This is a genomic window from Nonomuraea sp. NPDC050643 (assembly GCF_040654715.1).
Taxonomy (GTDB): domain Bacteria; phylum Actinomycetota; class Actinomycetes; order Streptosporangiales; family Streptosporangiaceae; genus Nonomuraea.
On sequence record NZ_JBFAIM010000004.1, the window covers coordinates 164,319 to 219,626 of the forward strand.

The window sequence follows — 55,308 nt, forward strand, 5'->3', positions numbered from 1 at the left end:
TGTAGAAGCGCTGCCTGCCGACGAGCTCGTCGCGGACCAGCCCGCTCTCCCTGAGCACGCGCAGATGACGGCTCACGGCGGGGCGGCTGATCGGGAAGCGCTCCGCCACCTCTCCCGCGGACAGCCGCCCGCCGCCGAGCATCACGAGGATCTGCCGCCGCACCGGATCGGCGATCGCTCCCGCCACTTCGTCCACGCAAGAAGCGTAACCTACTGGTTACGTGTTTCGCAAAAAGAAGACCGGCCGGCGAAGGAGCGCCGGCCGGTCGAGAAGGCGGGAGGAGGCTCAGGCGGTGCCCTCGCGCCAGCGGTTGGTGATGGGCAGGCGGCGGTCCCGGCCGAAGTTCTTGGGGGTGATCTTGGGGCCGGGCGGATACTGCCTGCGCTTGTACTCGGCCACGTCCACCAGCCGGATCACCCGCGTCACCAGCTCCGGATCGTGCCCCGCCGCGATGAGCTCCGCCGAGCCCATGTCCTTCTCCACGTAGTCGTCGAGCAGCCGGTCCAGCACCTCGTACGGCGGCAGCGAGTCGGTGTCGCGCTGCCCGGGGCGCAGCTCCGCGCTCGGCTCCTTGGTGATGGAGTTCTCCGGGATCGGCCGCTCGGCCCGCAGCAGGAACCACGGGTCCGAGTGGGCGTTGCGCCACCTGGACAGCTCCCACACCATCGTCTTCGGCACGTCCTTGATCGGCGCGAAGCCGCCGGCCGAGTCGCCGTACAGGGTCGAGTAGCCGGTGGCCAGCTCGCTCTTGTTGCCCGTCGTCAGCACCAGGTGGCCGTGCTCGTTGGACAGGCCCATGAGGATCATGCCGCGCACCCGGGCCTGGAGGTTCTCGGCGGCCAGACCGGACAGGTCGATCTCCTTCTCGAAGGCGTTGACGATCTCGGCGATCGGCACGATCCGGGAGTTGACGCCCTGCCTGCGCACCAGCTCCTCCGCGTCGCCCAGCGAGTGCTCCGAGGAGTAGCGGGAGGGCATGAGCACCACGTCGACCCGGGACGGGCCGATGGCGTCGGAGGCGATCGTGGCCGTCAGCGCCGAGTCGATCCCGCCCGACAGGCCCAGGATGACCGACTGGAAGCCGTTCTTGGCCACGTAGTCGCGCACCGCGAGCACCAGCGCCGAGTAGACCTCCGCGTGCGGGTCCAGGCGCTCGGCGATCCGGGCGGGCTCGGGCGGGTAGGGCGCGACGGGGTCGGAGGAGAGCACCAGGCGCTCGACCGTGATCGTGGAGCCGTCGCCCGCGTCGTACGGGAACGTGCCCGGCTCGGCCTCCGACACCGGCAGGTCCAGGTCGACGACCAGCAGCTCCTCCTGGAACTGCCCCGCCCGCCCCACCGGCTCGCCGGCCGCGTCCACCACGATGGAGTCGCCGTCGAAGACCAGCTCGTCCTGCCCGCCGACCTGGTTGACGTACACGAGCGCGCACCCGGCCTCGCGGGCCCTGCGGGCGCACAGCTCCAGCCGCGCGTCGTCCTTCTCCTTCTCGTACGGCGACGCGTTCGGCACCACCAGCACCCCGGCCCCCGCCTGCCCGACGACGGACACGGGGCCGCCCTCCTGCCAGAGGTCCTCGCACACCGCGATCGCCACGTCCACCCCGTGCAGCCGGAAGATCGGCAACCGGTCGCCGCGCACGAAATAGCGGTATTCGTCGAACACCCCGTAGTTCGGCAGGTGGTGCTTGGCCGTGCGGGTGACCACCTCGCCCTTGTAGAGCAGCGCGGCGGCGTCGAGCGGGGCGCCCTTCGGCTGGCCCACGCGGGGGGCCAGGCCGGCGCGGTCGACGTAGCCGACCACCACCGGCAGGTCGCCGAGGCCCTCCGCGTCGAGCCTGCGCGCCACCTCCTCCAGCGTCCTGATGCTGGCGTCCACGAAGGACGTGCGCAGCACCAGGTCCTCGACCGGGTAGCCGGTGAGGAACATCTCGGTGAAGACGACAAGGTGAGCCTCGCGCTCGGCGGCGTCGCGAGTCCACGCGACTAGCCGGTCCGCGTTGGCGCTCAGGTCGCCGACGGTCGGGTTCGTCTGGGCCAGGGCAATGCGCAGTTGTGCCACGTGAACAGCCTAGTACGCGCCGATTTTTATCGTCAAAGAGACGAAAAGTCGGTCATGTCACGCCCGGCGTGACCAGCCCCGACTCGTACGCGGCCATCACCAGTTGCGCCCGGTCGAACAGCCCGAGATGCTCCAGCAGCCCCTTCACCATGAGGCCGGCCTCCTCCTCCGGCAGCGAGAGCGTCTGGCCGATCTGCCGGTTCGTCAGCCCGCGGGCGACGAGTTTCAGCACGTCGAGCCGGTCGTCGGAGAGCCCGGCCAGCGCCGGGGGCGAGGCGGGGTCGGTGCGCCCGGCGAACGCCGAGATCAGCCGCGTGGTGACCGCGGGGTCGATGAGCGCGTCGCCGGCCGCCGCGGCCCTGATCGCGGCCAGGAACTGCTCGGGCGCCGAGGTCTTCAGCACGAACCCGCTCACTCCCGCCCGCAGCGCCGCGTACAGGTTCTCGTCGCTGCCGAACGTGGTCATCATCACGACCTTCGGCGGCCGGTCCTCGGCCAGGATCCTGCGGGCCGCGGCCAGGCCGTCCAGGCGTGGCATCTGGATGTCGAGCAGCACCACGTCGGGGTGCGTCTCGCGGACCCCGGCGATGGCCTCCTCGCCGTTGGCCGCCTCACCCGCCAGCGCGACCCCGGCCTCGCCGCCGAGCATGGCCCTCAGCCCCGCCCGGACCAGGGCCTGGTCGTCGGCCACCAGGACGCGCAGCACCTCCACGGGGCCGGACGTCCCGGGCGCCGCCGCGGCGGGTGCCGCGGCGGGCTCCACAGTGGGGGACGGCTCCTCCAGGCGCTGGGCCAGCATGTCGGCCTCCAGGCGCTTCAGCCCCGCCGTCAGGTCCAGGCCCAGCTCGTCGCGCCACACCGCGCGGGCCCGGCGCAGCGCCGCGAGCGCGTCGCCCTGGCGCCCGATCCGGTAGAGGGACACGGCGAGCAGCCGCCAGGCCTCCTCCCGCAGCGGGTACGCCGACGCGTGCGCCTCCAGGTCCGCCACCAGCGACGTGGCCCGGCCCAGCGCGAGCCCGGCGTCGGCCCGCCGCTCCAGGGCGATCAGCCGCAGCTCCTCCAGCCGGCCCGCCTCGGTCGAGGCCCAGGTCAGCTCCCCGAACTCGGCCAGCGCCGGCCCCCGCCACAGCCCCAGCGCGGTGTCCATGGCCGCCCACGTCTGCGCGGGCGCGCCGTCGGACTTCACCAGCGCCTCGAACCGCCAGGCGTCGACCTGCTCGGTCCTGGCGCGCAGGGCGTACCCCGGAGGCGCGGAGACCAGCACCCCGGCCTCCTCGCGGGGCGCGCGATCGGGTTCGAGCGCGCGGCGCAGGCGGGAGACGTAGCCCTGGATCGTGGACAGCGCCTGTGCCGGCGGGCTGCCCGGCCAGAGCTCGTCGATGAGGGTGTTCACGGGCACGGCGCGGCCCCCGGCGACGAGCAGGCGGGCGAGCACCGCTCGCTGCCGCTGTCCGCCGAGGTCGAGAGGGGCGCCGTCGGCCCAGGCTTGGAACGGTCCCAGTGCGGTGAAGGTCAGCATGTCAGGCGTAACTGTAGAGGCAGAACGGGTCTGGGTATATGGCGAAATCTCACAGGGGGATCTCGGCGTGCACCATCGTGCCCCCTCCTTCGGCCTCCCGTACCTCACAGGTGCCGCCGAGCTCGGCCGCCCGCTCGCGCATCGAGCCCAGCCCGACGCCCGGCCGCGCGTCCGGCGCGATCCCGGGCCCGTCGTCGGCGACGGTCACCCGCAGGCGGTCGCCGCGGGCCAGCACGATCGTGACGCGGGCCGCTCCGGCGTGCTTGCGGGCGTTGGTGAGCGCCTCCTGGACGATCCGGTACGCGGCCACCTCGACCGCCGCGGGCAGCCCCGCCATGTCGCCGGACACCTCGATCGGCCCCCCGGCCAGCTCCGCCACGGCCCCCGCCAGGCCCAGCTCGTCGAGGGCGGGCGGGCGCAGGCCGTACACGAGCCGCCTGATGTCCCCGCTCACCGCGTCCATGCCGGCGCGCAGCTCGGCCAGCAGCACGTCGGCGCGCTCCGGCGCGGTGCGCATGGTCAGCCGCGCGGCGTTGATCGACATGGCCATGCCGCTGAGCGACTGCCCGAGCCCGTCGTGCAGGTCGCGGCGCAGCCGCCGCCGCTCCTCCTCCCGCGCGGTCAGGATGCGCTCGCGCGAGCGCTGCAGCGCGGCCGTCAGCCGGACGGCGTGCGCCGCGTCGGCGATGTACGGCGTCAGCGTCGCGATCACCCGCTCGTCGTGCGCCGCCGGGAACCTGCGCCGGTCCGTCGGCCCGACGAGCAGCAGCCCCACCGGCTCCCCGTGCCAGACGAGCGCGATCACCCGGGCCGCCCCCGCCGGCCCGACGCTTCCGGACGTGGTCGTCGTGCCGTCCATCTCGACCGCCACGCCCGTCACCGACAGGCCCTCGCGCAGCACGTCGAGGGTGGACAGCAGGCCGTGCACCGGGTCGGCGTGCTGCAGCCGGTGCCGCAGCCGCCGGGCCAGCGCGCCGGGCACGCCGGTGCCGCCGTACAGGAGCCGGTCCACGCCGCGCTGCAGCCGGCGTCTGATCGGCTGGAAGGCCGCGCCCGCGAACACCGCCGCCGCGATCCCCGCGATGGGCTCCACCTCCGCCAGGAACAGGCTGGAGGCGGCGCTCACCGCGACGTACACGCCGGTGACCACGATCACCAGCCCGGTGCCGACCAGCGCCCTGCTGATGAGCGTGTCGATGCCGAACAGGCGATACCGCAGCACGGCCACCGCGATCGCCGCCGGGATCAGCGGGATGGCCAGGGTGGCGAGCCACCAGAACGGGTCGCCCAGCATCCACGGGACGAGCAGCCCCGGCAGCGTGACGACCAGCCACAGGAGCTGGCGCCGCTCGACGGCGTCGCCGCGCCCGAACCGCACCACCAGCGACAGGAACGCCAGCGCCATCGCCGCCGACACCATCCAGTGCGCCTGCTCCCGCAGCGCCCGCTGCCCGCTCAGCACGGCCACCCAGTCGAGCGCCATCCCCGCGACCGCCAGCGCGGTCACCGCGTGCCAGCGCCGGGAGAGCAGCCGGCCCGCCGGGTAGAGCAGCGGGAGCAGCACGCCGAGCGTGAGCTGGAGCACCTGCCAGGTCAGGTTGATGATCGGCCGGCCGTGGGACGGGTCGCCGTCCAGGAGCCGGAACAGGTTCGCCGACAGGATGTTGGCCGCGGCGCTCAGCCCACCGGCGCACAGCAGCCAGCCGATCACCAGCCGCGGCCTGCTGTGGACGAGGATCGCGCCGAAGACGGGAAAGGCGGTGCCCGCCATGTCCTCGGGCGCGAAGGGCAGCGGCGTGTACGGGGAGCGCGGCAGTCGCGCCGTCACCCAGATGTCGGCCAGCTCCAGCACGACGGCGACCGTGGCGATGCCGATCGCCACGGCCCTGGACGTGCCGGGTGCCGGACTCGCGCGGCGCATCCCACCCGTCCTTCCCGCCTCGTGGCTGGGTGGAAATTATCGGGCAGCCGCCAACGTCCGATCAAAATTTTCTCAACAGCGCCTCGGCGCAGGTCAGCGCCGCCTGATCGCGGGCCCGAGCAGCAACATCCCGACCGCCGACAGGACACCCACCCCGCCCATTGTGAACCACAGCGTACGCGGGCCGATCTCCAGCAGCGCACCGCCCATCAGCGGCGAGAGCACCGCCGCCAGCGACCACGCGAACCCGGACAGCCCCGCGTAGCGCCCCCGCAGCTCGGCGGGCGCCAGCGCGGCCACGACGGCGCCGGGGATGCCCGCCGTGATGATCTCGCCCACCGTCCAGATCGCGATCGTCACCGCCAGCCCCAGCGTGCTGGAGACGAACGCGGTCAGCGCGAACCCGGCCCCCATCACGGCCATCCCGAGCGCGAACGTACGGGCGGGGTCCCGGCGCCCCAGCCACCCCGACACCAGCGGCTGCACGAGCACGATCAGCACCCCGTTGAGCGCCATGGCCAGGCCGAACTGCCCGGGGGTCAGCTTGACCACCTCGGTCATCGCCACCGGCAGCATGGTCATCGTCTGCCCGTAGACCAGCGCGTCGAGCAGCATCACCAGCGTGAACCCGAGCATGACCCGGTCGCGCAGCACGAGCCCGAACCCGCCGGCCGAGTGCCGCGCCCGCGGCCTGGTCTCGGGCACCGCCCGCCACACCAGCACGGCGAAGACCACGCCCGACAGCGCGTCGATCCAGAACAGCCAGATGAACCCGACCCCCGCCAGCCAGCCGCCGGCGGTCATGCCTACCGCGTAGCCGAGGTTGATCCCCCAGAACAGCAGCCCGTACGCCCGGGGCCGCTCCGCGGGCGAGACCAGGTCGGCCACCAGCGCCGTGGAGGCGGGCCGGTAGACGTCGATCACCAGGCCCAGCAGGAACATCGAGGCCACGATCGCCGGCAGCGTGGTGCTGTAGCCCAGCGCCAGCATCATCACGGCGGTGGCCAGCATGCCGCCCGACAGCGTGGCCCGGCGCCCGATCCGGTCCGTCAGCACGCCCGCGACCAGTTGCGACAGCAGCGAGCCCGCCCCGAACACGCCCATCACCAGGCCCGCCGCGGCCAGCGACAGGCCGCGGCTCTGGGTCAGGTAGACGCCGGTGAAGGGGATGACCATGGTCCCCAGGCGGTTCACCAGCGTGCCGCCCCACAGGGCCCAGAAGGGGCGGGGCAGCCCGCCCACCTGGGACTTCAGGAACGACGGCTTCTCCACGATTGCGTTCGACACACGGTAAAGGGTGAGATGTCCGCTTTGGTGGCGCGAACGATTTAGCGCACACTAAAAGGATGTCCATAACCTGGGTGCTGAGGCCGGAGGATGTGGCGCGCATCCGGTTCGCCTTCTCCCCGATGTGGGAGCTCGTGGCCAGCCTGCGCACCCTCCAGCAGCCCGCCAGGCAGTCGATCCACCTGCCCTGGCTCAAAGCCGTCCGGCCCCGGCTGGACGCCCTCGACCTGGCCGAGCTGTTCGCCCTCGTGCCGCCGAGCGGCTATCTGGCCGACTTCATCACCCCGCCGCCCGACACGCCGATGCCCGAGTTCGCGGCCGAGCTCGACCGGGTCAGGCGCACCGACCCGGAGCGGGCCCGTACGGAGGCCACGTCGGTCGAGGGCACCGACCCGGCGGTGATCGCGCGGTTCGCCGCCGACCCCGGAGCGGGCGTGGCCAGGGTCGCGGACGCGCTGGAGGCGTACTGGGAGGCGGGTTTCGCCGAGTTCTGGCCCCAGGTGTACGCCCTGCTCGAGCGCGACGTCCTGCGCCGGTCGCGGCAACTGGCCCAGGGCGGGGCCAGGGAGCTGTTCGCCGGGCTCGATCCGGCCGTGACGTGGACGGGGGAGCGGCTGCTCGTCGACCGGCCCTGGTGCCACACGGGCGGGCTGCACGGCGACGGCCTGGTGCTGGTGCCCAGCGCGTTCTACTGGCCGGCGGTGGGGGTGATCACGGCGCCGTACCAGTCGATGCTCGTCTATCCGGTCCAGGGCGTCGGCACGCTGTGGGAGCAGGGCCCGCTGCCCGCGCCCGGCGCGCTCGCCGCCCTGATCGGCAGGACCCGGGCCCAGATCCTGCTCGCGCTGGGCGAGCCCGCCACCACCTCCGCGCTGGCCACCCGCATGGCGCTCACGCCGGGCGCGGTCAGCCAGCATCTCGGCGTGCTGCGCGGCGGCGGTCTCGCGGTGGGGATGCGCGTCGGCAAACAGGTCGTCTACCGCCGCACCCCCACCGGGGACGTGCTCGCTCAGGCGTAACGCTTGGACTCCAGGAGCCAGTCGAGGTGGGCGCGCGGCGCGGCCAGGTACGCGCAGGCGACCTTGCTGACGTCTCTCGCCTCCTTCGGCTCCAGGTCGTGCAGCGGCAGCCGCCTGGCGGCCTTGCACATGTCCTGGCAGCGCGCGGCGATCCGGTCCAGCACCCAGGCGGTCGCCTCCCGCTCGCCCAGCCCGAGCTGGCGCATCGCGAGCACGACGAAGTTGTGCACGTCACCGCGCTCCTTCGGCCGCGACGCCACGTCGTTGCACCAGGCCGTGACGTCGCTGCAGGCGTCCACGAGCTGCCGCCACGGCTCCGACTCGTGCATCCACGCCGGCACCTCGACCCGCAGGCACGGCTCGACCAGGTCGTACAGGTAAGGGCCGACGGTGCCCCTGCGCAGCTCCGGATACTCCTCCAGCGTCGGCATCCGCCCCGCCGCCCGGTTGTCGGCCTCGGTGCGGCAGGCGTCGTACTGCCGTTGCAGCCCGACCGCGAACCTGGCCCGCCACCGGTCGCTCATCCGCACGCTCGTCACCCGCCACAGGTCGGCGAAGGCCGCCTCCAGCGGATGGCGCGAGCTGCCCTTGAGCATGCCGTGGAAGATCTCCAGCGGGCCCGACCGCTCGTCCAGCTCGTCGTCCAGGTGGAACAGCCAGGTCAGCCACTGCGCGAACAGCGCCGCCGCGGCGGCGTCGAACTCGGCGAACGCGCGGCCGGCCATCCGGTGGTAGCCGACGCCGGGGTCGGCCCGCAGCCCGGTCCTTCTGGCCCAGTCGATGACCGCGGCCTCGATCGCGTACACGGCCGGATGCATCCGGCAGGGCGCCGCCATCGCGGGCACCCGCTCGGTGAGCGGCAGCAGGGCCTGGGCGGCCGGGACACCCCTGCGCGGCAGTGGCAGCAGGGAGGTCAGGGCCGAACGCAGCGCGGTGCGCACCGTGGCGAACACGGTCGTGTTCACGGTGTTCTCGGTCCCCGTCACGGGGGCCTTCGCCGGTGCTTTCACGGGAGTCTTCTGACGAGTCTTCACAGCGGGCCGAAGAGCCAGTTGCCGGCGGCGTTGGGATCGTCGCTGAGGTAGTAGTCGGCGGCGGCCAGGACCAGGTCGTCGACCGTCAGCGCCCCCTTGCCCGCCCGGTCGAGCCGGTCGAACGCCTCGTCCACGTCGTCGTAGGCGACCCCGAACGCGCAGAGCATCGTCCGGAACTCGCCCGGCCCGATCTCGCCGTCCCCGTCGCCGTCGCAGAGCTCCGCCACCGCCACCGTGGCCGGCCTGAAGACCTGCTCGTAGTGGTCGCCCGTGACGAACGCCGCCGTCATGGCCCTGCGGAAGTCCGGGCGCGCGATGCCGGAGTCGCCGTCGCGCTCCAGCGCCTGCGACAACGTGGACCAGATGCCGTCGAAGCTGTCCACGAGACTCGCCCCGGTGACCGAGGTGGGGGACTCCCCGAAGCCCACCAGGATGCGGGCGCCCAGCCCCAGCAGGTCCTCACGCTCGACGACGCCGTTGCCGCCCGCGTCGATGTGGTCGAACGCCCGATCGAGCTTGTGATTGAGCAGGTCGATAGCCACCAATGCCTCCCCCGAGACTGACTGCGTGATCACAGTAAGTGGGGGCGGGGGGCTTTGTCAGCGAGGCTCGCACCGGCACCCCCCGTAACGTGTGCGAAACACGGACACGGCATGCTGGTACATAGCCTGTACTTTCCGTCGAACGAGGGGACACTGTGGACCGCCAGCAGGAGTTCGTGCTCCGCACGCTCGAGGAACGCGACATCCGGTTCATCCGGCTGTGGTTCACAGACGTGCTCGGCTTCCTCAAGTCCGTGGCCATCGCGCCTGCCGAGCTCGAGGGCGCCTTCGCCGAGGGCATCGGATTCGACGGCTCGGCCATCGAGGGCTTCGCCCGCGTCTACGAGTCCGACATGCTGGCCAAGCCCGACCCGGCCTCGTTCCAGATCCTGCCGTGGCGCAGTGAGACGCCGGGCGCGGCGCGCATCTTCTGCGACATCCTCATGCCCGACGGCTCGCCGTCGCACGCCGATCCGCGCTGGGTGCTCAAGCGCACGCTCGCCAAGTGCGCCGACATGGGCTTCACGTTCTACACCCACCCGGAGATCGAGTTCTTCCTGCTGAAGAACCGTCCCGAGCCGGGCCAGCGCCCCGAGCCGATCGACTCCGGCGGCTACTTCGACCACACGCCCCACAGCTCCGGCCACGACTTCCGCCGTCAGGCGATCATGATGCTGGAGTCGATGGGCATCTCCGTCGAGTTCAGCCACCACGAGGGCGCGCCCGGCCAGCAGGAGATCGACCTGCGCTACGCCGACGCGCTCACCACGGCCGACAACATCATGACCTTCCGCCTGGTCATGAAGGAGGTCGCGCTGGAGCAGGGCATCTGGGCCTCGTTCATGCCCAAGCCGTTCACCGAGCACCCGGGCTCCGGCATGCACACGCACATGTCGCTGTTCGAGGGCGACAGGAACGCCTTCTACGAGGCAGGCACCGACTACCGGCTGTCGAAGATCGGGCGCTCGTTCATCGCCGGGCTGCTCAAGCACGCCGCCGAGATCACCGCCATCACCAACCAGTGGGTCAACTCCTACAAGCGGCTGTGGGGCGGCGCCGAGGCCATCGCGGGCCAGGGCGGTGAGGCCCCGTCCTACGTGTGCTGGGGTCACAACAACCGCTCCGCCCTGGTCCGCGTGCCGATGTACAAACCGCACAAGGGCGGCTCCACGCGCATCGAGTTCCGCTCGCTCGACTCGGCGTGCAACCCCTACCTGGCCTTCGCGCTGATCCTGGCGGCCGGGCTCAAGGGCATCGAGGAGGGCTACGAGCTGCCTCCCGCCGCCGAGGACAACGTCTGGACGCTGACCAGCGCCGAGCGGCGGGCCCTCGGCATCCAGCCGCTGCCCGGCTCGCTCAACGACGCGATCGCGGTCATGGAGCAGAGCGAGCTGGTGGCCGAGACGCTGGGCGAGCACGTCTTCGACTTCTTCCTGCGCAACAAGCGCAGCGAGTGGCGCGAATACCGCCGCCACGTCACCGAGTTCGAGCTGGGCCGCTACCTGCCGGTCCTGTGACGCCGGGGGCTTCGCCGTCACCTGGGCGGTGACGGCGAAGCCCTTGCTCCCAGCTCGTCGTCAGCCCTGGAACTCGCGGACCTCGACGGGCAGCAGGGCCACGGCCGCGGCCATCTTGCGGGCCCACGCGAGCGCGGCGTCCCGGTCGGCGGCCTCGATGATCGTGAAGCCGCCGATGTGCTCCTTGCCCTCCGTGTACGGGCCGTCGGTGCTCAGCACCTCGCCGTCGCGCAGCCGTACGACGACGGCCTGGCCGGCCGGCTGGAGCGCGCGGGAGAAGACCCACACGCCGGCCGCCTTCATCTCCGTCTCCAGGGCGTTGAGCCGCTCCATGACCGGGCCCAGGACCTCGGGTCCCGGCGGCTCGCCGTCGGGCTGGTACATGGTGAGAACGTATTGCTTCATGGGCTTTCCCTTCCGTGGGTTCTCACCCCCTACACGAACGGCATCTGCCCGGATCGACCTCCGCCGCGCGTGAGCGGCCTACCGGTTGCCGCTCTGAGATCGTCCGCCGGCGCGGGCCTCGTCGAACACGATGGCCTCGAGCAGCCCGGCCGCGGCCCTGTCGATGATGTGGGCGCCGGTCGCGGGGGCCGGATCGCCGCCCTTGACCCGCGTGACCAGCCCGCCCCACCTGCGCTGGTGGCGGGCGAACGTCCGCGGCGCCACCACCCGCCCCCTGATCCGCTGCCCCTGCAGCGCCACCTCGGGCGGCGCGTCGAGCAGGAGCAGGTGGAAGCCCGCGCCGTGGCGGCGCGCCAGCCAGGCGAAGCCCTTGAGCACGTACGGGCCGCAGCCCCGGTTGTGGGCGACGACCGAGTGGCCGCGGGTCAGGGCCCGGCGGATGCGGGTCAGGTGGGTGACGAAGACCACGGCCCGGCGCAGCGGGTAGGGCGCCCAGGTGAGCCTGCCGTGCCAGTGCTGTTTGGCCTGGGCGGAGTCGATCACCACGGCGGCGCCGGCGATGACGGGCAGGCTCTCGGCGCCGTGCAGGCCGTAAAGACGCTGGAGCAGGGTGGTCTTTCCCGCGCCGGGCAGCCCGGTCAGGATCACCAGGGACCCCGATGGGTAACGCAACCTCGCCCCGTGCACAGGCCACCCCCGCAATCTCGCCGTCGTATCCCTCGCCGCGCCAGCATAGGCCGCGCCCCCAGCCTCTCCGACGACGGACCGGAACGCGCACCCGGCTCAGGGGGAGTGGCGGGGGGCGAGCGTGGCGACCTGGTCGCGCAGCAGGCCCTGGGCCTGGACGAGCTCGTTCATGACCTTGCGCAACTCGGCCAGTTCGGTCGCGATCTGGGCCATCTCGGCCTCGGTGCGGCGCTCCATGGCGGCCGTGCGCTCGAACCGCTCGACGAACCAGGAGGCGATGGCCGCGGTGACGACACCGAGCAGGGCGATGCCGGCGATCATGAGGCCCGCGGCCACCAGCCGGCCTTCGGGGGTGATGGGGAAGCGGTCGCCGTAGCCGACGGTGGTCATCGTGGCCAGCGACCACCACAGGGCGTCGCCGATCGTCTTGATGTTGCCGTCGGGGTCGCCGCGCTCCACGTCCAGGACGGCGATGCTGCCGACCATGGCCATGAACAGGGCGGTGCCGCTGACGTACACGACGGCGCGCAGGCGCAGCGGGAGCTGCACCCGCTCGGCGATGACGTGCAGGAGCAGCAGGGCGCGCAGCAGCCAGAGCGGGCGCAGGAGGGGGAGCAGGACGACCAGGAGGGCGGGGATGTTCCTGATCAGGAAGCGCAGGCGGCGCGGGGCCAGGGCGACGCGGATCAGGTAGTCGGCGGTGAAGAGGATCCAGGTCAGGACCTGGAGGTACCAGAACGCGGTCTGCGCGGGGCCGGGCAGGCCGGGGACGAGGACGGGGACCGCCCAGCCGAGCAGGAAGCCTGTGCCGATGATGAGGAGCACCCCGCTCGTACGGCGCTCCCAGGAGGTCAGCCGATCCATGCCGCTCAGTCTGCGACGCCTGCCGCGTCACCCAACAGTACCGGCCGTCACATTTGTCCGAATCGTTCCAAAGGCTCCCGGCCCGGAATCAGGGGATTGGTCGCGGCAGGCCGGAAACCCGGGATAGGGTACGGCTGACGCCTTGATCGGCCTCACTCCCTGAGCGGTTCGGAGTGAGGCCGATTTTCGTTGCTTCTGACCCCCGAGTCACATGCGTGCGATGTGCGGCGCGTAGCGTTCCGATACTCAGGGTGGGAAGTTTCGTGCCCCTTCGAGGCGTTATGGAGTGGTATCGAGTGATCAATGTGGACCCCCCGCCTCCGGGCAAAACGGGCGTCCAGTAAAATTGGTCTGCTCTTTATGATATTTCCGGACTTTGCGCCTCATGAGGCGATATGGGAGGGTGTGGCATGACGACGGCTGCCCTGCAGACCGTGTTGACCGTTCCCGAGCGTTTCCGTGGCCCCGTGGGCGTCGCCAACGGCGGCTGGATCGCGGGCACCATGGCGGAGACGTTGAACGGTGGTCGATCAGCCGTCGAGGTCACGCTCCACGCGCCCACGCCGCTGGAGACCGAGCTGCGCCTCGAACACGTGGCCAACACCGCGACCCTGTCGCACGGCGACCGCCTCCTGGTGGAGGCCATCCCCGTGGCCGAGGAGCTGGAGGGGCCGGGGTTCGTCCCGTTCAACGACGCGGCCCGCGCCGAGGCCGGGTTCGTCGGCCTGAAGGCGCACCCGTTCGCCGAGTGCTTCGCCTGCGGCCTGCGCGAGCCGGGTGACGGCCTGCGCATCTTCCCCGGCCCGGTGGAGGGCACGGACCTGGTCGCGGCCGGTTGGCGGGTCCCGTTCACGGTGTCGGGTGAGGACGGCGTGCCCGCCTCGATCGTGGGCGCGGTCCTCGACTGCATCACCGGCTGGTCCCACTTCGGCCCCGGTGAGACGGCGCTGCTCGGGCGGCTGACCGTACAGATCCACCGCCCGGTCCACCCCGGCGGGCGCTACTCGGTCGTGGCCCGCCCGACCGGCCAGGACGGCCGCAAGATGTTCGGCCAGAGCGCCATCTACGAGGCGGACGGCACCCTGGTGGCCGCCGCCCGCGCGACGTGGATCGCTCCACGCTGACACGGGCACCACGGCCCCTGAGCCCCCTTCCGGGGAGGCGCTCAGGGGCTTTCTCGTGGGCCGGCGGGCTCAGGCGGTGATGTCGCGGCGGCGGATCCCCGCCATCCCGGCCGCCGCGAGGGCGACGGCGATCGCCAGCAGCGCGGCCGGCTGCCCCAGGTCCAGCGGCGCGCCGAGCAGCGGCTTGGGGATGTGCGAGAACGGCGACAGGCCGAGCACGGTCTCACCGACCTGGCCGAACTCGAACGCCAGCTCCACCAGCAGGAACGCTCCCAGCAGGGCCCAGGCGACGGCCGCCGCGGCCCGGGGGAGCAGGCCGAGCAGGGCCGTCGCCAGGGCCGCCATGACCCACACCGCGGGTAGCCACAGCAGCGCGGTGCCCAGCAGGGCGGGCAGCGCGCCGCCGATGTCGCCGGTCGCGGCCCCGTACGAGAGGCCGAGCGCGGTTCCGGCGGCGGCGAGCATGAGGGCGGGCCCGGCCACCGCGAAGGCCAGGTGCGCGAACGCCCAGCGGGTACGGCCGGGCGCGGCGGCCAGCAGCAGCTCGGCCAGCCCGTCGCGCTCCTCCGCCCGAGGGCGCAGCGCCGCCGAGACCGCGTAGCCCGCCACGGCCTGGCTCAGCACCAGCAGGCTGAACGTGAACAGCGCGTCCGGCCCCGGGAACAGCCCCGAGATCTGCTCCCGCGCCCCGCTGACCGCGCCGCCCAGCAACGCCCCCACCGCCGCGCACCCGGCCGTCCACGCCAGCAGCGGGCCCCGGTGCGTACGCCAGGCCAGCGCGAGCGGCCCACGCAGCGCCGGAGCCGCCGTACGGGGGCCCGGCCGGTCGGGGAGCAGCCCGGCCGCCAGATCCCGCCGCGCCGCCACCCGGTACGCCACCGCCGTCAGCACCCCGGAGAAGGCGGCGAACAGCGCGAGCACCCACCACCGGTCCCCGGTGTAGGCCTGGCTCAGCCGGGCCCACCCGAACGGCGACGCCCACGACGGCCACGACCCGCGCGCGTCGCCCACGGCCCGCAGCAGGAACAGCGCCCCCAGAGCGGCGAACGAAAGCCCTCTGGCCGCCCCGCTGCCCACGGTGAGCTGGGCCGCCACGGCCGCGACCGCGCCCATGGACACCCCGACGCCGGCCGTGGACAGGCCCAGCACGAACGAGCCCGCCACCGGCAGCCCGAGCCCGATCATCCCGGCGGCCAGGAGCACGGCCGCCACCAGGTTGGCGCCCAGCACGACGGTGAGGGCCGCCGTCAGGCCCGCGTGCCGCCCGGTCACCGTCGAGCCCAGCAGCTCGCGCCGGCCCGTCTCCTCCTCGGCGCGGGTGTGCCTGATGACGACGAGCAGACCGGCCAGCGCCGCGATCAGGGCTCCCGACATGCCCGCCCCCCAGGCCGTCACGCCGCCCAGGGTGGGCGCGTACACGACTCCGCGCATGGCGACCTGGGCGGGGTTGCCCATGGCCTCGTCCGCGTATCGCCGCAGGGCCTCGGGCGTGGTGTGGAGCGACGCGGCGCCGGAGGCGACGCCGTACGGGACGAGGGCGGCCACCGTCACCCAGACGGGCAGCAGCAGCCGGTCACGCCGCAGGATCAGCCGGATCAGCGCGCCGGTTCCCGTGAGAGGGCCGGTCATCGGGCCGGTCATGGGGCCGGTCATCGCCGGGCTCCCTCGTAGTGGCGCAGGAACAGCTCCTCCAGGGTGGGCGGGCGGCTGGTCAGGCCGCGCACACCGAGCCTGGCCAGCGTGGCGAGCAGGTCGTCCAGGCCGCCCGGGTCCACCTGGCACCGCAGGCGCGTGCCGTCGAGGTGGAGGTCGTGCACGCCGGGCAGGTCCGGCAGGCCGCCGGGCGGGGCGGCGAGGTCGGCCGAGACGGACGTGCGCGACAGGTGGCGCAGCTCGGCCAGCGTGCCGCTCTCCACCGCCCGTCCCGCCCTGATGATCGTCACCCGGTCGCACAGCGTCTCCACCTCGGCCAGGATGTGGCTCGACAGCAGCACCGTCGCGCCCCGGCCGCGCGCCCGGGCCACCTGCTCCTGGAACACGGCCTCCATCAGCGGGTCCAGCCCCGACGTGGGCTCGTCGAAGACGAGCAGGTCGACGTCGGAGGCGAGCGCCGCGACGAGCGCGACCTTCTGCCTGTTGCCCTTGGAGTAGGCGCGGCCCTTCTTGGCCGGGTCGAGCTCGAACGCGTCGATCAGCTCGGCGCGTCGGCCGGGGTCGAGGCCGCCGCGCAGCCGGCCGAGCAGGTCGATGATCTCGCCGCCCGTCAGGTTCGGCCAGAGCGTGACATCACCGGGAACGTACGCCAGGCGCCGGTGGAGCGTCACCGCGTCGGCCCAGGGATCGCCGCCGAGCAGCCGCACCGTCCCCGAATCGGCCCTGAGCAGCCCGAGCACGACCCGCAGCGTCGTGGTCTTGCCCGCGCCGTTCGGCCCCAGGAAGCCGTGCGCCTCGCCCGCGGCGACGGACATGCTCAGCCCGTCGAGCGCACGGGCCCGCCCGAACGACTTGCGCAGCTCCTCGATCAGCAGGACGTCAGTCATCCTGGGCCTCCCTGCCCGCGGTGTAGCGGTCGAGGCCCGAGCGGGCCCGGTCGATGAGGTCGGGGCCGACGAACTCGGGGGAGACGATGTTCAGCAGCACCGAGCCGACGCGCGACATGGTCTCGGGGGTGAACATGTCGGTGCCGAGGGCCCTGGACAGGTGCTCGTGCAGGACGTAGATGCCGAGCTGCATGGTGGTGAACACGGCCGCGTGGCCGCGCGCGTCGTCGCGTCCGGCCAGGAACCGCTCGGTGACCGCCACGAGCTCGTCGTAGACGCCCGCCGCCGTCGGCGACCCGTCGACCAGGGCCCGGCCCAGGTAGCGCAGCACGAGGGGCGAGCCGAGCCTCGTCTGCTCCACGAAGGAGGGGTCGTCCAGCCGTCCCTTGTCGATCCCCTCCTCCACCTCCTGCTTGATGTAGGCGACGACGTACGCGTCGCAGGCGTCGCGCAGCCCTTCCTTGGCCCCGAAATGGTGCTGGACCAGGCCCAGCGACACTCCGGCGTCGTCGGCGATGGCCCGCAGGGTCGCCCCTTTGACCCCGTGCTCGGCGAAGTGCCGCAGGGCCGTGTCCCTGATCCGGGCCTTCGCCGTCAGATCCTCTACCGGTCGCATGTATTGCCACCCATACGTTCGTATTGCTGACAAGTCAAACGTATGGTCGCTAGGGCGTGCCTGGCAAGCCCGGGGGCGAAACGGGTGTCAGGCGGTGAGACGGTCCACGACGGCCGACACGCAGTGGTCGTCGAACAGGATCGTGTAGTGGTTGCAGTCCGGGACCACCTCGTCGCGCAGTCCGGGCAGCCGGGCGGCCCACGGCAGGGCCAGGTCGTCAGGCAGCAGGCCGACCTCCTGGTCGAGCAGCCCGCGCGGCGCCCTGAGCAGGGTCAGCGGCGAGGTGATGGCCTGCAGCGCGGCGCCGATGCGGGCGGACTCCAGCCGCATCCACCGCCCGTCCTCCATCACCGCCTCGCTGACGACCCGCGACCGCAGCCCGCCCTCGGGGCCGGTCAGGTCGTAGCGCACGTACGCCTCGACGTCGTCGTTCCAGTGCCCGGCGAAGGCCGGGTGCGCCTTGAAGAAGTCGACGTACGCCTCGGGGGAGCCGAACGTCTGCCGCAGCCGCGCGAGCGCCGGGCCCAGCGTGGCCTCCAGGGCCGCGTCCGGGTCCAGGCCCTCGGGCAGCGGCGGGAACGGGAGCCCGCCGTCCACCAGCACCACCCGCGCGAAGGGCCGCCGGGCGCCCGCCAGCGCGGCCACGTACGCGCCCATCGAGTGGCCCGTCAGCACCGCGTCCGGCCCGGCCCCGACGTGCTCGGCCACCCGCAGCACGTCCTCGGCGTGCCGGGGCAGCCCGTACGGGCCCGGCATGGCGGCGCTGTGCCCGCGCCCGCGCAGGTCCATCGCGACCAGCGACCACCCGTCGGGCAGCCGCCGCCCCACCGCCCCCCAGGCCATCAGCGAAGCGGTGATCCCGTGCACGGCGATGATCAGCCGCGGCCCCGTCCCGAACCGGGCGATCCGCTGGCCGCCGACATCCTCGAACTCGATGCTCATGAACGGAGCTTAGGGACAAACGGCCGGATTGTGGTGGGGGCTGTATGTGCCATTTGTAGGGAAAGTTCCGGATAATCGCACATATGCGCATCACCGTCATCGAACACGAGGCCGAGGCCGGGCTGGGGTACCTCGCCGGCTGGCTCGGGCTACCCTGCCAGGTCGTGCGGCCGTACCTGGGCGAGGAGGTGCCCGCGCGGCCGGCGGACGGGCTGATCGTGCTCGGCGGCGCGGCGGCCGCCTGGGAGGACGAGCGCAGCCCCTGGCAGCCCGCCACCCGCGACCTGCTGCGCCGGGCCGTGGACGAGGCCGTCCCCACGCTGGCCGTCTGCCTGGGCGCGCAGTTGCTGACCATGGCCTGCGGGGGGACGGTCGAGCGCGGCGGGAACGGCCTCGAGGTGGGGCTGTGCGAGGTGAGCGCGCTGCCCGCCGCCGCCTCCGACCGCCTGCTGGCGGGGATCGGGACGGCGGTGGCCGTCCAGTATCACCAGGACGCCATGACGCGACTGCCCGAGGGCGCGGTGCCGCTGATGACCGGGGCCCGGTACCCGAACCAGGCCTACCGCCTGGGCGAGGCCGCGTGGGCGGTGCAGTTCCACCCGGAGGCCACGCCGGAGATCTTCGCCTCCTGGACCGCGGAGTCGGACCTGGACGCGGCGGAGGACCTCAACACCGAGGTCAAGGCCGCCGAGAGCCGGCTCGTGGCGGCCTGGCGCCCGATGGCGGAGGCGTTCGCGGCCGTCGTCAGAGCCGGCGCCTGAGGTCCAAGCCGGGGCGCGAGCCCGCGCCCGAGCCTTCGGTCGAGGTCGAGGTCGAGGTCGAGGCGGGGTTCGGGGCGGGGTTCGGGGCGGGGGCCGGGTTCTGGTTCGGGGTCGTGGCGTGCGGGCGGCGCCTGGTCGCCAGGTGCGCCACCGCGTGCACGCCACCCAGCACCAGCGGGAACGCCGCCAGCGCCGCCGTGCTCGCGGGCCCGGAGCGCACGGGCACCCCCGCCCGCCGCAGCCGCCGCCACGCCCACACCGAGTACGGGATCACCACCACGGGCGCCGTCACCGCCCCCGGCGTGTACCCCCGTGTCACGGCCGCCTGCACCAGATGGCCCACCCCGTGCAGCCCGAACCCGGCCAGCGCCGCCTGGAACACCGGGCTGCGCCCGCCCGTACGCGCCCCCATCGCCGCCGCCCCGGCCATGACCCCGCCCATCAGAGCGATGGCCACGTTCACGTGCCGCTGCGACACCTCCAGCCGCTCCCACGGCACCCCGGGGAAGCGCTCCTCCAGCCGGGGCCGCGCCCTGCGGGCCCAGCCCGCCATGGTCGCCAGTTCCTCGGCGTCGTGCACCGCCCACGCGGCCAGCAATCCCCATGTCACCGTCGCCGGAACCATCTCGCCTCCAAGAAACGCAACGCAACGTTGCGTTTAATGCTACGGCGAACCGGGAGAGAGCTGTCAAGATGGAGGGGTGCCCAGGATCGAATCCACCGCGGCGAGGCTCGCCAAGCTCGGCTTCGCCGACGGCGCCAGGGCCGCCCAGCTCGTCCGCGCCGCCCCGGCAGAGCTGGGCGACCTCCTCGAACCACTGGTGGACGTGGCCGATCCGGACCAGGCGCTGGTCTCCCTGACCCGCCTGGTCGAGCGCGAGCCCGCCGTGCTCGACCTCCTGCGCCACGACGATCACCTCAGGTCCAGGCTCCTCGCCGTGCTCGGCGTCAGCGCCGCCCTCGGCGACCACCTCGTCCGCCACCCCGGCCAGATGGCCCTGCTGGCCGAGCCGCGTCTCGGCGAGGCCAGGGCCGGGCTGCTGCGCGCCGTCGGCGCCGAACCGGACGAGGCCGAGCCGCGCGCGACGGGGACGGACACGCTGGTGGCGCTGCGCGTGGCCTACCGGGGGCGGCTGCTCCACCTGGCCGCGCGCGACCTCACCGGCGAGGCCACGCTGGGAGAGGTCACCTCCGAGCTGTCCGACCTGGCCGGCGCCGCGCTGGAGGCCGCGCTGGCCATCGCGCGGACCGAGGTGGAGGCCGAGGAGGTGCGCCTGGCGGTCGTCGGCATGGGCAAGTGCGGCGCCAGGGAGCTCAACTACATCAGCGACGTCGACGTGATCTTCGTCGCCGAGCCGCGGGAGGGCGCCGACGAGGCCAAGGCCCTGCGCTCCGCGACCCGGCTGGCCCAGGCCATGATGCGGGCCTGCACCGCGACCACCCCCGAGGGGTCGCTGTGGGAGGTGGACGCCGGGCTGCGGCCGGAGGGCCGCTCCGGGCCGCTGGTGCGCACGCTCACCAGCCATCTCGCCTACTACCGGCGCTGGGCCAAGACCTGGGAGTTCCAGGCGCTGCTCAAGGCCCGGCCCGTCGCGGGCGACCTGGAGCTGGGCGCCGCCTACGTCGAGGCCGTCAACGAGATGGTGTGGACGGCGGCCACCCGCGAGCACTTCGTCGAGGACGTGCAGGCCATGCGCCGCCGGGTCGAGGCGCACGTGCGCGCCGAGGGCGAGCGGCAGCTCAAGCTGGGCCCCGGCGGGCTGCGCGACATCGAGTTCGCGGTGCAGTTGCTGCAGCTCGTGCACGGCAGGCTCGACCCGCTGCTGCGGCGCAAGGCCACGCTCCCGGCCCTGGCCGCGCTGTCGCGGGGCGGCTACGTGGGGCGCGACGACTCGAAGGGGCTGGCCGAGGCCTACACGTTCCTGCGCCAGGTCGAGCACCTGCTGCAGTTGCACCGGCTGCGGCGCACCCACGTCCTGCCCGCCGACGAGGCCGACCTGCGCCGGCTGGGCCGGGCGCTGGGGATGCAGGCCGACCCGGTGGGCGAGTTCACGGCCCGGTGGCGGCGGCACGCCATGGAGGCGCGGCGGCTGCACGAGAAGCTGTTCTACCGGCCGCTGCTGCAGGCCGTGTCGCGGCTGCGGGAGTCGGAGGCGCGGCTGTCGACCACGGCCGCCAAGGCCAGGCTCGAGGCGCTCGGCTACGTCGATCCCGCCGGGGCGCTGCGCCACATCGCCAACCTGTCCACGGGGGTGTCCAGGCGGGCGGCGATCCAGCGGACGCTGCTGCCCGTCATGCTTGGCTGGTTCGCCGACACGCCCGACCCCGACGCGGCGCTGCTCGGGTTCCGGCAGGTCAGCGACAAGCTCGGCAGCACGCCGTGGTATCTGCGGCTGCTGCGCGACGAGACCGCGGTCGCGGCCAGGATGGCCCGGGTCCTGGGCACCGGCCGCTACGCCACCGGCCTGCTCATGCACGCCCCCGACGCGGTCGCGATGCTCGGCTCGGACGAGGAGCTGGCCGTACGCCCGAAAGACTCGCTCCTCGGCGAGGCGTCGGCCGCGGTGTCCCGGCACGAGGGCGACCCCGCGACCGCCGTCGCCGCCGTGCGCGGGCTGCGGCGCAGGGAGCTGTTCCGCACGGCCGTGGCCGACATCTTCGGCCGCATCGACATCGAGACCGTCGGCGACGCCCTGTCCCAGCTCACCGACGTGACCCTGCAGGCCGCGCTCGACGCCGCCGCCGGCAAGGCACGGCACCTGACCTCGTTCGCGGTCATCGCGATGGGCCGGCTCGGCGGCATGGAGTGCTCCTACGCCAGCGACGCCGACGTCATGTTCGTGCACTCGCCGCTGCCGGGCGTCGACGAGCGCGAGGCGACCGACGCCGCCTTCGCCGTGGCCAACGACGTGCGCCGGCTGCTGTCGCTGCCCGCCCCCGACCCGCCCCTGATCATCGATCCCGACCTGCGGCCCGAGGGCCGGCAGGGCCCGCTGGTGCGCACGCTGGCCTCCTATCGGGCCTACTACGCGCGCTGGTCGTCGCCGTGGGAGTCGCAGGCGCTGCTGCGCGCCCGCTTCTCGGCCGGCGACCCCGAGCTGGGCGCGGCGTTCACCGCGATGATCGACGAGCTGCGCTACCCCGCCGACGGGCTGCCCGACGACGCCGTACGCGAGATCAGGCGGCTCAAGGCCCGCATGGAGGCCGAGCGCCTGCCCCGCGGCGCCGACCCCGCCCTGCACACCAAGCTGGGCCCCGGCGGGCTGTCCGACGTGGAGTGGGTCGCGCAGCTCCTGCAGCTCTGCCATGCCGGGACGACGCCCTCCCTGCGCACCACCCGCACCCTGGAGGCGCTGCGCGCGGCCGTCGCCGAAGGGCTGCTGGCCCCGGCCGACGAGGCGGTGCTGGCCGAGGCCTGGCGCTTCGCCTCCCGCGTCCGAGACGCGATCATGCTGGTCAAGGGCCGTCCGGGCGACAGCGTGCCGCCCGACTCGAGCGAGCGCAAGCTGATCGCCCAGACGCTGGGCTACCCGCCCGACGGGTCGGAGGACTTCCTCGACGACTACCGCCGGGTGACCCGGCGGGCGCGCCAGGTGATGGACCGGGTGTTCTATGGAGCTTGATCATCGGGCTTGATCATCGGGCCTGATCGTTGCGCCACCACGCCTGGTGGGTGTATCAATGCGCGGTGTTATCCGTTTACGTGGATCTGGCCCTCGGCCTGGTGGTGTCGTTCCTGCTGCTGTCGCTGCTCGTCAGCGGCATCAACGAGGCGTTCGTGCGGGTGCTGTCCATCCGCAGCAAGTTCCTGTGGGCCTACCTCAGGGACACCCTGGACGGCGCCGACGCGAAGACCGGGTCGTGGCTGCCGGCCCGGGTGACCGACGTGTTCAGGGTGCTGCCGTTCCTGCGCGATCCGCGCCCCCGGCACAGCGACCAGCCCGCCCCCTCCGAACCCGGCAGCCTGCCCGGCCCCGAGACGAAGGCCGGCGACTCGATGATCAAGCTGCTCTACGAGCGGGTCAGGGAGATCGACCACGCCAAACGGGGCAGGACGAGCATCTCGAACATCCCGCCGGGCCGGTTCGCCGTCGCGGTGATGGAGCTGGCCGCGACCGACGACGGCGACGTCGAACGCTTCCTCGCCCGGCTGAAGGAGATCGACAGCCCCCTGTACGGCCACCTCAAGGGCATCTGGGAGAGCGCCCAGCGCGACCTCGACCGGTTCCGGCAGGGCGTGGAGATCTGGTTCGACGGCGAGATGCAGCGGCTGTCCATGCTGTACAGGCGCTACGTCAAATGGGTCGTGGCCGTGCTCGGCGTCGGCGTGACGCTGCTGTTCTCGATGGACGGCCTGGAGTACGCCAAGACGCTGCTGCGCGACAACGCCTTCCGCGCCTCGGTGACGGCCGTGGCCGAGGCGGGGCCCGACGCGTACGACGAGCTGAAGGCGCGGTGCACGGGCGGCGACCCGGTGCCGTGCGTCACCGAGACGCTCAGCCAGCCCGCCCTGGTCAAGATGATGGGCCAGGCCATGGTCAGCCTGTCGATCCCGGCCGAGGGCGAGCCCAGCGTCCACTGGAACGGCGGCCTGTGGTGGGACCGGATCTCCACGCCGAGCCACTGGCCGGGCTTCCTGCTGACCTACGTGGCGCTGCTGTTCGGGGCGCCGTTCTGGTGGGACGTCTTCCGCCGCATCACCGGCATCAAGTCGAGGAGCTGAGGCGCTGCCCGCCCGTGGCCGCCAGTGCGATCACGTCGGCCAGCGCGGCCAGCCCGTCCGGGTCGTCGGTGAGCCTGGCGGTGGCCAGCCGCAGGTGGGGGGAGGCGGCGGGGCCGATGACGTACCGGCTGCCGGGGGCGACCGAGATCCCGTGCGCGGCGAGGGTCACCAGGGCGGCCGGCTCGTCGCGTACCGGGACCCACAGCACCAGGCCGTCCCTGCCGCCCGTACGCACGCCGCGCGCGGCCAGCTCCGCCGCCAGCCGCGCCCGCCGCTCGGCGTAGACCGCGCGGGCCCGCGTGACGCCGTCGCGCACCTCGGCGTCGCCGAGCAGGTGGGCCAGCGTGTCCTGCAGAATCCGGCTGGTCCAGCCGGTGCCGAAGCTGCGCAGCACGCGGACCCGCTCCACCGCGTCCGCCGCCCCGCCGATCACCGCGATGCGCAGGTCGGGGCCGTGTGACTTGGAGTACGACCGCACCAGCACCGTACGGTCGGGGAAGCGCGCCCCCATGCTCACCATCGGCGAGACCGACAGCTCGCCGATCCCGTCGTCCTCCACGATGAGGGTGGAGGTGGGCTCCAGCAGGGCCGCCAGCTCGGCCGAGCGCTCCTGGGTGACGGCGTGGCCGCAGGGCGACTGGCCGCGCGGCTGGTAGACGAACGCCACGGGCCGGGCCCGCAGCGCCTTGGCGAGCGAGGCGGGGACGGGGCCGTCCTCGTCGCAGGCGACCGGGACCAGCTCCACGCCGATCGTCTCCAGGATGTCCAGCAGCCGGGCCGCGGTCGGCTCCTCGATCGCGATCCGCTCGCCGGGCAGGGCCGTGGTCTGGCACAGGAGCTGGACGCCCTCGTACCCGCCGCCGACCGCCAGCCAGCTCCGCGCGGGGAACGGCCAGGACGGCTCCACGGCGGCGCGCAGGCGCGGCGTGATCGTGGCGCGGGCGTAGTCGTTGAGCCCGTCGGCGGAGGCGGCGGCGATCAGCGCTGCCTCCAGCGGCGGCAGCAGCGCCGCGTCGGGCGAGGCGATGGTCAGGTCGATCGCCAGGCGGTCGCCCCAGTGGCCGAGCCGCTCGTACCGGATGGGGCGGGGCACGTCGGGCGGGCCCAGCACGACCGTGCCCCGGCGGCGGTCGGTGCGGATCATGCCGTGCCTGCGCAGCTCCGACCACGCCTCCGCCACCGTCCCCGAGCTGACCCGCAGCTCCCTGGCCAGGCCGCGCACCGTGGGCAGGCGGGTCTGCGGAGCCACGCTGCCCTCCCTGATCAGGTCGGTCAGGGCGGCGGCGATGCCGCGCGCGCTCGGGTCCGCGATCCGCCGCGCCAGCCAGGCCGCGTCCAATTTGTCCCCCTTAAATCTTTGTTCAGCAACAAAGATCTTCTTGTGTGCCTTGTCGACCTGAACATATGGTTTCTGGCAATTCGCGGCAACTGAAATCACTTGGGGGGTTTGTGGCGAATATTCGTCTTGCACTGCGGGATTGGGACCACCTCGTGCCCGTCGCGACCGGGCAGGTCCGGCCCGACGGCTTCGAGCTGGACCTCGAGTCCCGCGCCGTCACCCCTGACGTCCTGAGCGAGCCGGAGGTGGACGGCGGAGAGACCTCCTTCAGCCGGTACGTGCTCGGCCGCGCCGCGGGCGACGACCGGCTCGTGGGCCTGCCCGTGTTCGTCATGCGCGGCTTCCGGCACCGCTGCGTCCTCGTCCGCCGCGACAGCGACCTGACCACCCTGGAGGAGCTCAAGGGCGCGCGCATCGGGCTCACCGGCTGGCCGGACTCGGGCAACACCTGGACCAGGGCGCTGCTGCGGGCCGCCGGCGTGGACGTCAAGGGCGTCGAGTGGACGGTCGGCCCGCTGGTCGCCGGGGAGACGGGCAAGGACCGCGTCGGCCCGGTGCCGTTCCCCGACAACGTGGCGCTGACCGGCGACGGCCTGGCCGAAGGGCTCGCGGACGGCCGCCACGACGCGATCATGACCCCGTTCATGCCCGAGGAGTTCTTCACCCCGGACAGCCGCTTCCGCCACCTCCTGCCCGACCATCGGGCCGCCGAGCTGGACTACTACCGGCAGACCGGCTTCGTCCCCGGCATCCACCTGGTGACGCTCAAGCGCGAGAGCGTCGAGCGCCATCCGTGGCTGCCCGGGGCCGTGCTGGAGCTGTTCGAGCGGTCCAAGCGGCACTGGCAGGCGCGGCGCAGGCTGCTCGCCGACACCACGCCGTGGCTGCTCGACGACCTGACCGCCACGGCCCGCACGTTCGGCCAGGACTGGATGCCGTACGGCATCGACCGGAACGCCGCCATGGTCGCGGCCTTCTGCGAGGAACTGCACGCCCAGGGAATCTCGAACCGCCGCATCGAGGCCGAGGAGGTCTTCACCCCATGAGAATCGCCGTAGGACAGTTCGCCTCGGGAGAGAGCTGGGAGGGCAACCTCAAGACCTGCCGGGAGCTCGTCGACGGGGCCGTGGCGGGGGAGGCGGACCTGCTGGTCCTGCCCGAGGGCGCGCTCTCCCTCTTCGTGGACGAGCCCGCCCGCATCCGCGAGGCCGCCCAGCCGCTGGACGGGCCGTTCGTCAGCGGGCTGGTCGAGCACACGCGCGGCTCCGGGACCACGGTGATCGCCGGCGTGCACGTCCCGGCGGGCGACGGCCGGGTGGCCAACGTGCTGGTGGCGGCCAGGGGCGGGGAGATCGTGGCGACGTACACGAAGCTCCACCTGTACGACGCCTTCGGCCGGCGCGAGTCCGACAACGTCGTCCCCGGCACGAACGCGCCCGTCGTGATCGACTGCGCCGGCTGGAAGGTCGGCCTGATGACCTGCTACGACGTACGCTTCCCCGAGCTGGCCAGGCTCCTGGCCGACCAGGGCGCCCAGGTGCTCGCGCTGCCCGCCGCCTGGGTACGCGGCCCGGCCAAGGAATGGCACTGGGAGGTCATGGTGACCGCCCGCGCCCTGGAGAACACCTGCTACGTGGCCGCCTCCGGCGAGTGCGGCCGCCGCAACATCGGCGCCAGCATGGTCGTCGACCCGCTCGGCATCACCCGGGCCCGCCTGGGCGACGCGCCCGGCCTGCTGTGGTCCGACGCCTCGGCCGACGAACTCGCCGGCGCCCGCCGCACTCTGCCCGTCCTCGAGAACCGGCGCTTCGCCGTGGACCCGCGATTGGAGCCACATGTCTAGATTCGCGACGGCCGCCCTGCTCGGGGCCGCCCTCCTGCTGGCCGGCTGCGGCGCCAACCCGGAGGAGGCCGAAGGCGTGCTGGCCACCCAGCAGCCCGGCGGCCAGCCCGCCGCCGCCCAGGTCAAGGACCAGGCGCTCTACGACCGCCTGCCGGACAAGGCCAAGCAGGCCGGCCGGCTGGTCTCGGTCAACAACGGCTCGTTCCCGCCGTACGAGATCGCCGGGGCGGACGGCAGGTCCCTGACCGGCGCCGCCGCCGACATGTCGGAGGCGCTCGGCCAGCTCCTCGGCGTCAAGATCGAGCACGTCACCGTGGACGGCCTGCCCAGCTCGCTCACCGGCATCGCCTCCGGCCGCTACGACTTCGCCATCGGCCCGGTGGGCGACTTCACCGACCGGCAGAAGAACAACGACTTCGTGGACTGGGTCAAGGAGTTCGTCGTCTTCGCCGTGCCGAAGGGCAACCCGGACAAGATCGGCTCCGTGGCCGACACGTGCGGGCTGAAGATCTCGGTCATGGCCGGCGGCTCCGCCGAGGCGGTGATCAAGAGCCGGTCCGCGGCGTGCGCCAAGGAGGGCAAGCCGAAGATCACCGTGCAGTCGTACAAGGACCAGCCGACCTCCGTGCTGGCGGTCAGCTCGGGCCGGGCGGACGCGTTCTTCTCCTCGCAGGCGCCGCTCACGTACTTCGTGGCGCAGGCCGGCGGCAAGCTGGAGCTGGCGGGCAAGGGCCAGGCCAACGGGTTCGACGACCTCTACCAGGGCGCCGTCGTGGGCAAGGACTCGCCGCTGCGCGACGTGCTCAGGGACGGCATCCAGAAGCTCATGGACAACGGCACCTACGCCAAGATCATGGACAAGTGGGGGACGTCCGACAACAAGCTCGACCAGGCCGGCGTGAACATGGCGAAATCATGAGCGAGATCGACGTCGCGGGCGCCGCCCGCACCCGTCACCCACTGCGCTGGGTCGCCTCGATCGTCCTGCTCGTGCTCGCCGCCCAGCTCGTCAGCCTGCTGGTCACCAACCCCAACTTCCAGTGGGACGTCGTCGGCCGGTACGTCAACGCGCAGATCATCGGCCAGGGCATCTTCACCACGCTGCTCCTCACCGTGATCGCCATGGCCGTGGGCGTGCTCCTCGGGGTGCTGCTGGCCATCGGCCGGCTGTCGGAGAACCCGGTCGCCAGGGCCGCCTGCGGGCTGTACGTGTGGTTCTTCCGCGGCACGCCGGTGCTGGTGCAGCTCGTGCTCTGGTACAACCTGTCGTACCTGCTGCCGGAGATCTCCTTCGGCATCCCGTTCGGCCCCGCGTTCGCCGCCGCCGACACCAACGTGCTCATCACGCCGCTGCTCGCGGCCATCCTCGGCCTCGGGCTGAACGAGGGCGCGTACATGGCGGAGATCATCCGCGGCGGCCTCATGTCGGTGGACCCCGGGCAGACCGAGGCCGCCTCGGCGCTCGGCATGAGCGACGCCCGCACCTTCCGCCGGATCGTGCTGCCCCAGGCCATGCGCTTCATCATCCCGCCCACGGGCAGCCAGGTGATCAGCATGCTGAAGGCCACGTCGCTGGTCAGCGTCATCGCCCTGGCCGACCTGCTCTACACCGTGCAGTCCATCTACAACCGCACCTTCCAGACCATCCCGCTGCTGATCGTCGCGTGCGTCTGGTACCTGGTGATCACCTCGATCCTGTACGTCGGCCAGTCCTTCATCGAGCGCCACTACGCCCGCGGCGCCACCAGGAACGCCCCGCAGGGCTTCTGGTCCTTCGCGACCTTCCGCCGCCGCCGTCCCTCGGAGGTCCCCTCGTGAGCGTCCCCATGGTGCGCGCCCGCGCCGTACGCAAGCACTTCGGCCACCTCGAGGTGCTCAAGGGCATCGACCTGGACGTGGCGGCGGGCGAGGTGGTCGTCATCCTCGGGCCGTCCGGCTCGGGCAAGTCCACGTTCCTGCGCTGCGTGAACCACCTGGAGACCATCGACGGCGGCGCCATCCACGTGGACGGCGAGCTGATCGGGTTCGAGGCGTCCGGCGGCAAGGTCCGCCACCTGCGCAAACGCGACATCACCCGCCAGCGCAGGGAGATCGGCATGGTCTTCCAGCAGTTCAACCTCTTCCCGCACTTCACCGTCCTGCAGAACGTCGTCGAGGCGCCCGTCGGCGTCCGCCGCGAGCCGCGCGACCAGGCGCGGGAACGCGCGCACGCCCTCCTGCGCCGCGTGGGCCTGGAGGACAAGGCGGCCAGCTACCCCCGGCAGCTCTCCGGCGGCCAGCAGCAGCGGGTCGCCATCGCCAGGGCGCTGGCCATGCGGCCGAAGCTGATGCTGTTCGACGAGCCCACCAGCGCCCTCGACCCCGAGCTCGTCGGCGAGGTGCTGGCCACCATGAAGGGCCTGGCCGAGGACGGGCTCACCATGATCGTGGTGACCCACGAGATCGGGTTCGCGCGCGAGGTGGCCGATCGGGTGGTGTTCATGGACGGCGGCGTGGTCGTCGAGTCCGGCACCCCGGCCGACGTCCTGGACAACCCCAGCAGCCCGCGTACGAAGGCGTTCCTCAGCCGCGTACTCTAGGCCGGATGGAGACCGAGCGGCTCATCATGCGCAGGTGGCGCGACGACGACAGGGCCCCGTTCGCCGCACTGAACGCCGACCCCGAGGTGATGCGGCACTTCCCCAACCTGCTCACGCGCGAGCAGAGCGACGCCATGGTGGACCGGATCGAGCGGGACTTCGACGCGCGCGGCTACGGGCTGTGGGCGCTGGAGGTGCGGGAGAGCGGGCGGTTCATCGGGTTCGCGGGGCTGGTGCTGCAGACGTTCGACGCGCCGTTCCTGCCGGCGGTGGAGATCGGGTGGCGGCTGGCGCGCGAGGCGTGGGGGCACGGCTACGCGACGGAGGCGGCCAGGCGGGCGGCCGCGTACGGGTTCGGGGAGGCCGGGCTCGACGAGATCATCTCCATGACGGCCGTGGGCAACACGCGGTCGCGGGCGGTCATGGAGCGGCTCGGGATGACGTACGACGCGGGCGCGGACTTCGACCATCCATGGCTGGCCCCGAACAGCCCGATCCTGCGCCACGTCGTCTACCGCCTCAAACGCCCGTAACCCTGTCAGACGCCGCGGTATGCCGGTCAGGCGCTCATGGCGTACAGGACGTCGCGCAGGGCGGGCTCCCGGCCGCGTAGCCAGACCAGCCGCAGCGCCAGCCCGGGAGCCTCCTCCAGACCCGTGTCGAGCGGCACCAGCGCGCCCGAGGCCAGGTCGGCGTCCACGGCGAAGTCCGGCAGCAGCGACCGCCCCAGCCCCTGCCTGGCCCATTCGCGGGCCGTCGCGATGCCGCTCAGCTCCCGCCGCGGCCCGCCGGCCGGGAGCATGCGCTCCGCCGCCATCCGGATCGAGCATCCCGGCGGCGACACCAGCAGCGTCCCGGTGTCCCCGCCGGGCGCCGCGTTCGGAGCGCTGTCGCTCCTGAGCGCGGCGGCGCCGCACCTCGGGGCGCTGATCGCCCTGCGCGCCCTGCTCGGCGTGGCGGGCGCCCTGTGCCTGGGCGGCTCGCTCGGCCTGATCGCCGAGCTGTTCCCGTCGCCGGCCGCCCGCGCCCGCGCCACGGGCGTCTGGGCCGCCATCACCGGCACGGCCCTGGCGGCGGGCCCGCTCCTGGGCGGCCTCCTGACCGGCCTGTACGGCTGGCACGCCGTCTTCCTCGTCAACCCGCCCATCGCCCTGATCAGCCTGCTGGCCGTGGCGCGGGTCAGGTCTCCCCGTGGGGCGCGCCACATCGACTGGCCCGCCCAGGCGCTGACGTGCGCCTTCCTCGGCCTCCTGGCGGAGGCGCTGACGGACGCCCCGCTCGTCGCGGCGGCCCTGTCCCTGGCCGCCCTCGGGCTGCTGACGGCCGCCGAGCGGCGCGCCACCCACGGGCCGTCCCACGGGGCCGTCCCCCGGGGCCTGCTCTCCGCCACCTGGGCCCGACCTGCTCGCCGGCGCCGTGGCCGGCTTCTCCTTCTCCGGCGCCCTGTTCGTCCTGACGCTCCTGTTCCAGGACGCCTACCACCTCACCCCCATGGCGACCGGCCTGGCCTTTCTGCCCCTCACCCTCCCCATGGCCGTGAACCCGGTCCTCACCGGCCGCGTCGTGGCCCGCCACGGCCCGCGCCCGCCCATCGTGGCGGGCCTGGCGCTGCTGGCGACGGGCCTGGCGGGAGGGGCACTCGCCGGAGGCGGCCTGCCGGGGTGGCTGCTGGTCATGGGGTTCGGCCTGTCGCTCTGCCTCCCGGCCCTGACGGTGGGCGTGCTCGCCGGAGCGCCGCCCGGCACGGCGGGCACCGCCGGAGGCGTGCTCAACGCCGTACGCCAGGTCGGGGCCACCCTCGGCGTCGCCGTGCTGGGCGGGCACCGGGACGGCCCACTCCTGACGGCGGCCATTCTCACCGCTGTGACCTGCGTTACCTACGGCGCTATAGGCTTCCCCGGGAGAAGGTCAGGACGGCGTCCCGCGGAGTGAGATCCATGTATTTCCAGCATTCCGACGACATCTGGCGAGACTTCCCCGAGCTCGTGCCCGGGGTCCTCTACGCCGAGGGCATCACGGCCGACGTCTCCGCGGCCGCCCCGATCGCGGCCTACACCGAGCGCGCCGCCGCGCGGCTCGCCGGTGTCGCCTCCGAGAGCGAGCTCCCGGAGATCCAGGCGTGGCGGCGGACCTTCTCGAAGATGGGGCTCAAGCCCACCCAATATCGCTGCGCGTCGGAGTCCCTGCTGCGCCGCTTCAGGAAGGAAGGCTCCCTGCCGGGCCTGCACCCCCTGGTCGACCTGTGCAACGCGATCTCCATCGCCTACGCCATCCCGGTGGCCGTGTTCGACGTCTCGCGCATCGGGCGGCACCTGGAGGTCCGTCACGCCACGGGCGACGAGACGTACGTGACCTTCTCCGGCGAGACCGAACGGCCGCCCGCCCAGGAAGTGATCTTCGCCGACGCGGACGGCCGGGCCCACGCCCGCCGCTGGAGCAACCGCCAGAGCGGCCACTCCGCCGTCCGCGACACGACGGCCGGTGTCCTGATCGTCGCGGAGGCGCTGCACGACTCGGCGGCCAAGGACATGGAGGCCCTCACGGCCGCCGTGTCCGGCGAGCTGAACACGCTCTGGCCCGTCACCCCGAAGGCGGCCGTCCTCGGCCCGTCGTCGCGCCGGTTCGAGTTCACGGGGGCGTGAGGCCGTACAGGACGGCGTCGGCCAGGGCCGCGGCCTGACCGGCGGGGGAGAACAGCTCGGGGCAGGCCAGCCAGGTCGCCGCCGTCCCGTTCACGGACATGATGATGGCCAGCGCGGCGGTCTCGGCCGACAGCCCGTCGCGCAGTCGCGCCCCGGCGAGCGACTCCATCAGCCCGCGCTTCCAGCCCTCCATCACGATCCGCTTGTCCCGGAGCCCGCTGTCCAGCTCCGGGATGCCCTCGGCGCTGCGCATGGACAGCGCGAACACCTCCCGTAGCGTCGCGTCCCGCTCCAGCGCGGTGAAGAACGCCACCAGGAAGCGCCTGAGCCGCTCCATCACGGTCCCCTCGCCGTCCAGCGCCCCCCAGGCGGGCGCGGCGGCCTCGGCCCACAGCTCACTGATCGTCGCCAGGTAGAGCGTGGCCTTGTCGCCGAAATGGTGGTATGCCGCTCCCCGCGTCACTCCCGCCCGCGCGGCGATCCCGGCGAGCGTGGCGGCCGCGTAACCGCGCTCGGCGAACACCGCGAGCGCCGCCGGCCCCGCTCCCGGTCGGGAGCGCGCGTGCCAGGTGGTCGACGGCCGCGGCCGCACCTTGCTCCCCGGCCTGATCGACGCCCACGCCCACGTCTTCCCTGGCGACCTTGAGCAGGCCGCCCTCTTCGGCGTCACCACGGTCCTCGACCTGATGTCCGACCCCGCCCAGGCCGCCGCCCTGCGAGCCCCGAGCCCCGGCAGGGCCGACCTCCGCACGGCCGGCACCGCCGCCACGGTGCCGGGCGGCTATGGCTGGTACCTGGTGGACATGGGTCTCCTCCCGCCCTTCCCCACCCTCACCGGCCCCGACCAGGCGGACGCGTTCGCCGAGAGCCGGTTCGCCGAGGGGTCCGACTACCTCAAGATCCTCCTGGACGACGGCTCCACGACAGGTATCCCCACCCCGGCGCTGGCGGAGGAGACCGCCGCCGCGCTGGTGGCGGCGGCCCACGACCGGGGCCGGCTCGCGATCGCCCACGCCCTCACCGCGGCCACCGCCCGCCAGGCCCTGCGCGCCGGGGTGGACGTGCTCGGCCACGTCTTCGTCGACCGGCCGGACCCCTCCCTGGCGGACGAACTGGGCGGCACGGCGGTGATCCCGACCCTGGCGGTGCTGGGCGAGTTGTTCGGTCAGGCCGGCGCGGGCAAGGACCTGGCCGCGGACCCCAGGGTCGCCCCCTTCCTGGCCGAGTCGTCGCGCCGCATGCTGACGATGGGCCCGCTCCCCCTGCCGGACGGTGCCCGGCACGATCCGGCCACGGCCACGGCCACGGCCACGGCCACGGAGACGGCCACGGAGACGGCCACGGAGACGGCCACGGAGACGGCCACGGAGACGGCCACGGAGACGGCCACGGAGACGGCCACGGAGACGGCCACGGCCACGGAGACGGTCGGGCGGCTCCGGGACGCGGGTGTCACCCTGCTCGCCGGCTCGGACGCCTCCAACGTCGGCACGGCCCACGGCGTCACCCTCCACCAGGAACTCGCCCTGCTCGTCAAGGCCGGCCTCACCCCCATGGAGGCCCTCACCGCCGCGACCGCGGCCCCGGCCGCCCGATTCGGCCTCACCGACCGCGGCGCGATAGCCCCCGGCCTCCGCGCCGACCTGCTCCTCGTGAACGGCGACCCGGCCGCCAACATCGACGCCACGCTCGACATCGCGGGAGTCTGGCTGGCGGGCCACCGCCTGCCCGGCCGGTAAGGAACCGGGTTGCCGGGTCGCCACATGGGGTGTGATCGGCGGGAGCGCGCTGAAGATCCGCAACGCTGCTCCTGGCTCCTCACGCGGGGGCCGCGGTGTGGGGCATGTGCGGGGACATGGCTGGACCGCAGGTCAGTGGGCTCTCACTCGTGCGGCATATCACTCATAGTCATCATGAGATTACTTTGAGTGGCGAGAGTGGCGCGCGACGGTCGCCGCCCTCCACTGGAAGGGAGCGTGCATGGCTCGTACCTCTTCACACCGCTCGCGTGACGCGGCGATCGCCGGAGCGATTCTCGGCTCGGCCCTGCTGGCGGTGTCCACCGCGGCGCCGGCGAGTGCCGAGACGGTCCACGTCCAGGTCCAATACATCGACACCGATCCCTACGGCGTCACGAAGTACGACGTCCGCTTCAACGGGACCGTTTCGTCCAACGGCCCCTACGGCTACGTCATCAACGGCGAACTGGACGCCTACTGCCACCATGGCGCCCTGACCGCACAGTCCGTCAGGCTGGACTACGGCGCCACGCATCGCGGCTGGCAGGACGTGAGGTACTGGTGCTCTGACACGCCGGTCCCCATCCACCTCAATGGGCAGAGGGACTACGGCGACACCGTGGACCTGAAGGTCGGCGCGACCAGCGGCGTCTTCAACACCTACAACTTCGGCCACACCTACCGAGTCGGCATCGGAACCGACTGACGATCCACGGCGATCACGTTCGGGCCGTACCACGATGACGCGCCGGCGCTCCAGGGAGCCCACCGGCTCCTCCCACCTGCACGAACGGCCCGGCATCATGATTCGATGCCGGGCCGTTGCCGTACGGTCTCTGTTCGGTTCAGAGGGCCGCCGTCACACGTCGTAGGTGTGATCTATAGGGTCGGCTGACCTGCCGAGCCCTTGATCATTTAGCCTCCTGTTCCGGCCCTGTTCCGGTTTCCGGCTCCTCGGGATGGAATGCGAGGTCGATCACCTTTCCGGCCCGGCCCTCAGTGCCGGGGATCAGGTGCGTGTACACCCGCAGCGTGTAACCGGGGTCCTGGTGCCCGAGATATTCGGCCAACGCCTTCACGGACACCCCGGCGTCGAGCAGCAGACTGGCGTACAGGTGCCGCAGGGCGTGCATCCCGTGCTTGCGGTTCCTCTGGTTGCGGCGCCCCGGCACCCGTGCGTCGAGTTCCGCCTGAGTGACCACGCCCGCACGCACCAGAGCAGGCTTCCAGACGTAGGTGTTGATGTAGTTGCGGTTCAACGCCTTCGCCTCACGGCTGGTGATGACCAGCCTCAACGTGTGGGCGTCGCCGTCCACCTCCTCCCAGGGCAGGGTGACCTCTCGGGCAGGGAACTGGTCCAGGTACTCCCGCAGAGCCTCGGCGACCGAATCCGGCAGGGGGATGGTCCGCTCGCGATCGTGCTTCGGTAGGCCGAACAGCAGCTTCGCGTCGATCAGCTTCACCTGCTGCCGTACGTGGACCACGCCCTTGTCGAAGTCCACGTCGTCCACGGCGAGACCGAAGATCTCGCCCTGGCGCAGCCCGAGGCCGGCGCCCAGCGTCGCGAGGATCCTGTACCGCTCGGGAAGCGCCTTGGTCACCGCCAGCAGGCGCTCCACGGGCCACGGCACCACCCTTCGCGTGTCCGGCTGGGGCTTCTTGACGACCTTCGACGCGCACGGGTTCTTGGCGATCAGGTCGTCGTCCACGGCGCTCTGCAGGAGTTGTTCGAGAAACGCGAGTACGCGGTTGGCGGTGCTTTTCGCCAGCCTCTTCTCAAGCTGCTTGACCCAGGTTCGGATCTCGCTCGGCCGGAGCGAGCCGATCTCTCGCTGGCCGAACTTCGGCTTGATGTGCACCCGCCAGAAGCCCTCGTAGATCTGTCGAGTGGACGGGTCGGCGGTGAGCGACGCCAGCCAGCCCTCTTCGCCCTCCACGAGGTCGGCCAGACGCTTCTTGCCGCCGTTGGGGTCGATGTAGTTACCCCGCGCCTTGTCGGCGTCCATCATCGAGCCGTGCTTCTCGGCCTCGGTCTTCTTGACGAACGCCTTGGTCTGCTCCCGGCCTTCCAAGTTCGTCCAGACCGCTAACCAGCGCTTCCCTTTCCCGTGCCGCGTGGTCTTTTCTCGCTTCGGGGTGCCGTCCGGGTCCGTCACGGTCTTGAACCACAGGTCTTTGACGCGGGCCATCGTGCTGCTCCTTGAGGGGTTGGGGCCGGCGCGCGGCAGGCACCCCTGGGTCCGGCGTTTGCCCTGGTCGCGAGCCCGCAAGCTCACGCCAGCCGTCTCCTGGGACGTCGCCCGATCGCACGTTGTGATCTTCGTGCGTGCGTCTCGTGCATCTACACGCAGCGCGCTATGGTGTGTATCTGACGCGTCAGACGCGTCAAGTTGTATTCTTTGTATCACACGTGACCACCGGAACACGGCGAGAGCCCCGGACCGCCCACCCCTCAGGAGCAGCCCCCGGCCAAACAACGAGAAAGGCGCCCCCCGCAAGAGCGGAGAGCGCCTCACCACATCACCAATGACACCGCACCCCTGACCGGTTCCAGGTTGGTCGCCAGGCAAACCGATCGGGTTGGTGCCCCTAGATGCTTGGAGCCGAAGATATCACCTCGCCAAGCGTTCCCCTCGGCGCGCCCGCATCACAGGCGCGCGCCGCAGCCGAACGCCTCGCAACCCTCGCTCATCCCCTCCCGTACGTCGGTCCTGTCAGCCGTGCCCGAAGGCATGTGCCGCGCCCCCTCCCAACAGGCGTTTCTCCGTGCCGTCAAGGAGCACCCTGACGCGCTCACGCTGAAGTGCCACGCCTACCGCAACCTCACCGATGTGGCGGCCAAGCTGGCCGGCTGGGCTGACTGGACGACGATGACCACTCGCCCGACTGAGCAGCGCATCGCTGATGACCTCGACCTGGCGCTATCGACCGTGAAGCGCTGGATCCGGTGGCTGCGCGAGCGCGGCCTCCTCGGCGTCGTCGAGGAGGGCACCACCGTCCGCTTCCGCAGGGGCACCAGGTGCGGACTCGACGACGACGGCTTGGGGAATCGGGCGGCTGTCTGGGTGCTGTGCGTCCCGGCCGTCGAGCAGGACGCACCCGACATGTGCACCGACAAAACGACAACTGAACCCCCTTCCTGTACTTCCCGTAGGGGAGTACAGGAAGGTCCTACGCACGCGCGCGAGGAAAGATCATCTCCGCGCCGCCAGAACCGAATCTCGACGACGAACGAGGCCGCCGCCACGCCGGGGACCCGCAAGCACGCGCTCCAGATCGCCCAGAACATCCACGACGAGAGCGCTACGCTGCGGCGGCTGTCTCCGTGGTACATCCGGCACCTGACCAGGGTCTTCGTCGCTGCGGGGTGGACCGCCGCCGACGTGCTGCACGCCCTCGACCACCAGCCGGACGGCGCGGCCTGGACCTACACCTGGACCAGTCGCGACCAGATCCGCAACGTCTCCGGCTGGGTGCGGTTCCGGCTGTCGGCGTGGCTGGACGAGCACGGCCGGCCCTTCCCCGGCAAGTCGCAGCGCCTCGCGGCCGCAGCCGCCCAGCTCCGCGCAGAGCGGGCAGCGCTGCAGGAGCGGTTCGACGAGATGAGGGCTCGCCGCGTCGGTGGGCCGGTCGAGCTGCCACCGAGGTTGAGCAGGGCGGAAGCTCTCGCGGCCCCGCCCGTGGCCGAGCCGGGCGACACGTCTGGTCCGGGCGAGGCTTACCGGGCGGCGCGCGCGGTGTTGGAAGCGAAGCGGCTGCAGCGGGAGGCCGAGCGTCTTCGGTGGTTGGCGTCATGAGCGACGAGTACGCCGAGCGGGCGCAGCGAGCACGGGAGTTGCTGGCGCGGTCGTCGCCGGCGGCTGCTCGGGCGATGCGGGCTCGTGAGCGGGAGGCGGCGCGGGCGCCCCGGGTGGTGGAAGAAGGGCGGTGGGCCTTGATCGACCGGCAGGTGCAGCAGTCGATCGAGGCGCAGCCGCAGCTCGTCGAGGTCTCGCCGCCGGAGGTTGAGCCGGAGGCGGAGGACAAGGAGGCGGAGCGACGCCGGGTGTCGTTGGCGCGGGCACGGATGCGAGCCCGCGCACACCGACAAAACGACAAATCCTGATCCAACCCAGCGGAGCCGGAGCCAGCGGTTCACGGACGTCCCCAGGTGCGTCTGTACGCGCGTCAGCTCCACGGAGACGCGCTGTCAGTACGCTTCTGGTACATCTGACGCGTCATGCATTGCTCATCGCTTAGGACGCGTCTGACGCGTTAACCAAATCGTTACAAGAGGAGGGATCACCGCACCCCTAAATGTCTACGTCACCCTCTTATGTGTGTTAGCGTCGAAGACGTAACACCACAAGAACCGCACCTGACCAGCCGAAACGCCGCACAGGGCGCCCCAATCGGCACCACCGCCTGGCTGGACGGGCCCGACAAGATGTGCTGATAGCGGCACCGCAATCAACCACCAGGCTCCGGCCCCGCGACCGCCACGGTCGCGGGGCCGCGGCATGTCGCAAGGAATCACGCCATGAACAGGATCACCCGGCTGTACACCCGTTCCACCAATGCGTCCGCGCTCGGCATCCAGATCTGCCACCTCACCATCTACCTCCCCGGCGAGGCGGACCTGTCCGGCGACGTCACCGAAACTGGCGGCGTGAGCTGGCTGTGGTTCGCCGGACAGCGCGCAGACACCGACTTCACTGGGCACCGCCGCCACATCGCCTATGACGGCGACGACCTGTTCGAGGAGCACACCGAGCCGGACCAATGCCAGAGCCTGGAGGGCTACCTGGAGGACGAGCACCAGAAGTTGACCGCTGATGGCTGGAGTCTCCTCCCGCACGACTTCGGCATCTCCGAGACGACATCCCGCATCATCGCCCGCTCGTACGAACTCGCCTCGCACGCCAAGCGCTAGCGATCCGATCATTCAAGGAGAACGACATGGACACGATGACCACCCGCACCCACACCGAACTGCTCGCCGCAGTGAAGGGAATCCGCAACGCGGGCGGAACCACCAGCCAGATGCTCGCGACCATCGCCCGGATGCTGACCAACCCGGCCGCCCCTGAGCAGTACGAGGACATCCTGGACGCCGTCACCAAGACGGCCGCCCACCACTTCGCCTACGAGAGGGACACCGGCCCCACGCCGCACCCGGACGACGCCACGTACGACAACCTCACCCCCGAAGGCCAGATGGTCGTCATCCGGCACGTCATCTTCGACTTCGGCGTCCGGGTTCAGCCGGCCACCACCCTGGCCAGGGAGGCGGACACGACCACTCGTTACCTGGCCGTCGCAATCGACGACTCCGACACCTTCGAGCTCGGCATCGACGGTGCTCCCCTCCCCGCGCACCACCTGGTGGCCATCGCTGAAGCCGAGGAGTACGACGAGAACGGCGAGACGAAGCTGTTCCCCCTGCCCAACGTCGTCGCCATCCTCGACACCGGCATCCACCTCGACGACGACGCCCCCGAGCTGGACGGCCTGCTCACCGCTCACGGCTGGAAGCTGATCGGAGACAGTGACAGCCACCCCGACAACGCCGAGCACGAGGTCGCCCCGACCAACCTGGAGACGACCCCGCCCGGCATCGAGTACCACGACGGCCGCCCGAAGCCGTACTACCTCGCCGGCCGGAAGAAGCTCGACGAGCGCGGTTCGCTGGTGGACGCGCTCCTCGTGGCCACGTTCACCGCCGCCCAGGCCACCGACCCCGCCACGTCCGACCTTGACCACGTAGGCGTCGAGATGCTGCTGGTCGGCGCCTCCCGCGCTGCCGTGGACGACCGGCTCGACTTCGAGCAGATCGTCCGGGGCAACGCTGGCCTCGACTGCAAGCGGCGCCTGCTCATGGCCGCGTGCGCCGCGATCGACACCGCGCTCGACGTGATCAGCGACCGCGCTACCTGCCGCACCTGCGACGGCCCCGCCGTCGCCCGCACGACGGACGGCAAGCCCGTCTGCGCCAACACCTGCCACTGAGCCCGCACGAAAGGACCACGAACATGCTGAGTGACCTGATCGACCTGCCCGAGGGCTGGGAGTGGAGCGTCTACGGCGATACCCCGGTCTGCCCGGACGGCTACGAGATCGAGGCGGACGGCACCTGCCCGGACGGCCATGTCTCGCCCCTGCTCGACATGGGCCTCATCTGATCCCCACCACCCGAACGGAACATCATGGATACCACCACCCGCGGCATCGCCGAGGACTTGTTGCTCGTCTTGCGTCGCCTCAACCAGGCCGATGACCAGAAGCTCGCCCGCGACCCCGGCCCGTTCGGGCACGTCCGGCACGCGCTCATCGCGATCATGGAGACCGCCGACTGGGGCCCTGCCCACGCGAGCGAGGCCATCCAGCACGCCATACAGGAAGGCTCGATGCTGTTCAGTGCGATGCTGGCCACACGCGCCGTTGATTGCGGTACCGCAATCAACAGCATGACTTGGCCGAACACTGCCTCTGCCGAGATCAGCGACGAGCTGGCGCAGCAGATCGCCGACGCGATCGGCGGACACTTCCACGGCGACCGCAACTACTGGCCGCAGGTCATGGACGACGAATGGGACGGCGGCAGCGGCCGCGTCATCGTCTGGGAGCACGGCGAGGACGACTGGACGGTCTTGGCCTGCCACGGCGGCCGGCCGGACTACTCCCCGGTGGAGTACGAGCCGGTTCCGCTGCCTGCGGGCGTATGGGTCGAGCCGATCAACCACTACGCCCTGCGCGTCCTGCCCCGCCAGTAAAGCCTCGAGAACGGCGATGGCCGGACCCGCCACAGGTCCGGCCATCCCAACACCACAAAAAGCCCCGAACCCTCATCGCCACGACGAAGGCCCAGTGCGTCCCAGGGTAACTCACCCGCCGGGCCGTGACAGACCATCCAAAAGGGGAGCATTCGTGAACCGCGCCGCCGATGGCGACGACGACAACACCGAGCACGAACCGGTCAGCATCACCGACGTCTTCCCCGTCGAGATCCACGACCAGTGCAACGACTGCCCGGCCCGCGCCGACGCGCCCCCTGCGCAGCACAGCTACTCCTGCTCCGCCAACTGGAGGTAGCCCGCCATGAGTAACGACAACCTCGACCAGGAACGCGGCTACGCCTACAGGGCCGTCAGCCCGAACGGCGGCGGCAACGTCTACGTCACCGGCCGCCCCTGCGTCACCTGCGCCCCTCCTCAGCCCGACCCCAACAACCGGCACCCCGTGCCCTGTGAATGGGCACGAGCACACGCCTGGAACACCGTCCGCAACTGGGGAGCGGGCGCCCACGTCCGCCGCATCCCCATCAACGAACTTCCGCCCGAACTCCAGCCCTGAAAGGAACTGATCATGCCCATGCAGCCCAACCGCAGCGCCGCCGGAATCATCCAGCGCCTCCGCAACGACGGGTTCACCGTCAACATCCCCGACGAGCCACACCGCCGCATCTACCAGCTCCGGCTCAGCCGCGGCCTGTACTTCGGCACGCTCGACGTCTCCGCCGACAAGGGCCGCGCTCTGCGGATCTCCCTCACCTGGCAGCCGAACCTCAGCAAGCGCGAGCGCGCTGGCGCCACCTACATCATCGGCCTCCTCAACACCCTGCCCGAGCAGGGCTGGAACAACTGAAAGGCCAGCGTGACGAGCACCGTGATCGGGCTGCTGCTTGCCGCCCGAGGCTGGGGCACCCGCGTGCATCTGCGGCTGGCCGACGACGACCGCCTCGACCAGCGGCGCCTGACGGCCGCGCTGACCCTCGGGGACGGCGACAACGACACCGAGATCTCCGAGGTCGAGGAGTACCCCGCCGCCCACCTGATCGTCGGACGCCTGTCGCACCCTGGCGACCGGCCGCGCAACGAAGTGGCCGCAGTGCTGCTCAACCAGTACTTCCCGCCCGCCGCCAACCGGTGGTGGCTCGACATTCACGGCGGCGTCGTCCTCACCGGACTGTGCCACTGCGGCGCCCCCACAGATCTTCCCGCCCCCGTCTACGACGTGGCGCGTGCTGCGTCGATCTTGAGAGGAATCGTATGAGCAGGAGAATCAGGCCCGCCGTCAACCCGGCCACCAGCCACAGCGTGATCACCACGAAGGCGCAGGGCTGCGGGTGGTCCCTCGCCACCAGCCCGGCCGACGAGGACGGCACTACCGAGATGGCCCTGACCCGCGACGCGTGGCAGATCATCGTCGCGTTCCGGGCGGGGAAGGCGTGCGCGGCCGTCGTCCAGTACCCCGGCCAGTCCCGCCCGATGACCGTCCTGGCGATCAGCAGGCTGAGTCGCTACCTGCGGGGCGACCGGGAGCAGATGTCGGCGCTCGACTGCGGTCAGCGGGTCATCGTCGGCGACAAGGCCGGGACGATCACGGACATCGTCCCGGACGAGGACACGAAGGTCCGGCTCGTCGTCTCCTACGACGACGGCACCAACGGCGACCCGTTCACCACGCACGTCCGCGCCGAGGAGAAAGTGGCTGTGCAGCAGTGAGCGCGCCCGGCCTCTTCGCCGCCGACTTCGAGGATGAGGACGACGACCTGCCGGGCGTTGAGCGGCGCATCTGCCCCTCATGCGGCAGGAACTCCCGCATCGTCACGCGCGGCGACTCGTACAGCGCGATCGTGTCCAAGTGCTGCGAGGTCCCGCTGCCAGGGATGAATGACGAGCTGCCCGACAACGAGGGCCAGGACGACGAGCCGACCGTCCTCATCGAGGACGGCAACCTCGTCTGCCCCTGGCCCGACTGCCGCACCGCCAACAACATCGTCGAACTGGACGTGGCGAGCCGAGAGAACGTCCTGTCCCTCTCAGACAACGGCGTGATCAACGCTCACCTCGGCGACAGCAGCTTCGAGAGCGACGGCTACGAGTGCCTGACGTGCAACCGCGCCGTGTCGATCCCGGACAGCTACGAGATAACCCACTCCTGACCGCTAACAGCGCTACCGCTTTTAACGAATTGAAAAGGGAGAACGCCACGATGGCGACCAAGAAGAAGACGGGTAAGCGCCGCCCCGTGACGCAGGCGATGAAGGACCGCAGCGCCGCCAGTCGCGCGGCAGCGCGGGAGGCGCTGCACACGTACGCGGTGCTGTGCCTGAACGACCCGGCCGAGCTGGAGCGGTTCCGGTCAATCGCCGCGAGCATCGGCTGGAAGCTCGACCCCGCCAGCGACGAGCCCGGCTACTCGCTGCAGAACGCGCTGCTGCTGGCCGCGCAGCGCCGCCCCCTCACGCACTGCGGCGGCTTCGACTACTGGATCAGCCAGGGCCGGTGCGTGGCCGAGGGGGAGACGTCGCTCGGCACGTTCCGCCACATCGGCCGGAAGAAGAGCGACGAGGAGAAGACCAAGGAGAAGACGCTGGCCGAGGAGGGCTGGCAGTCCTCCAAGCGCGGGCCTCGCTACTACGTGAAGAAGGGCACGTTCGACGTCGCGCAGACCTCGCCGCGCGAGCGGTGCCCGCACTGCGGCACCGCCCCGGCCGACGAGGAGGACCGGACCACGCGCTGCCCGCCGGACTGCGCCGTGTTCGCGCCCAGGCCCGGCGGCAAGCCGCCCCGCGTGATCGTCGTCGAGTTGCTGCAGGCGCAGCTCCTCGACACCGACGAGGACGAGGGCGGCGGGGAGTGAACCCGGCGACGAAGACGGGTCGCCGCCAGCTCGCCCGCAGGGCCCGCCAGTTCGGCTACTTCGACATCCCGGCCAGCCCTGGCCAGTGGCGGCGGTACCAGGTCAACTGCCCGCTCTGCACCGAGCAGGTCAGCGCCGCATGGGAAAGCGGCACGACCCATACCGCGCTGCTCGACGCCGCGATGGACGAACACCTGCTCCGCGACTGCGAGCACGGCCACCAGCAGTAATCACCCCCGCGCAGGGCGGCGGGTGGCTGCTGCCCTGCGTCTCACCTGATGAGGCACATTGATCACGATTAAGCACAACCACGAAGACGGCACCCTCGTCTACGGCACCCGCAAGGGCGACGGCGTCTTCGACATCATCCGCAAGCGGGAGCACGGCTACTTCAAGTTCTTCCCCTCGCTGCGGATGATCGGGCTCCGCAACTCACGCGACCGAATTGCTGACCGGTGGGCGATCAACGCCGCGGCCAAGGCCCTGCGCGCGGCGGGGTTCGAGGTCGAGGTCGAAATCGACGACGAGCACCGTGACCGCGCCCAGGTCCTGGAGGACCAGGCCGACCGGCTCGACGACCGTCGCGACGCACTGGAGCGGAAAGCTGACCGGCACGCTGGGGCGGCCGCGGCCGCGCACGCTCGTGCCGACCAGCTCGGCGAGCGGTTCGCGGGCGGACAGCCCATCATCCCCGGCCACCACTCCGAGCGGGGCGCTCGCGCCGACCAGAAACGCATGCACCAGGCGATGCGCAAGAGCATCACCGAGGACGACCAGGCGCAGAGCGCCGCTCAGCGCGCGAACGCGGTCGGCAGCCAAATGCGGCACTCCGCGCGACCATCCACGACCGCGCGACGGATCAAGACGGCCGAGGCCGATCTTCGCAAGATCGATCGGTCGCTGGACGGCTACCAGCGGATCTTCCGCGACCATGCAGGCAACCCGTACTACATCGAGATCCACGAGCCCGCCCAAGGCGACTACCGGGATATGCAGCTCGCCCGCAAGGCGCAGTTGGAGAACCAGCTCGAATACGACCGGGCCCAGCTCGCCGCTGCGGTGGAGGCGGGCGAGTTCGTGGAGTACGGCAAGCACAACGTGCACGTCGGTGACACGGTCGTCTACTGGCGTCGGAGCCTGGTGCTGAAGGTCAACAAGGTGACCGTGAGCGCCGATTCCGGCTACTCCTGGCCCGACAAGGTGAAGTTCACCGACATCCGCGCCATCGAATGCCCGCACGGCGAGGATGGGCCAGCCGTCATCGCGCCGAACCGACCCGCGAAGAAGGCCCCGGCCAGACCGAAGGTCGAGGTGCCGAAGCTCGACACCGAGAAGCTCAAGGCGGCCGCGAACATGGCCGACAACATGCGGGTGGGCCGGGACCGTGAAGCGTTCGTGTCCCCGCCCGCCGTGGTGGACCGGCTCATGGAGCTGGCCGAGATCGAGTTTGGCATGACGGTCCTCGAGCCCTCAGCGGGCACCGGCAACATCGCGGCCGCTCTCGTCGAGTTGGGCGCGGTCGTGGACTGCGTCGAGCTCGATCGGAACCTGTCTGATGTTCTCGCCGAGCGCGTCCCAGGCGCACACAGGATCCTCGTTCGGGACTTCCTCGACACAGAGCCCGAGGGCCAGAGCTACGACCGGATCGTGATGAACCCGCCGTTCTCCGGCGGCAAGGACATCGCGCACGTCGCGCACGCGCTCAGCTTCCTGAAGCCCGGCGGCCGGCTCGTCGCAGTCATGGGAGCCGGGGTGATCTTCCAGCAGTTCAAGGCGGCTGCGAAGTTCCGCGCCTTGGTCGAGGAGCGCGGCGGCGAGTTCGAGCCCTTGCCTCCCGAGTCGTTCGCTCCGGCCACAAACATCAACACGGTCGTCGTGGTCATCCCCGCCGAGTAGTAGCCGCCGACCGTACGCGCCCCCGCCCCGAGCGAGGGGCGGGGGCTTCCTCCCCGGAGACCCCGTGAAGATCATCTTCTCGTATGGGCTGGGCCTGGACTCGACGGCGATCCTGCTGCGGTGGCTCACCGAGCCCGGCTCACGCTGGTTCGACCTGCGTGACCTCGTGGTCGTGACGGCGCAGACCGGAGACGAATGGGTGGAAACCGCCTACCTCGTCGAACAGCATATCTACCCGCTGCTCGCCCGCCACGGCGTCCGTACCATCCAGGTCGCCCGAGCCGGCCGCCACCAGGCGGACGGCATCGTGATCCTCGACGACACCACCCACCCGATCCTGTGCCTGTCGTCAGCACCGGGCGCCTACCGCCTCAGCGAGGAACTGCTGTCGGTGGCGACCGTGCCCCAGTCCGGCGGCATCAGGAAGTGCTCGCTGAAGTTCAAGGGCTGGGTCCTTGACCAGGTCATCGCCCAGATCGTCGGCGACGAGGAGTTCGTCCACGTCATCGGGTTCGAGGCGGGCGAGGTCAAGCGGATGATGCGCGACATGCCGCTCGGCCCCGGCACGCGGATCCCGTCGTACCCCTTGATCGAGTGGGGGTGGTACCGCGACGACTGCGAGCAGTACGTCCTCGACCTGCTCGGCGTGCGATGGCCCAAGTCGGCGTGCGTCCAGTGCCCGTACGCATTTTCGCTGGCAGAAGGCCGTGATCGAACCATCCCGCGCTATCTGGCCAACCCGTATGAGGCGCTGCTGGGGTTGACGATGGAGCACCTGGCCGTCGCGGTGAACCCGCGGCAGGGTCTCCTCGCCGGGGCCCAGCTCTACGACCTGATCGCCTCGAACCCCGACAGCGGGCCGCTGCTGGAGCTGTTCGAGCGGCATCTCGACCGGCTGCCGTGGGCGATCTACGACATGCGCCGCGCCATGGCGGCCAAGCCCGGCGACGCGATGGCGCGCGGCCAGACCCACCGGTCGCTGGAACTCCTCGTCGAGGGCTCGCGCGCCGACATGCTCGCCCACATCGACCGGGCCGCGTACCTGCTCGGCCGCAAGGTCGAGACGGACGGCCGCCACCACCGGGTGTGGCTGCGCACCCGGAACCTCTACTACCCGTGCGTCGAGCACATCCTGACCGCCGCGCCCGCGCTGGCGCACGACAAGACCTATCGCTCCTTCGAGACGGCATGGCTGGCGGGGCTCAACGGGCCTGCCCAGCTTTCGCTCTCGTTCTAACCCCTCGCTATCCGCGAAAGGCGACACCACAGATGAACCGCCACTCTGCAGTACCCCCTGCCCAAAATCACAACGCGTTGGCGCTCGTCAAGGCGAGTCGCGCTCTGCGTGCCGTGTCCGTGTTCTGGTCATTCCCCGGCCGCTATGAGGCGGTCGTCACGGCCACCGGCAGCATCGTCTACCGCCAGTTCCCGGAGATGATCCGCGTCCCGTTCCCTACGGAGGGCGAACTGGCCAAGGCTGTCGCGCAGACCCGCGTCGCGCAGGCCGCCGCCGAGGAGTCCGCCCGCGGGGAGGACTCGTGCTGAACCGGCTCTTCCCCGACGACATCGACGTTGTCGAGATGTTCGCGGGCGGCGGCGGCTCCGGAACCGGGATCGCCGCCGTCCCCGGCACAAAGATCAAGTTCGCCGCCAACCACGCCAAGCCCGCGAAGTGGACGTACGTCGAGAACCACCCCGACGTGGACTTCTGGCTCGGCGACGTCCAGGCGGCCGACGCCATCGAGAAGTTCCCCTACGCCAGCTTTTTCTGGGCCTCGCCGGCCTGCCCAGCGTTCTCCACGGCGTCGGGCGAGACGCGGTACTTCGACAAGGAAAACCAGATGGCCCTCTGGGCCGACGACCTGGACAACCTGACCGAGCACCAGAAGACGCGCATCCGGTCCCGGGCACTGATGGAGGAGGTCGTCACCTACCTTCGCCACTGCCAGGAGAAACACGGCAAACCGGTGCTCGGCTTCGGCATCGAGAACGTCGTCCAGGCGAGGCTGTGGGCGCACTGGGACCGGTGGATCCGCGAGCTGAGGAAGCTCGGCTACATCATCCAGATCCACGCCGTCAACGCCGCGCACGTGCAGGGCCGCACCACGCTGCCGACCCCGCAGTCCCGCGACCGGATGCTCATCTCCGGCATCCACGAGTCCGTGGGCCGCACGCCGAACTACCGCAAGTGGTTCGACCCGTACGCCTTCTGCCCCCGCCACGGCGGCTGGGTACAGGCCGTCCGGGCGTGGAAGAAGCACGGCGTGGACATGGGCGTCTACGGCATCAAGAACGGCCAGTACGTGTGGATCTGCCCCGAGGCCGCGTGCCAAGGGCAGCTCATCGAACCGCCCCGTCTCCCGGCCGCGTACACGATCGACTGGTCCGACCTCGGCACCCCCATTGGGAGCAGGAAGAAGACGCAGAAGAAGCCCGAGGGCCTGGCGCCGAAGACGATCGCCCGCATCCGCGCCGGGGTCGAGGAGCACTGGATCAAGCCCTTCATCACGCCCGCGGGCGGCACCTGGAACGACGGGCCGCGGGGCGTGGACGAGCCGATCCCCGCGCTCACCACGAGGGAGGCGAACGCGCTCGTCGTGCCATGCGAAGGCCGCGACGGCAAGGTGGCGCGGCCGACCAGCCTGCCGAAGCGGACCAGCACCACCCGGAACGAGGACGGCATCGCCTTCCCCCCGGATGCGCAACCAGGCGTGTTTCCCGCATTCCTGTCGCTCATGCGCTCGAACAGGGCGCGTAACACCAACCCCACCACTGACGCGCTGGCGACGCTCGTCTCGGACGGCTCCAACCACGGACTAGCTACTGACCCGGCCTTCAAGGACGGGATGTTGCCGCTGGTGTTCCCGTTCCGGGGTGGTGGCGACGAGTTCAAGTCGAGGCCCGCGTTCGAGGACCCCGCGCACGCGGTCACGGCCGGCGGCTACCACCACGGGCTCGGCGTCCCTCCCGGCTGGGAGCCGCCGCCAGCGCTGCTCATGCGGAACAACGGCAGCCGAGGTGACGGGCGCGAGCACGTCACCCCGGCGAGCGAGCACATGCGGACGGTCACCACCACCGGGCACCAGTCGCTCGTCACCGCGCCGTCCGGCCTGCCCCTGCCCGAAACGCTGCTCATGGCGTACTACGGCACCGGCCGCACGCAGGGCGTGCACGAGCCCGTGGGGACGATTCCGACCCGGGACCGGTGGGCGCTGCTCACCTCGGACGGCCAGATCGACGTGTCGTCGATTCTGTTTCGGATGCTCCGGATCCATGAGCTCCGGCGGGCGCAGTCGTTCCCCGACAACTACGAGTTCGTCGCCGACACCGCGCGCGACAAGGTCAAGCTCATCGGCAACGCGGTCCCGCCGCCCATGGCCGAGATCCTGACCTGCGCGATCGTCGAAGCAATCCTCGGTATCGAGCTGGATCGGTTCGCGTACGACCACGTTCCTTGATAGCGGCACCGCAATCGGACCCGCCCGCGCGGCGGGGCCGCCCCACCCCGACAGCGAGGAGATCGTCATGGTGCACTTCCCGCTGTACCTGGTACTTCCGATCACCGAGCAAATCCGTGAACACATCGCCGCGGACCGGCTCGGGGCCATCGTCACCCCGTCGTCCGGGAAGCGTGTCCCCGACAAGGGGTGGCGGGCTGTCGGGACCGCCCACCGCCCTCAACTTGTCATGCAGACGTCAGACGCAGGCGATCAGTAGCCGATGCTGATGAGATGGTCAGCGAGGCCCTCGACGACGGAGACGGCGTCGGGTCTCTTGACGGGAGCCAGATACTCCGCGACGAGGATGGCCTGCTTGGTCTTTACCAGGATGGCTCCGTCAGCCTCTTTGGCGAGGTAGACGGAGCGCTCGACTACTTGCAGGGTGAAGAACTTCTGGCCTGCGAGGCGCAACCCCGAAGCCTGGAGCTTCTCTGGGCGCTTGTAGCCGTCGATGACGGTCTGCTGCTCCTCGGGGGAGATCGTGTACCCCGTGCTGGCGGCCCAGACGCTGCCTTGCTGTCCGAGGATCGCTGCCTTGCTGATCTTGCCGCTGCCCAGCAGGTTGTCTTCCACGTACGCTTGCCAGCTACCTTCTTCCACGCCTCTGCCCCTCCCTGCGTATGGTCCTCTCCGGACGCGGGCCCCCGCATAGATGATCTCGTGGCCGTTCTTGTCCCTGTAACCCCCGACGGCGCTAGGGAGCCATACGGGACGGACCGGCCCTCGGTATCCCCGGTGCCCCCAACCGGCTCTCATCTGGGGAACATAAAAGATCAAGGGGAATGCTCCCCATGTTGGTATCCCTGCCTCCGCTTTCGACGAGGCGTAGGCGGAGGCGGGAACTGCGGGTGTGGGGTGGACGCGCGGGCCTGGCCGCCGAGTGCTCCTAGTCATTACTGCGGACGCCGAACCTCAGGGCTCCCACGACCCCCCACCTGGCGCTAGCCTGGTGCACGTTCATCCCGCCGGGCGGGAAGGTGATCCATCCACCGTCGGCGTTTTTTCCCACCACCTTGTAGGTCGTCACACCGCTCACGTCGGCGGTGTCGGCGAACACCGTCCCCTGTTCCGAGGAGCCAAGCTTGCTCCAGACGGTCACTCCGCCATAAGGGAAGGTGAAGCCCCCGGCGTTGCTGTCCGATCCTCCTACCCAGCCGGTGGACACGCTGCCGAAGTGGGCCCCGTTGGCCGTCACGTCCCCCAGCCCTTCACTCTGGTCCCGGTGTACCTTCAGTCCGCCCGTGTGGAAGCCGATCCGTCCGTCTTCGGCGTTTTTTCCCTGCACATAGCCAGTGTTCACGCTGTTCACGAAGGCATTGTCGGCCAACACGTTGCCCAACTCTGCACTCCCGTCCCGGTGTACCTGGAGCCCGCCCGTGTGGAAGCTGATCCGCCCGTCGCTGCTGTTCGGTCCTCCTACCCAAGAGGTGGTCACGCTGTTGAAGGTGGGGTTGCGCAGGTGGACGCTTGTGGTGAGGAAGTATTCCTGCTGCCGCGCGCCGCGGGACCTGGCGATGAGGGTGTAGGTGGTGGCCCATTTCGTAGCGTCGGAACCTGGCGACCACTTGTGTTTGTTGTCTTTGCCAGTGGCCTGTTTGCCAGTGGGCGCCGCGGGCACGGTCTCTTCGGTCCCGTTCGGCAAGAGGATCTTGTAGTCGAGGTCGTCGGGCCCGTCCCAGAGCAGGACGATGTCCTTTCCGGCCGCCACCGCGGACTTTTCCGGACGGAAGTTGCTCGGCGCCGGAATCTCCTTTGGCGCGGCCTTCACCAGCGCCACCGCCGTGTGGCTGGGGTTCGGTCGCTTCGCGCCCGCTGTTCTACTGGCGACCTCGGTCACCCCCAGCACGGCCAGTCCGGGCTTGAGGGCGACGGTGACGTTCGCCAGCGTCAGCACCATGTAGTCTCCGGGACCGAAACTGATGCTGCCACCGCCCGGTTCGGTGACCTGGAAGGCGGAGCCCTGCGCCCGGACGGCCACCGAACGGGTGCGGCCCGACTTGATGTCGGTGCACTCGCCTTTGGCCTTGATCGCGCTGCTCTTCGGGGTGAGGTCGCCGGCGCCGTCGCCTTCCGGCACCGTCACCGTGATCTTGGAAAACGCTGCGTTTCCGCTATTGGCGACGAGCAGGTACACCGTTCCCGTGGACTGCCGCCCGGCCGCTGAGGCCTCCAGGGGCGCCGGGTCGGTGAAGAGGGTGTAGGTCAGCATGGTCATGGTCGCGACTCCTTCTCTTGGAGGCCGGCGCAGGTTGATGACCGGCACGCTGTGAGAGGGCGGGGTCGGGCAGGGCAGGCGGTGGTGGCGCGGGTGGTGCGTCAGTACCAGTCGTGGTGCGCCGCAGAAGATCACCGCCTAGATCCACAAGCCAGTATGAAAGCCCGGTAAGAGCAGCACAAGGTGGCCTTAACGGGGTGATTTGACGGTATTTGCAGCGTTCCAGCAAGTGTTCGGACCATGTGTCACTGAGGCCGCTCTGCGAACGCCTGCCACTCCCGTCAGGACCCTCGTTCGGCGCCGCGACGAGCGACACGCCGCATCCGCCCGACACGGACAGGCCCCGCTCCGGCCCCGCCAGAATCAGACGCGTCTGATGTGTCGTATGCGTCTGGCGCGTGCTCTATCGTTCTGTACAACGAAACCGTCACATCCGGGGGAGTAGTACATGAACAAGGCAGAACTCATCGAAGAGTGGGGCAAGCGGACCGAAGCCCCCTCCAAGGCGGCCGCCAAGCGGAGCGTCGAGGCGCTCATCGGCATCGTCACGAGCACCGTCGCCGCCGGCCAGGAGGTCCGTATCGGCGGGCTCGGCGTGTTCGAGCGCGTCTACCGCAAGGCCCGCGTGCGCCGGAACCCGAACACCAACGAGGTGATCGACGTGCCCGGCAAGTGGGTCATGCGGTTCCGGCCTGCCACCAAGGTCAAGGCGGCCGTCAGCAAGTAGCACCACCAGCTCGTCGGCGGTCCGCTGCGGGGGCGCGGATCGCCGACCTTCCATTTGCGAACGACATCACGTAAGGCTGCTAAAACCCGAGGTCGCTTAGGGGAGACGGTGGTGGGTGTGGTGCCTTAGGCGTGCATGGGCTCGAGGGTCCGTCGGAAGGCAGTATGTCCGGAGGCCTATCGAGGCCGTCAAGGAAGTCGGCGATGGCTTCCCAATCGCCGATGACCTGGGCCATCAATGTCAGAGTGGCGATGACCAGGGCTGTCACGCCCACGGCCACCATGACGTGATCACTCCCTGCGCGCTGCCGGGCTAGCTTGATGGAGACCCTCAGGGCTGGCTCCTCCATCTCCAATCTGATGAGCAGTATTTCGGGGTCCTCCCTCATCGTCACTACGAGTCTTCTCAGCCGCTCGGCTTCCTCTCTGTTGCGCACGAGAGAAAGCAGGTTCCGCCACGACTCCAACACCGTGGTGGCTGTGGCTCCGGACCCGCAGTTTTGGCAGGACGGGAGGGAAACGTCAAACGTGGCCAACTCGCCGGCAAGGCCACGTCTCACCTCAGTGGGGAAGGTGATGTTGAGTCGCGTGTGGCACTTGAGGCAGTTCGCCTCAACCCTGACTGTCACAGGCGCGCCTTCCTGGGTGCCATAGCAATGTGCTCAGGTTACGGACGCCGACTCCTGGAGGTCTGCTGTTGTGAGGGTGAGGGATACGTGGCTCGCCGCTACTCGGGCCTTCCCTGCGCCAGGTCCAGTTCGTCGAGCCACGCTTCGATGGCGTCGTTGAGGCCGGCCATGCCGCCCATCTGTTCCTGTCTGCATGCGGCTGCGAGTCGCGCCCGTGTGTTCCGTGCGAGTCGTACGGTGGCGCCGGGTGCGGCAGGGCGTTCGCGGGGTGTGCCGGGCGGTGGCGGGTTGGGGTCGCGCGGCAGCGATAGGTCGGCCTTGCTGATCGGCTCGGGGAATGCGGCGGGGATCGGTGGTTGCAGTGCGTCGCAGTAGGTGTTGATGGCGAGTTCGAAAGCTTCTTGTGGGCCAAGGCCGGTGTCTTCGAGGGCGTTGGTGAGGCGGTCGTCGATGTCGCTGTACAGGTAGACCATGGTGGGGACGAGCTTGGTCCATCGGACCGCGCGGACGCGTCGCGGGCCAGTTCGGCGGGCCGATTGCGGTTCCGCCTTCTGCGGTTGTTCGTTGGTGAGGTTCTCGAACGGTTCGGCTTGCTGGCGCTGTGGCGGCTTCGGGTTGCGCGGCATCTGTGACTTCCTGGGGCGGCGTGTGGCGTGGGTTCTCACCGTACGGGGTCTCTGTCGTCGTGTCGTCTCGGACGTGCACGCAGGTGAGCGGTTCACCCCTCCGACCTTCTGGTTCCCTAATTATCTATATCGCCCTACATAATGTACTATATGAGTTGATCGCTAGATACAAGATCAACTTCCCTTCGCCACCTGGCGGCACACCGCTACCAGCACCAACACCACACCCTGAAGGGCGCCACATGGAAACCCGCCTCTACACCCGCACCAACCCTGACAACGGGCAGATCGAAATCAAGCACTACGAGATCACCCCAGACGTCCGTCCAGATGAGCCTGGCCCCGTCTGGATGACCCACTTCTGGGGCACCGAAGCCTCGGCCAGCTTCTTCGCCGCCCACAGCTACTACGACGACGCCGACGTGCTCTGGGTCGGCGACTCGATCTACCTGCCGTCGATCGAAGGACCCCTGCCCGACTTCCTCGAAACCACCTGGAAGGAGCACGACGCCGAAGGCTGGGTCCTTCTCCCTGCGCCCGAACCACACGAGTACACCTGCGCAGGCTCTCCCGTCGCCGTCCTCCGCGCAGACGGCAGCAACCACATCGAAGTCGCCGCCCTGCCCGGCAGTCGCACGGTCGAAGGCAGCCTCGAAAAGGTCACCTATCGACGGCTGGCATCGCATCTGGAAGGCCAGACGTGAGGGGGTCGAGACGCTTCCCGCGCTCGCCCTCACACTCGATGAGGAGTTCCGGGTTCGCATGCACGGCGGGGATAAAGACCCTGGGTATTACCGCTAATTGCGGTATCGCAATCAGCTTCCTCGCCCGGTCGGCCATACGTCGGCCGGGCTCCCTCGACGAAAGAGAAATCTGTGAAGAAGCTCGCCATCCTCGACCTCGAGACCACGAGCCTCGACGAACGCCACGGCGACCTGTGGGAGATCGGCCTCATCATGCGCGACCTGCGCCAGCCGATCAGGACCGACGTCGAATACTGGTGGCACGTCCGGCCGGACCTCACGTTCGCCGACCCGAACGCCCTGAAGGTCGGCCGGTACTACGAGCGGTGCCGTGTCAGGCGTTCGCCCATCGGCGCGAGTCGGAGGCTCGCGCCCGCAATCAACCTCGGCAGTCCGTGGATCCACGAGCACACCGGCGAGCCCCCGGTGGAGGGCGACTGGTTCATGAACGACAACGCAGGGAGCATCGCCGCCACGGTCGCTCGTGAGTTGGACGGTGCCACGATCGTCGCCAATAACCCGACCCACGACCGCAAGTTTCTGGACAAGTTCTTGCGAGTCCACGGGCAGCTCCTCACGGCCCACCACCGCATGATCGACATTCGAGCCCTGCTGATCGGCTACGTCGATGGCCGGCTGTCCGCCTACGACGGCAAGGTGGACGAGGCGTTCGAGACTGAGGCCGTCCCGTACGTCGAGGACTGGCTGGGCGGCTACATGGACAGCCCATCCTGGGAGATCGTCGGCGTCGCGCAGGACCCGGGCACCAAGCACACCGCGCTCGGTGACGCTCGCCTTGACCGTGACGTGTACGACGCCATCAGGACCGCTCGGTGAGCGCGCAGGGCCGTCCACATGCTCAGTGGGCGGTGAGGCCCGCTATCGCCCGCTTTATGTCCACCTTCTGCCTGCTCATGGTGCCTGCTCACCTCGCGCTTTATGGCTTTCACCACCTTCCCATCGGCCTGGTGTTCGCGGCCGGAGACGTCATCGCTGCGGTCCTGTGGCACCTCGTAGCCCGGCGTGGGGCCGCCAACTCCTCCAACGAAAGGAACTCCTCATGAAGCCCACCATCCGCGTCGTCGTCTGCCTGGTCACACTGCTGCTCATGCCGGCGATGTGGCTGACCTTCGCCTACCTGATGAAGGACACCGGCCTGATCCCGTGGATTCTCGGCCTGAGCCTTGTCGGCATGCTCGTCATGGGCAACTGGGTCACCGAACTGGCGGCCGACCAGCCGGCCAAGCGCGAGCCAGCGCAGGACGGTGAGAAATAATGGCCATTGACTTCAGCCACCTCGGCGTCACCGACGACCAAGCGCGCGACCTCTTCGAGCTCGGCGCGGCGGTCTGCGCCGCCGCCGACCTCAAGTTCAACACGCTGTGGTGGGCCCTCGACCACTTCGAAAACGAGGACGACCTGGTCGAGATCGGCGCGCGGGTCTGGGAGCGGATCGACGAGCAGAACGGGAGTGTGTGATGGCTGCCAACCCTTCGCAGCGCCGCTCCCCGGTGCGGCGACGCTGACAGACGGCGCGGCGTAGGCTGGTCGTGCGTATCTGCACAAATACGCGGAGAGCCCCGATGCCGTCTGGCGCCGGGGCTCTCTCGGTTTCCGGCTCGTCACCTCCCCGGCCCGATCAGCAGA

The 55,308-nt window shown here is 70.8% G+C and carries 62 protein-coding genes and 1 pseudogene (1 of these 63 cut by a window edge); 40 read left to right on the top strand and 23 right to left on the bottom strand.

Going from position 1 to position 55,308, the window contains the following annotated elements; translation table 11 throughout:
* The 5 genes from AB0I15_RS06685 to AB0I15_RS06705 all read right to left on the bottom strand — a co-directional run.
* Positions 1-196, bottom strand: partial view of a metalloregulator ArsR/SmtB family transcription factor gene (locus tag AB0I15_RS06685; protein ID WP_358091138.1) — the 5' portion only. 167 nt of this gene lie to the left of the window's left edge; the window shows 196 of its 363 coding nt (coding positions 1-196); its start codon is at positions 194-196; the stop codon falls past the left edge of the window.
* A 90-nt stretch (positions 197-286) separates the two neighbouring features.
* Positions 287-2,059, bottom strand: coding sequence for an NAD+ synthase (locus tag AB0I15_RS06690; RefSeq protein WP_358091140.1), 1,773 nt, complete (start codon positions 2,057-2,059; stop codon positions 287-289).
* A gap of 52 nt (positions 2,060-2,111) precedes the next feature.
* A complete protein-coding gene (locus tag AB0I15_RS06695; protein WP_358091142.1) occupies positions 2,112-3,578 on the bottom strand; it encodes a BTAD domain-containing putative transcriptional regulator in 1,467 nt (488 codons plus the stop codon).
* 49 nt (positions 3,579-3,627) lie between these two features.
* Positions 3,628-5,499 (bottom strand): ATP-binding protein, encoded by a 1,872-nt coding sequence (locus tag AB0I15_RS06700; protein ID WP_358091144.1) that lies wholly within the window; start codon positions 5,497-5,499, stop codon positions 3,628-3,630.
* Positions 5,500-5,592: 93 nt separating this feature from the next.
* Positions 5,593-6,786 carry an MFS transporter gene (locus AB0I15_RS06705; RefSeq protein ID WP_358091146.1) on the bottom strand — a complete coding sequence of 398 codons (1,194 nt, stop codon included), beginning with the start codon at positions 6,784-6,786 and terminating at the stop codon, positions 5,593-5,595.
* A gap of 59 nt (positions 6,787-6,845) precedes the next feature.
* Between AB0I15_RS06705 and AB0I15_RS06710 the strand changes: the two genes are divergently transcribed.
* Complete coding sequence (locus tag AB0I15_RS06710) at positions 6,846-7,805, top strand: DUF5937 family protein (protein ID WP_358091148.1); 960 nt, start codon at positions 6,846-6,848, stop codon at positions 7,803-7,805.
* On the opposite strand, the gene AB0I15_RS06715 is transcribed toward AB0I15_RS06710, so the two are convergent.
* Together AB0I15_RS06715 and AB0I15_RS06720 are read right to left on the bottom strand one after the other, a co-directional pair.
* Positions 7,796-8,815, bottom strand: coding sequence for a terpene synthase family protein (locus AB0I15_RS06715; RefSeq protein WP_358091150.1), 1,020 nt, complete (start codon positions 8,813-8,815; stop codon positions 7,796-7,798). The genes AB0I15_RS06710 and AB0I15_RS06715 overlap by 10 nt on opposite strands.
* Before the next feature lie 20 nt (positions 8,816-8,835).
* Positions 8,836-9,381: a hypothetical protein gene (locus AB0I15_RS06720; RefSeq protein ID WP_358091152.1), complete on the bottom strand. Its 546-nt coding sequence runs from the start codon at positions 9,379-9,381 to the stop codon at positions 8,836-8,838.
* Positions 9,382-9,536: 155 nt separating this feature from the next.
* Here AB0I15_RS06720 and AB0I15_RS06725 point away from each other — a divergent pair, with 155 nt between their 5' ends.
* Positions 9,537-10,898, top strand: a complete 1,362-nt coding sequence (locus AB0I15_RS06725) for a glutamine synthetase family protein (RefSeq protein ID WP_358091154.1) — start codon at positions 9,537-9,539, stop codon at positions 10,896-10,898.
* A gap of 60 nt (positions 10,899-10,958) precedes the next feature.
* On the opposite strand, the gene AB0I15_RS06730 is transcribed toward AB0I15_RS06725, so the two are convergent.
* From AB0I15_RS06730 to AB0I15_RS06740, 3 genes are all read right to left on the bottom strand, one after another.
* Entirely contained in the window at positions 10,959-11,303 is a 345-nt protein-coding gene (locus tag AB0I15_RS06730; RefSeq protein ID WP_358091156.1) for a YciI family protein, read from the bottom strand.
* A 78-nt stretch (positions 11,304-11,381) separates the two neighbouring features.
* Positions 11,382-11,975 (bottom strand): AAA family ATPase, encoded by a 594-nt coding sequence (locus AB0I15_RS06735; protein ID WP_358091158.1) that lies wholly within the window; start codon positions 11,973-11,975, stop codon positions 11,382-11,384.
* Between the two features lie 111 nt (positions 11,976-12,086).
* Positions 12,087-12,854: a potassium channel family protein gene (locus AB0I15_RS06740; RefSeq protein ID WP_358091160.1), complete on the bottom strand. Its 768-nt coding sequence runs from the start codon at positions 12,852-12,854 to the stop codon at positions 12,087-12,089.
* Positions 12,855-13,264: 410 nt separating this feature from the next.
* On the opposite strand from AB0I15_RS06740, the gene AB0I15_RS06745 reads away from it, so the two are divergent.
* Positions 13,265-13,978 carry a hypothetical protein gene (locus AB0I15_RS06745; protein WP_358091162.1) on the top strand — a complete coding sequence of 238 codons (714 nt, stop codon included), beginning with the start codon at positions 13,265-13,267 and terminating at the stop codon, positions 13,976-13,978.
* A 69-nt stretch (positions 13,979-14,047) separates the two neighbouring features.
* Here AB0I15_RS06745 and AB0I15_RS06750 read toward each other — a convergent pair whose 3' ends face one another.
* From AB0I15_RS06750 to AB0I15_RS06765, 4 genes are all read right to left on the bottom strand, one after another.
* A complete protein-coding gene (locus AB0I15_RS06750; protein ID WP_358091164.1) occupies positions 14,048-15,631 on the bottom strand; it encodes a hypothetical protein in 1,584 nt (527 codons plus the stop codon).
* Positions 15,628-16,518, bottom strand: coding sequence for an ABC transporter ATP-binding protein (locus AB0I15_RS06755; protein ID WP_358091166.1), 891 nt, complete (start codon positions 16,516-16,518; stop codon positions 15,628-15,630). Before AB0I15_RS06755 ends, AB0I15_RS06750 begins: the two co-directional genes overlap by 4 nt.
* Positions 16,511-17,134, bottom strand: a complete 624-nt coding sequence (locus tag AB0I15_RS06760; protein WP_358091168.1) for a TetR/AcrR family transcriptional regulator — start codon at positions 17,132-17,134, stop codon at positions 16,511-16,513. The genes AB0I15_RS06755 and AB0I15_RS06760 overlap by 8 nt, the downstream gene beginning before the upstream one ends.
* Positions 17,135-17,221: 87 nt before the next feature.
* Complete coding sequence (locus AB0I15_RS06765) at positions 17,222-18,076, bottom strand: alpha/beta hydrolase (protein WP_358091170.1); 855 nt, start codon at positions 18,074-18,076, stop codon at positions 17,222-17,224.
* 83 nt (positions 18,077-18,159) lie between these two features.
* On the opposite strand from AB0I15_RS06765, the gene AB0I15_RS06770 reads away from it, so the two are divergent.
* A complete protein-coding gene (locus AB0I15_RS06770) occupies positions 18,160-18,837 on the top strand; it encodes a type 1 glutamine amidotransferase (RefSeq protein WP_358091172.1) in 678 nt (225 codons plus the stop codon).
* Here AB0I15_RS06770 and AB0I15_RS06775 read toward each other — a convergent pair.
* On the bottom strand, positions 18,821-19,447 hold the full coding sequence (locus AB0I15_RS06775; RefSeq protein WP_358091174.1) for an HXXEE domain-containing protein: 627 nt from the start codon (positions 19,445-19,447) through the stop codon (positions 18,821-18,823). The genes AB0I15_RS06770 and AB0I15_RS06775 overlap by 17 nt on opposite strands.
* Positions 19,448-19,538: 91 nt before the next feature.
* Here AB0I15_RS06775 and AB0I15_RS06780 point away from each other — a divergent pair, with 91 nt between their 5' ends.
* Positions 19,539-22,460, top strand: a complete 2,922-nt coding sequence (locus AB0I15_RS06780) for a bifunctional [glutamine synthetase] adenylyltransferase/[glutamine synthetase]-adenylyl-L-tyrosine phosphorylase (RefSeq protein WP_358091176.1) — start codon at positions 19,539-19,541, stop codon at positions 22,458-22,460.
* 65 nt (positions 22,461-22,525) lie between these two features.
* Positions 22,526-23,560, top strand: a complete 1,035-nt coding sequence (locus AB0I15_RS06785; RefSeq protein ID WP_358091178.1) for a hypothetical protein — start codon at positions 22,526-22,528, stop codon at positions 23,558-23,560.
* Here AB0I15_RS06785 and AB0I15_RS06790 read toward each other — a convergent pair.
* Positions 23,544-24,899 carry a PLP-dependent aminotransferase family protein gene (locus AB0I15_RS06790; protein ID WP_358091180.1) on the bottom strand — a complete coding sequence of 452 codons (1,356 nt, stop codon included), beginning with the start codon at positions 24,897-24,899 and terminating at the stop codon, positions 23,544-23,546. The genes AB0I15_RS06785 and AB0I15_RS06790 overlap by 17 nt on opposite strands.
* 152 nt (positions 24,900-25,051) lie before the next feature.
* Between AB0I15_RS06790 and AB0I15_RS06795 the strand changes: the two genes are divergently transcribed.
* The 6 genes from AB0I15_RS06795 to AB0I15_RS06820 are packed head-to-tail and all read left to right on the top strand — an operon-like array spanning position 25,052 to position 29,854.
* Complete coding sequence (locus tag AB0I15_RS06795) at positions 25,052-25,945, top strand: hypothetical protein (protein ID WP_358091182.1); 894 nt, start codon at positions 25,052-25,054, stop codon at positions 25,943-25,945.
* Complete coding sequence (locus tag AB0I15_RS06800; RefSeq protein WP_358091184.1) at positions 25,942-26,742, top strand: deaminated glutathione amidase; 801 nt, start codon at positions 25,942-25,944, stop codon at positions 26,740-26,742. The genes AB0I15_RS06795 and AB0I15_RS06800 overlap by 4 nt, the downstream gene beginning before the upstream one ends.
* Positions 26,735-27,661: an ABC transporter substrate-binding protein gene (locus AB0I15_RS06805; protein WP_358091186.1), complete on the top strand. Its 927-nt coding sequence runs from the start codon at positions 26,735-26,737 to the stop codon at positions 27,659-27,661. The genes AB0I15_RS06800 and AB0I15_RS06805 overlap by 8 nt, the downstream gene beginning before the upstream one ends.
* Positions 27,658-28,560, top strand: coding sequence for an amino acid ABC transporter permease (locus AB0I15_RS06810; protein ID WP_358091188.1), 903 nt, complete (start codon positions 27,658-27,660; stop codon positions 28,558-28,560). The genes AB0I15_RS06805 and AB0I15_RS06810 overlap by 4 nt, the downstream gene beginning before the upstream one ends.
* Positions 28,561-28,568: 8 nt before the next feature.
* On the top strand, positions 28,569-29,321 hold the full coding sequence (locus tag AB0I15_RS06815; RefSeq protein ID WP_358091578.1) for an amino acid ABC transporter ATP-binding protein: 753 nt from the start codon (positions 28,569-28,571) through the stop codon (positions 29,319-29,321).
* Between the two features lie 5 nt (positions 29,322-29,326).
* Positions 29,327-29,854, top strand: a complete 528-nt coding sequence (locus tag AB0I15_RS06820; RefSeq protein ID WP_358091190.1) for a GNAT family N-acetyltransferase — start codon at positions 29,327-29,329, stop codon at positions 29,852-29,854.
* Between the two features lie 26 nt (positions 29,855-29,880).
* Here the strand turns inward: AB0I15_RS06820 and AB0I15_RS06825 are convergent, their stop codons facing one another.
* A complete protein-coding gene (locus AB0I15_RS06825) occupies positions 29,881-30,165 on the bottom strand; it encodes a LysR substrate-binding domain-containing protein (protein WP_358091192.1) in 285 nt (94 codons plus the stop codon).
* Here AB0I15_RS06825 and AB0I15_RS06830 point away from each other — a divergent pair.
* From AB0I15_RS06830 to AB0I15_RS06840, 3 genes and pseudogenes are all read left to right on the top strand, one after another.
* Positions 30,122-30,541: pseudogene (locus AB0I15_RS06830) on the top strand (MFS transporter); the annotation flags it as partial. The gene AB0I15_RS06825 and the pseudogene AB0I15_RS06830 sit on opposite strands and share 44 nt — an antisense overlap.
* Before the next feature lie 196 nt (positions 30,542-30,737).
* On the top strand, positions 30,738-31,253 hold the full coding sequence (locus AB0I15_RS06835) for an MFS transporter (RefSeq protein WP_358091580.1): 516 nt from the start codon (positions 30,738-30,740) through the stop codon (positions 31,251-31,253).
* A gap of 5 nt (positions 31,254-31,258) precedes the next feature.
* Positions 31,259-31,963 carry a phenylalanine--tRNA ligase beta subunit-related protein gene (locus AB0I15_RS06840; RefSeq protein WP_358091582.1) on the top strand — a complete coding sequence of 235 codons (705 nt, stop codon included), beginning with the start codon at positions 31,259-31,261 and terminating at the stop codon, positions 31,961-31,963.
* On the opposite strand, the gene AB0I15_RS06845 is transcribed toward AB0I15_RS06840, so the two are convergent.
* Entirely contained in the window at positions 31,950-32,555 is a 606-nt protein-coding gene (locus AB0I15_RS06845) for a TetR/AcrR family transcriptional regulator (protein WP_358091194.1), read from the bottom strand. The two genes, AB0I15_RS06840 and AB0I15_RS06845, sit on opposite strands and share 14 nt — an antisense overlap.
* Between AB0I15_RS06845 and AB0I15_RS06850 the strand changes: the two genes are divergently transcribed.
* Both AB0I15_RS06850 and AB0I15_RS06855 read left to right on the top strand, forming a co-directional pair.
* Entirely contained in the window at positions 32,533-33,702 is a 1,170-nt protein-coding gene (locus tag AB0I15_RS06850) for an amidohydrolase family protein (protein ID WP_358091196.1), read from the top strand. The two genes, AB0I15_RS06845 and AB0I15_RS06850, sit on opposite strands and share 23 nt — an antisense overlap.
* Positions 33,703-33,943: 241 nt before the next feature.
* Positions 33,944-34,408, top strand: coding sequence for a hypothetical protein (locus AB0I15_RS06855; RefSeq protein ID WP_358091198.1), 465 nt, complete (start codon positions 33,944-33,946; stop codon positions 34,406-34,408).
* A gap of 205 nt (positions 34,409-34,613) precedes the next feature.
* On the opposite strand, the gene AB0I15_RS06860 is transcribed toward AB0I15_RS06855, so the two are convergent.
* On the bottom strand, positions 34,614-35,891 hold the full coding sequence (locus AB0I15_RS06860) for a tyrosine-type recombinase/integrase (RefSeq protein WP_358091200.1): 1,278 nt from the start codon (positions 35,889-35,891) through the stop codon (positions 34,614-34,616).
* Positions 35,892-36,422: 531 nt separating this feature from the next.
* Between AB0I15_RS06860 and AB0I15_RS06865 the strand changes: the two genes are divergently transcribed.
* The 18 genes from AB0I15_RS06865 to AB0I15_RS06950 all read left to right on the top strand — a co-directional run bounded on the left by AB0I15_RS06865 (position 36,423) and on the right by AB0I15_RS06950 (position 48,680).
* On the top strand, positions 36,423-37,499 hold the full coding sequence (locus AB0I15_RS06865) for a hypothetical protein (RefSeq protein WP_358091202.1): 1,077 nt from the start codon (positions 36,423-36,425) through the stop codon (positions 37,497-37,499).
* Positions 37,496-37,807: a hypothetical protein gene (locus AB0I15_RS06870; protein ID WP_358091204.1), complete on the top strand. Its 312-nt coding sequence runs from the start codon at positions 37,496-37,498 to the stop codon at positions 37,805-37,807. Before AB0I15_RS06865 ends, AB0I15_RS06870 begins: the two co-directional genes overlap by 4 nt.
* Positions 37,808-38,221: 414 nt before the next feature.
* A complete protein-coding gene (locus AB0I15_RS06875; RefSeq protein ID WP_358091206.1) occupies positions 38,222-38,614 on the top strand; it encodes a hypothetical protein in 393 nt (130 codons plus the stop codon).
* Between the two features lie 26 nt (positions 38,615-38,640).
* Positions 38,641-39,690 carry a hypothetical protein gene (locus tag AB0I15_RS06880; protein ID WP_358091208.1) on the top strand — a complete coding sequence of 350 codons (1,050 nt, stop codon included), beginning with the start codon at positions 38,641-38,643 and terminating at the stop codon, positions 39,688-39,690.
* Between the two features lie 23 nt (positions 39,691-39,713).
* The gene (locus AB0I15_RS06885; protein ID WP_358091210.1) at positions 39,714-39,863 is read left to right on the top strand and encodes a hypothetical protein; all 150 of its coding nucleotides are present in this window, start codon (positions 39,714-39,716) and stop codon (positions 39,861-39,863) included.
* Positions 39,864-39,887: 24 nt separating this feature from the next.
* The gene (locus AB0I15_RS06890; protein WP_358091212.1) at positions 39,888-40,454 is read left to right on the top strand and encodes a hypothetical protein; all 567 of its coding nucleotides are present in this window, start codon (positions 39,888-39,890) and stop codon (positions 40,452-40,454) included.
* Positions 40,455-40,608: 154 nt separating this feature from the next.
* Complete coding sequence (locus tag AB0I15_RS06895) at positions 40,609-40,773, top strand: hypothetical protein (protein WP_358091214.1); 165 nt, start codon at positions 40,609-40,611, stop codon at positions 40,771-40,773.
* Between the two features lie 6 nt (positions 40,774-40,779).
* Positions 40,780-41,034: a hypothetical protein gene (locus AB0I15_RS06900; RefSeq protein WP_358091216.1), complete on the top strand. Its 255-nt coding sequence runs from the start codon at positions 40,780-40,782 to the stop codon at positions 41,032-41,034.
* 12 nt (positions 41,035-41,046) lie between these two features.
* Positions 41,047-41,325 (top strand): hypothetical protein, encoded by a 279-nt coding sequence (locus AB0I15_RS06905; protein WP_358091218.1) that lies wholly within the window; start codon positions 41,047-41,049, stop codon positions 41,323-41,325.
* Positions 41,326-41,334: 9 nt separating this feature from the next.
* Entirely contained in the window at positions 41,335-41,733 is a 399-nt protein-coding gene (locus AB0I15_RS06910; protein WP_358091220.1) for a hypothetical protein, read from the top strand.
* Positions 41,730-42,185: a hypothetical protein gene (locus tag AB0I15_RS06915; protein ID WP_358091222.1), complete on the top strand. Its 456-nt coding sequence runs from the start codon at positions 41,730-41,732 to the stop codon at positions 42,183-42,185. The genes AB0I15_RS06910 and AB0I15_RS06915 overlap by 4 nt, the downstream gene beginning before the upstream one ends.
* Positions 42,182-42,625 carry a hypothetical protein gene (locus AB0I15_RS06920; protein WP_358091224.1) on the top strand — a complete coding sequence of 148 codons (444 nt, stop codon included), beginning with the start codon at positions 42,182-42,184 and terminating at the stop codon, positions 42,623-42,625. The genes AB0I15_RS06915 and AB0I15_RS06920 overlap by 4 nt, the downstream gene beginning before the upstream one ends.
* 50 nt (positions 42,626-42,675) lie before the next feature.
* Positions 42,676-43,326 carry a hypothetical protein gene (locus AB0I15_RS06925; RefSeq protein ID WP_358091226.1) on the top strand — a complete coding sequence of 217 codons (651 nt, stop codon included), beginning with the start codon at positions 42,676-42,678 and terminating at the stop codon, positions 43,324-43,326.
* Positions 43,323-43,556: a hypothetical protein gene (locus AB0I15_RS06930; RefSeq protein ID WP_358091228.1), complete on the top strand. Its 234-nt coding sequence runs from the start codon at positions 43,323-43,325 to the stop codon at positions 43,554-43,556. Before AB0I15_RS06925 ends, AB0I15_RS06930 begins: the two co-directional genes overlap by 4 nt.
* A gap of 58 nt (positions 43,557-43,614) precedes the next feature.
* On the top strand, positions 43,615-45,222 hold the full coding sequence (locus tag AB0I15_RS06935) for a DUF3560 domain-containing protein (RefSeq protein WP_358091230.1): 1,608 nt from the start codon (positions 43,615-43,617) through the stop codon (positions 45,220-45,222).
* 64 nt (positions 45,223-45,286) lie between these two features.
* Positions 45,287-46,459, top strand: coding sequence for a hypothetical protein (locus AB0I15_RS06940; RefSeq protein ID WP_358091232.1), 1,173 nt, complete (start codon positions 45,287-45,289; stop codon positions 46,457-46,459).
* Between the two features lie 113 nt (positions 46,460-46,572).
* A complete protein-coding gene (locus tag AB0I15_RS06945; protein WP_358091234.1) occupies positions 46,573-46,767 on the top strand; it encodes a hypothetical protein in 195 nt (64 codons plus the stop codon).
* A complete protein-coding gene (locus tag AB0I15_RS06950) occupies positions 46,761-48,680 on the top strand; it encodes a DNA cytosine methyltransferase (protein ID WP_358091236.1) in 1,920 nt (639 codons plus the stop codon). The genes AB0I15_RS06945 and AB0I15_RS06950 overlap by 7 nt, the downstream gene beginning before the upstream one ends.
* Positions 48,681-48,932: 252 nt before the next feature.
* On the opposite strand, the gene AB0I15_RS06955 is transcribed toward AB0I15_RS06950, so the two are convergent.
* On the bottom strand, positions 48,933-49,322 hold the full coding sequence (locus AB0I15_RS06955) for a profilin (protein WP_358091238.1): 390 nt from the start codon (positions 49,320-49,322) through the stop codon (positions 48,933-48,935).
* Positions 49,323-49,608: 286 nt separating this feature from the next.
* Positions 49,609-50,937 (bottom strand): hypothetical protein, encoded by a 1,329-nt coding sequence (locus AB0I15_RS06960; RefSeq protein ID WP_358091240.1) that lies wholly within the window; start codon positions 50,935-50,937, stop codon positions 49,609-49,611.
* A gap of 448 nt (positions 50,938-51,385) precedes the next feature.
* On the opposite strand from AB0I15_RS06960, the gene AB0I15_RS06965 reads away from it, so the two are divergent.
* Positions 51,386-51,664, top strand: a complete 279-nt coding sequence (locus AB0I15_RS06965; RefSeq protein WP_358091242.1) for an HU family DNA-binding protein — start codon at positions 51,386-51,388, stop codon at positions 51,662-51,664.
* Positions 51,665-51,743: 79 nt separating this feature from the next.
* Here the strand turns inward: AB0I15_RS06965 and AB0I15_RS06970 are convergent, their stop codons facing one another.
* A complete protein-coding gene (locus AB0I15_RS06970) occupies positions 51,744-52,292 on the bottom strand; it encodes a hypothetical protein (protein ID WP_358091244.1) in 549 nt (182 codons plus the stop codon).
* Positions 52,293-52,390: 98 nt separating this feature from the next.
* Positions 52,391-52,918 carry a hypothetical protein gene (locus AB0I15_RS06975; RefSeq protein ID WP_358091246.1) on the bottom strand — a complete coding sequence of 176 codons (528 nt, stop codon included), beginning with the start codon at positions 52,916-52,918 and terminating at the stop codon, positions 52,391-52,393.
* 242 nt (positions 52,919-53,160) lie between these two features.
* Between AB0I15_RS06975 and AB0I15_RS06980 the strand changes: the two genes are divergently transcribed.
* The 4 genes from AB0I15_RS06980 to AB0I15_RS06995 all read left to right on the top strand — a co-directional run bounded on the left by AB0I15_RS06980 (position 53,161) and on the right by AB0I15_RS06995 (position 55,140).
* Positions 53,161-53,622 carry a hypothetical protein gene (locus tag AB0I15_RS06980; protein WP_358091248.1) on the top strand — a complete coding sequence of 154 codons (462 nt, stop codon included), beginning with the start codon at positions 53,161-53,163 and terminating at the stop codon, positions 53,620-53,622.
* Between the two features lie 171 nt (positions 53,623-53,793).
* Positions 53,794-54,498: a hypothetical protein gene (locus AB0I15_RS06985; RefSeq protein ID WP_358091250.1), complete on the top strand. Its 705-nt coding sequence runs from the start codon at positions 53,794-53,796 to the stop codon at positions 54,496-54,498.
* Positions 54,499-54,721: 223 nt separating this feature from the next.
* Positions 54,722-54,937, top strand: coding sequence for a hypothetical protein (locus AB0I15_RS06990; protein ID WP_358091252.1), 216 nt, complete (start codon positions 54,722-54,724; stop codon positions 54,935-54,937).
* Entirely contained in the window at positions 54,937-55,140 is a 204-nt protein-coding gene (locus tag AB0I15_RS06995) for a hypothetical protein (RefSeq protein ID WP_358091254.1), read from the top strand. Before AB0I15_RS06990 ends, AB0I15_RS06995 begins: the two co-directional genes overlap by 1 nt.
* The last annotated feature ends 168 nt before the right edge of the window (positions 55,141-55,308 follow it).

Bases quoted from the DNA above. Each gene is read 5' to 3' on its own strand.
- AB0I15_RS06695 (WP_358091142.1), bottom strand. From the start codon at position 3,578: ATGCTGACCTTCACCGCACTGGGACCGTTCCAAGCCTGGGCCGACGGC.
- AB0I15_RS06700 (WP_358091144.1), bottom strand. From the start codon at position 5,499: ATGCGCCGCGCGAGTCCGGCACCCGGCACGTCCAGGGCCGTGGCGATC.
- AB0I15_RS06710 (WP_358091148.1), top strand. From the start codon at position 6,846: ATGTCCATAACCTGGGTGCTGAGGCCGGAGGATGTGGCGCGCATCCGG.
- AB0I15_RS06730 (WP_358091156.1), bottom strand. From the start codon at position 11,303: ATGAAGCAATACGTTCTCACCATGTACCAGCCCGACGGCGAGCCGCCG.
- AB0I15_RS06740 (WP_358091160.1), bottom strand. From the start codon at position 12,854: ATGGATCGGCTGACCTCCTGGGAGCGCCGTACGAGCGGGGTGCTCCTC.
- AB0I15_RS06745 (WP_358091162.1), top strand. From the start codon at position 13,265: ATGACGACGGCTGCCCTGCAGACCGTGTTGACCGTTCCCGAGCGTTTC.
- AB0I15_RS06750 (WP_358091164.1), bottom strand. From the start codon at position 15,631: ATGACCGGCCCCATGACCGGCCCGATGACCGGCCCTCTCACGGGAACC.
- AB0I15_RS06755 (WP_358091166.1), bottom strand. From the start codon at position 16,518: ATGACTGACGTCCTGCTGATCGAGGAGCTGCGCAAGTCGTTCGGGCGG.
- AB0I15_RS06760 (WP_358091168.1), bottom strand. From the start codon at position 17,134: ATGCGACCGGTAGAGGATCTGACGGCGAAGGCCCGGATCAGGGACACG.
- AB0I15_RS06765 (WP_358091170.1), bottom strand. From the start codon at position 18,076: ATGAGCATCGAGTTCGAGGATGTCGGCGGCCAGCGGATCGCCCGGTTC.
- AB0I15_RS06770 (WP_358091172.1), top strand. From the start codon at position 18,160: ATGCGCATCACCGTCATCGAACACGAGGCCGAGGCCGGGCTGGGGTAC.
- AB0I15_RS06800 (WP_358091184.1), top strand. From the start codon at position 25,942: ATGAGAATCGCCGTAGGACAGTTCGCCTCGGGAGAGAGCTGGGAGGGC.
- AB0I15_RS06805 (WP_358091186.1), top strand. From the start codon at position 26,735: ATGTCTAGATTCGCGACGGCCGCCCTGCTCGGGGCCGCCCTCCTGCTG.
- AB0I15_RS06810 (WP_358091188.1), top strand. From the start codon at position 27,658: ATGAGCGAGATCGACGTCGCGGGCGCCGCCCGCACCCGTCACCCACTG.
- AB0I15_RS06815 (WP_358091578.1), top strand. From the start codon at position 28,569: ATGGTGCGCGCCCGCGCCGTACGCAAGCACTTCGGCCACCTCGAGGTG.
- AB0I15_RS06820 (WP_358091190.1), top strand. From the start codon at position 29,327: ATGGAGACCGAGCGGCTCATCATGCGCAGGTGGCGCGACGACGACAGG.
- AB0I15_RS06840 (WP_358091582.1), top strand. From the start codon at position 31,259: ATGTATTTCCAGCATTCCGACGACATCTGGCGAGACTTCCCCGAGCTC.
- AB0I15_RS06855 (WP_358091198.1), top strand. From the start codon at position 33,944: ATGGCTCGTACCTCTTCACACCGCTCGCGTGACGCGGCGATCGCCGGA.
- AB0I15_RS06860 (WP_358091200.1), bottom strand. From the start codon at position 35,891: ATGGCCCGCGTCAAAGACCTGTGGTTCAAGACCGTGACGGACCCGGAC.
- AB0I15_RS06870 (WP_358091204.1), top strand. From the start codon at position 37,496: ATGAGCGACGAGTACGCCGAGCGGGCGCAGCGAGCACGGGAGTTGCTG.
- AB0I15_RS06875 (WP_358091206.1), top strand. From the start codon at position 38,222: ATGAACAGGATCACCCGGCTGTACACCCGTTCCACCAATGCGTCCGCG.
- AB0I15_RS06880 (WP_358091208.1), top strand. From the start codon at position 38,641: ATGGACACGATGACCACCCGCACCCACACCGAACTGCTCGCCGCAGTG.
- AB0I15_RS06885 (WP_358091210.1), top strand. From the start codon at position 39,714: ATGCTGAGTGACCTGATCGACCTGCCCGAGGGCTGGGAGTGGAGCGTC.
- AB0I15_RS06890 (WP_358091212.1), top strand. From the start codon at position 39,888: ATGGATACCACCACCCGCGGCATCGCCGAGGACTTGTTGCTCGTCTTG.
- AB0I15_RS06900 (WP_358091216.1), top strand. From the start codon at position 40,780: ATGAGTAACGACAACCTCGACCAGGAACGCGGCTACGCCTACAGGGCC.
- AB0I15_RS06905 (WP_358091218.1), top strand. From the start codon at position 41,047: ATGCCCATGCAGCCCAACCGCAGCGCCGCCGGAATCATCCAGCGCCTC.
- AB0I15_RS06915 (WP_358091222.1), top strand. From the start codon at position 41,730: ATGAGCAGGAGAATCAGGCCCGCCGTCAACCCGGCCACCAGCCACAGC.
- AB0I15_RS06925 (WP_358091226.1), top strand. From the start codon at position 42,676: ATGGCGACCAAGAAGAAGACGGGTAAGCGCCGCCCCGTGACGCAGGCG.
- AB0I15_RS06960 (WP_358091240.1), bottom strand. From the start codon at position 50,937: ATGACCATGCTGACCTACACCCTCTTCACCGACCCGGCGCCCCTGGAG.
- AB0I15_RS06965 (WP_358091242.1), top strand. From the start codon at position 51,386: ATGAACAAGGCAGAACTCATCGAAGAGTGGGGCAAGCGGACCGAAGCC.
- AB0I15_RS06975 (WP_358091246.1), bottom strand. From the start codon at position 52,918: ATGCCGCGCAACCCGAAGCCGCCACAGCGCCAGCAAGCCGAACCGTTC.
- AB0I15_RS06980 (WP_358091248.1), top strand. From the start codon at position 53,161: ATGGAAACCCGCCTCTACACCCGCACCAACCCTGACAACGGGCAGATC.
- AB0I15_RS06990 (WP_358091252.1), top strand. From the start codon at position 54,722: ATGAAGCCCACCATCCGCGTCGTCGTCTGCCTGGTCACACTGCTGCTC.
- AB0I15_RS06995 (WP_358091254.1), top strand. From the start codon at position 54,937: ATGGCCATTGACTTCAGCCACCTCGGCGTCACCGACGACCAAGCGCGC.